General features: G+C 67.1%; 43 protein-coding genes and 1 tRNA gene. 20 read left to right on the plus strand and 24 right to left on the minus strand.

Annotated features, from left to right (window positions below):
* Both B3T77_RS14090 and B3T77_RS14095 read left to right on the plus strand, forming a co-directional pair.
* Positions 1–476: HEAT repeat domain-containing protein (locus B3T77_RS14090; protein WP_292080450.1), on the plus strand; the 476-nt coding region annotated here is incomplete at its 5' end.
* Positions 477–496: 20 nt separating this feature from the next.
* Positions 497–1,897, plus strand: a complete 1,401-nt coding sequence (locus B3T77_RS14095) for a glycosyltransferase family 2 protein (protein ID WP_292080452.1) — start codon at positions 497–499, stop codon at positions 1,895–1,897.
* Here the strand turns inward: B3T77_RS14095 and B3T77_RS14100 are convergent.
* Genes B3T77_RS14100 through B3T77_RS14110 form a run of 3 tightly spaced genes read right to left on the minus strand, consistent with a single transcriptional unit; the run spans position 1,881 to position 5,028 of the window.
* Entirely contained in the window at positions 1,881–2,165 is a 285-nt protein-coding gene (locus tag B3T77_RS14100) for an Hpt domain-containing protein (protein WP_292080454.1), read from the minus strand. The two genes, B3T77_RS14095 and B3T77_RS14100, sit on opposite strands and share 17 nt — an antisense overlap.
* Positions 2,162–2,548: a response regulator gene (locus B3T77_RS14105; protein ID WP_292080456.1), complete on the minus strand. Its 387-nt coding sequence runs from the start codon at positions 2,546–2,548 to the stop codon at positions 2,162–2,164. Before B3T77_RS14105 ends, B3T77_RS14100 begins: the two co-directional genes overlap by 4 nt.
* The gene (locus B3T77_RS14110; protein WP_292080458.1) at positions 2,545–5,028 is read right to left on the minus strand and encodes a CHASE3 domain-containing protein; all 2,484 of its coding nucleotides are present in this window, start codon (positions 5,026–5,028) and stop codon (positions 2,545–2,547) included. Before B3T77_RS14110 ends, B3T77_RS14105 begins: the two co-directional genes overlap by 4 nt.
* A 39-nt stretch (positions 5,029–5,067) precedes the next feature.
* On the opposite strand from B3T77_RS14110, the gene B3T77_RS14115 reads away from it, so the two are divergent.
* Complete coding sequence (locus tag B3T77_RS14115; protein WP_292080460.1) at positions 5,068–5,424, plus strand: response regulator; 357 nt, start codon at positions 5,068–5,070, stop codon at positions 5,422–5,424.
* 333 nt (positions 5,425–5,757) lie between these two features.
* On the opposite strand, the gene B3T77_RS14120 is transcribed toward B3T77_RS14115, so the two are convergent.
* A tRNA-Met gene (locus tag B3T77_RS14120) sits at positions 5,758–5,834 on the minus strand.
* Between the two features lie 188 nt (positions 5,835–6,022).
* Between B3T77_RS14120 and B3T77_RS14125 the strand changes: the two genes are divergently transcribed.
* The 4 genes from B3T77_RS14125 to B3T77_RS14140 all read left to right on the plus strand — a co-directional run bounded on the left by B3T77_RS14125 (position 6,023) and on the right by B3T77_RS14140 (position 11,158).
* Positions 6,023–7,258: a PQQ-dependent sugar dehydrogenase gene (locus B3T77_RS14125; protein WP_292080463.1), complete on the plus strand. Its 1,236-nt coding sequence runs from the start codon at positions 6,023–6,025 to the stop codon at positions 7,256–7,258.
* A gap of 58 nt (positions 7,259–7,316) precedes the next feature.
* Complete coding sequence (locus tag B3T77_RS14130) at positions 7,317–7,538, plus strand: hypothetical protein (protein WP_055807382.1); 222 nt, start codon at positions 7,317–7,319, stop codon at positions 7,536–7,538.
* Positions 7,539–7,742: 204 nt separating this feature from the next.
* Positions 7,743–8,948 (plus strand): acetyl-CoA C-acetyltransferase, encoded by a 1,206-nt coding sequence (locus tag B3T77_RS14135; RefSeq protein WP_292080465.1) that lies wholly within the window; start codon positions 7,743–7,745, stop codon positions 8,946–8,948.
* Positions 8,949–8,965: 17 nt separating this feature from the next.
* Positions 8,966–11,158 carry a 3-hydroxyacyl-CoA dehydrogenase NAD-binding domain-containing protein gene (locus tag B3T77_RS14140; RefSeq protein ID WP_292080506.1) on the plus strand — a complete coding sequence of 731 codons (2,193 nt, stop codon included), beginning with the start codon at positions 8,966–8,968 and terminating at the stop codon, positions 11,156–11,158.
* Between the two features lie 287 nt (positions 11,159–11,445).
* Here B3T77_RS14140 and recA read toward each other — a convergent pair whose 3' ends face one another.
* From recA to B3T77_RS14175, 7 genes are all read right to left on the minus strand, one after another.
* Positions 11,446–12,528, minus strand: coding sequence for a recombinase RecA (gene recA, locus B3T77_RS14145; RefSeq protein ID WP_055807377.1), 1,083 nt, complete (start codon positions 12,526–12,528; stop codon positions 11,446–11,448).
* 169 nt (positions 12,529–12,697) lie between these two features.
* Positions 12,698–14,338 (minus strand): MHYT domain-containing protein, encoded by a 1,641-nt coding sequence (locus B3T77_RS14150; RefSeq protein ID WP_292080466.1) that lies wholly within the window; start codon positions 14,336–14,338, stop codon positions 12,698–12,700.
* A 78-nt stretch (positions 14,339–14,416) separates the two neighbouring features.
* Positions 14,417–16,267: a M20/M25/M40 family metallo-hydrolase gene (locus B3T77_RS14155; protein ID WP_292080507.1), complete on the minus strand. Its 1,851-nt coding sequence runs from the start codon at positions 16,265–16,267 to the stop codon at positions 14,417–14,419.
* 67 nt (positions 16,268–16,334) lie between these two features.
* Positions 16,335–17,285 (minus strand): right-handed parallel beta-helix repeat-containing protein, encoded by a 951-nt coding sequence (locus B3T77_RS14160; protein ID WP_292080468.1) that lies wholly within the window; start codon positions 17,283–17,285, stop codon positions 16,335–16,337.
* Between the two features lies 1 nt (position 17,286).
* Entirely contained in the window at positions 17,287–18,084 is a 798-nt protein-coding gene (locus B3T77_RS14165) for a PA-phosphatase (RefSeq protein ID WP_292080470.1), read from the minus strand.
* Positions 18,081–18,578 (minus strand): hypothetical protein, encoded by a 498-nt coding sequence (locus B3T77_RS14170; RefSeq protein WP_292080472.1) that lies wholly within the window; start codon positions 18,576–18,578, stop codon positions 18,081–18,083. The genes B3T77_RS14165 and B3T77_RS14170 overlap by 4 nt, the downstream gene beginning before the upstream one ends.
* A 75-nt stretch (positions 18,579–18,653) precedes the next feature.
* Positions 18,654–18,932, minus strand: a complete 279-nt coding sequence (locus B3T77_RS14175; protein WP_292080475.1) for a ribonuclease — start codon at positions 18,930–18,932, stop codon at positions 18,654–18,656.
* Between the two features lie 102 nt (positions 18,933–19,034).
* On the opposite strand from B3T77_RS14175, the gene B3T77_RS14180 reads away from it, so the two are divergent.
* Complete coding sequence (locus B3T77_RS14180) at positions 19,035–20,039, plus strand: LLM class flavin-dependent oxidoreductase (protein ID WP_292080477.1); 1,005 nt, start codon at positions 19,035–19,037, stop codon at positions 20,037–20,039.
* Here B3T77_RS14180 and B3T77_RS14185 read toward each other — a convergent pair.
* Positions 20,036–21,007 carry an alpha/beta fold hydrolase gene (locus tag B3T77_RS14185; RefSeq protein ID WP_292080479.1) on the minus strand — a complete coding sequence of 324 codons (972 nt, stop codon included), beginning with the start codon at positions 21,005–21,007 and terminating at the stop codon, positions 20,036–20,038. The genes B3T77_RS14180 and B3T77_RS14185 overlap by 4 nt on opposite strands.
* Positions 21,008–21,054: 47 nt before the next feature.
* Here B3T77_RS14185 and B3T77_RS14190 point away from each other — a divergent pair, with 47 nt between their 5' ends.
* Positions 21,055–21,891, plus strand: coding sequence for an aldo/keto reductase (locus B3T77_RS14190; protein WP_292080480.1), 837 nt, complete (start codon positions 21,055–21,057; stop codon positions 21,889–21,891).
* Here the strand turns inward: B3T77_RS14190 and B3T77_RS14195 are convergent.
* Positions 21,888–22,289 carry an HIT domain-containing protein gene (locus B3T77_RS14195; RefSeq protein WP_409514548.1) on the minus strand — a complete coding sequence of 134 codons (402 nt, stop codon included), beginning with the start codon at positions 22,287–22,289 and terminating at the stop codon, positions 21,888–21,890. The genes B3T77_RS14190 and B3T77_RS14195 overlap by 4 nt on opposite strands.
* Entirely contained in the window at positions 22,286–23,176 is an 891-nt protein-coding gene (locus B3T77_RS14200; RefSeq protein WP_292080485.1) for an SIMPL domain-containing protein, read from the minus strand. The genes B3T77_RS14195 and B3T77_RS14200 overlap by 4 nt, the downstream gene beginning before the upstream one ends.
* Before the next feature lie 138 nt (positions 23,177–23,314).
* On the opposite strand from B3T77_RS14200, the gene mdh reads away from it, so the two are divergent.
* On the plus strand, positions 23,315–24,277 hold the full coding sequence (mdh, locus tag B3T77_RS14205) for a malate dehydrogenase (protein WP_066553143.1): 963 nt from the start codon (positions 23,315–23,317) through the stop codon (positions 24,275–24,277).
* 85 nt (positions 24,278–24,362) lie between these two features.
* Here mdh and B3T77_RS14210 read toward each other — a convergent pair whose 3' ends face one another.
* Positions 24,363–24,863 carry a YbjN domain-containing protein gene (locus B3T77_RS14210; RefSeq protein ID WP_292080490.1) on the minus strand — a complete coding sequence of 167 codons (501 nt, stop codon included), beginning with the start codon at positions 24,861–24,863 and terminating at the stop codon, positions 24,363–24,365.
* Between the two features lie 34 nt (positions 24,864–24,897).
* Positions 24,898–25,989, minus strand: a complete 1,092-nt coding sequence (zapE, locus tag B3T77_RS14215; RefSeq protein ID WP_292080492.1) for a cell division protein ZapE — start codon at positions 25,987–25,989, stop codon at positions 24,898–24,900.
* 143 nt (positions 25,990–26,132) lie between these two features.
* On the opposite strand from zapE, the gene B3T77_RS14220 reads away from it, so the two are divergent.
* From B3T77_RS14220 to B3T77_RS14230, 3 genes are read left to right on the plus strand one after another with little or no spacing between them, the layout of a single operon-like run.
* A complete protein-coding gene (locus B3T77_RS14220) occupies positions 26,133–27,179 on the plus strand; it encodes an aspartate-semialdehyde dehydrogenase (RefSeq protein WP_292080493.1) in 1,047 nt (348 codons plus the stop codon).
* A gap of 15 nt (positions 27,180–27,194) precedes the next feature.
* Positions 27,195–28,121, plus strand: a complete 927-nt coding sequence (gene rarD / locus B3T77_RS14225) for an EamA family transporter RarD (protein WP_292080494.1) — start codon at positions 27,195–27,197, stop codon at positions 28,119–28,121.
* A gap of 25 nt (positions 28,122–28,146) precedes the next feature.
* A complete protein-coding gene (locus B3T77_RS14230; protein ID WP_292080495.1) occupies positions 28,147–29,661 on the plus strand; it encodes a DHA2 family efflux MFS transporter permease subunit in 1,515 nt (504 codons plus the stop codon).
* Here the strand turns inward: B3T77_RS14230 and B3T77_RS14235 are convergent.
* From B3T77_RS14235 to B3T77_RS14260, 6 genes are all read right to left on the minus strand, one after another.
* Positions 29,646–30,779 carry a serine hydrolase domain-containing protein gene (locus B3T77_RS14235; protein WP_292080496.1) on the minus strand — a complete coding sequence of 378 codons (1,134 nt, stop codon included), beginning with the start codon at positions 30,777–30,779 and terminating at the stop codon, positions 29,646–29,648. The two genes, B3T77_RS14230 and B3T77_RS14235, sit on opposite strands and share 16 nt — an antisense overlap.
* A gap of 85 nt (positions 30,780–30,864) precedes the next feature.
* On the minus strand, positions 30,865–31,134 hold the full coding sequence (locus B3T77_RS14240) for an ATP synthase F1 subunit epsilon (protein ID WP_017506810.1): 270 nt from the start codon (positions 31,132–31,134) through the stop codon (positions 30,865–30,867).
* Positions 31,135–31,136: 2 nt separating this feature from the next.
* On the minus strand, positions 31,137–32,681 hold the full coding sequence (gene atpD / locus B3T77_RS14245; RefSeq protein ID WP_292080497.1) for a F0F1 ATP synthase subunit beta: 1,545 nt from the start codon (positions 32,679–32,681) through the stop codon (positions 31,137–31,139).
* Positions 32,682–32,718: 37 nt separating this feature from the next.
* Entirely contained in the window at positions 32,719–33,597 is an 879-nt protein-coding gene (locus tag B3T77_RS14250; RefSeq protein ID WP_045809980.1) for a F0F1 ATP synthase subunit gamma, read from the minus strand.
* Positions 33,598–33,629: 32 nt separating this feature from the next.
* On the minus strand, positions 33,630–35,162 hold the full coding sequence (atpA, locus tag B3T77_RS14255; protein ID WP_055754289.1) for a F0F1 ATP synthase subunit alpha: 1,533 nt from the start codon (positions 35,160–35,162) through the stop codon (positions 33,630–33,632).
* A gap of 72 nt (positions 35,163–35,234) precedes the next feature.
* Positions 35,235–35,789 (minus strand): F0F1 ATP synthase subunit delta, encoded by a 555-nt coding sequence (locus tag B3T77_RS14260; RefSeq protein ID WP_292080498.1) that lies wholly within the window; start codon positions 35,787–35,789, stop codon positions 35,235–35,237.
* Positions 35,790–36,133: 344 nt separating this feature from the next.
* On the opposite strand from B3T77_RS14260, the gene B3T77_RS14265 reads away from it, so the two are divergent.
* Entirely contained in the window at positions 36,134–36,961 is an 828-nt protein-coding gene (locus B3T77_RS14265; RefSeq protein WP_055807309.1) for a TerC family protein, read from the plus strand.
* Positions 36,962–36,966: 5 nt separating this feature from the next.
* The gene (locus tag B3T77_RS14270) at positions 36,967–37,740 is read left to right on the plus strand and encodes a glutaminyl-peptide cyclotransferase (RefSeq protein WP_292080499.1); all 774 of its coding nucleotides are present in this window, start codon (positions 36,967–36,969) and stop codon (positions 37,738–37,740) included.
* Between the two features lie 69 nt (positions 37,741–37,809).
* On the opposite strand, the gene katG is transcribed toward B3T77_RS14270, so the two are convergent.
* Entirely contained in the window at positions 37,810–40,080 is a 2,271-nt protein-coding gene (gene katG / locus B3T77_RS14275; protein ID WP_292080500.1) for a catalase/peroxidase HPI, read from the minus strand.
* A gap of 144 nt (positions 40,081–40,224) precedes the next feature.
* Between katG and B3T77_RS14280 the strand changes: the two genes are divergently transcribed.
* The 3 genes from B3T77_RS14280 (at position 40,225) to B3T77_RS14290 (ending at position 42,915) form a co-directional block, all read left to right on the plus strand.
* Entirely contained in the window at positions 40,225–41,124 is a 900-nt protein-coding gene (locus B3T77_RS14280; protein WP_292080501.1) for a hydrogen peroxide-inducible genes activator, read from the plus strand.
* A gap of 72 nt (positions 41,125–41,196) precedes the next feature.
* Positions 41,197–41,448 carry a hypothetical protein gene (locus B3T77_RS14285; RefSeq protein ID WP_055807296.1) on the plus strand — a complete coding sequence of 84 codons (252 nt, stop codon included), beginning with the start codon at positions 41,197–41,199 and terminating at the stop codon, positions 41,446–41,448.
* Positions 41,449–41,541: 93 nt separating this feature from the next.
* Positions 41,542–42,915, plus strand: a complete 1,374-nt coding sequence (locus B3T77_RS14290; protein ID WP_292080502.1) for an NAD-dependent succinate-semialdehyde dehydrogenase — start codon at positions 41,542–41,544, stop codon at positions 42,913–42,915.
* 78 nt (positions 42,916–42,993) lie between these two features.
* Here B3T77_RS14290 and acnA read toward each other — a convergent pair whose 3' ends face one another.
* A complete protein-coding gene (gene acnA, locus B3T77_RS14295) occupies positions 42,994–45,720 on the minus strand; it encodes an aconitate hydratase AcnA (RefSeq protein ID WP_292080503.1) in 2,727 nt (908 codons plus the stop codon).
* A 208-nt stretch (positions 45,721–45,928) separates the two neighbouring features.
* On the opposite strand from acnA, the gene ccmA reads away from it, so the two are divergent.
* Entirely contained in the window at positions 45,929–46,552 is a 624-nt protein-coding gene (ccmA, locus tag B3T77_RS14300) for a heme ABC exporter ATP-binding protein CcmA (protein ID WP_292080504.1), read from the plus strand.
* Positions 46,549–46,988, plus strand: a 440-nt coding sequence (locus tag B3T77_RS14305; protein WP_292080505.1) for a LysR family transcriptional regulator, incomplete at its 3' end; no start/stop codon positions are given. The genes ccmA and B3T77_RS14305, both read left to right, overlap by 4 nt.

A 46,988-nucleotide genomic window follows, 5' to 3' on the forward strand; every position in this document is an offset into this window, starting at 1 on the left:
CGGCCCAGGCGCTGGACGCCTTCATGCTCTCGACCGCGCCGGCGGCGGCCCGCGCCCTTCTGGCGGATGCTCTGGGTGCAGCGGGCGACTACCGCGCCGTCGAACCCCTGATGCGCAACGCGGCTGCGCCTGAGCTCGAACTCCGGATCGCCTCCATCCGCGCGCTGGGCGTGCTCGGCCATCCCGCAGCCGCGCCGGCGATGATGACCGCGCTGGAAGACGAGATCTGGGAAGTCCGGTCCGCCGCATGCGAGGCCGCCGGACGCATCGGCCTGCTCGAGGCCGCGCCCCTGCTGGTCCAGGCCCTGGCCGATCCCGCCTGGTGGGTGCGGTTCCGGGCCGGCGAGGCACTGACCATGCTGGGCGACAAGGGCGTCGCCAGCCTGCGGATCGCCGCCCGAGCCGATCAGGACCTCATGCGGCGCGCCGCCTCGCTGGTTCTGGCGGAACGCGGCCTCTCGGAGGCGACGTCGTGACCCACGAGATCGCCGTCCTGATGGTCGGTTTCGCCCGCTCCATCGCCCTGTTCGTCATCGGAACGGGGGTGGCCCAGAACCTCATCTATATGTTCCAGCTGTTGCTGGCGGCCCGGGCGCTGGCGACCCGTCCCCCGATTCCCCAGCCCGCGGTCCTGTGGCGACGCTATGCGGAAGCCTCGCCCCCGATCGCCTTGCTGGCGCCCGCCTACAACGAGGCGATGACGATCGTTCAGAGCGTGCGCTCCCTGCTGTCGCTCCGCTATCCCAGCTTCGAGGTGATCGTCATCAACGACGGGTCGAAGGACGCCACCCTGCAGGTGCTGATCGACGCGTATGAGCTGAAGCTCGTCCAACGGCACTATGATCAGGCGCTGGACCATCAGCCGATCCGGGGCGTCTACGCGGCGACGCACCAGCCTCGCCTGATCGTGGTGGACAAGGAAAACGGCGGCAAGGCGGACGCCCTGAACGCCGGGATCAACGTGTCCCGGGCGCCCATCTTCTGCTCGATGGACGCCGACTCCCTGCTGGAGCCTGACGCCCTGCTGCGCGCCGTCCGTCCCTTTGTGGAGGACCCGGAGCGTACGGTCGCCGTCGGCGGCACCGTCCGGATCGCGAACGGCTGCGTCATTCGCGACGGGCGAGTTCTGGAGGTGCGCCCGCCCCGCAACCTGCTGGCCCTGCTGCAGACGGTGGAATACCTGCGCGCCTTCCTGATGGCCCGGCTCGCCTGGAGCCGGATCAACACTCTGACCATCATCTCCGGCGCCTTCGGCCTGTTCCGGCGGGCGCGCGTAATCGAGGCGGGCGGCTATACCCACGGGACGGTCGGCGAGGACATGGAGTTGGTGGTCAAGCTGCACCGGCTGATGCGCAACCAGGGCCGCCCGTACCGGGTGGCCTTCGTGCCGGAGCCTGTCTGCTGGACCGAGGCGCCCGAGGACTTGAGGGTGCTGGGCCGTCAACGCGCCCGCTGGCATCGCGGCGCGCTGGAAACCTTCGAGCGGCACTGGGATGTGATGTTCCGACCCCGTTACGGCCGACTGGGGCCCGTCGGCTTCGGCTACATCTTCCTCGTGGATGTGCTGGGCCCGATCGTCGAGATGCTGGGCTACATTTTGATTCCGGCCTTCTGGGTGCTGGGCCTGCTGTCGCTCGAGTACCTGCTGGCCTTCCTGGCGGTCAGCTTCACCTTCGGCGTGGTGCTTTCGGTCGGCGCGCTGGCGCTCGAGGAATCCGAGTTGCGCAGGTTCCCGCGCGCCCGGGACCTCCTGCTGCTGACCGGCATCGCGGTGCTTGAGAATTTCGGCTACCGCCAGCTGAACAACCTCTGGCGCCTGCGCGGCGTCTGGCAGTACCTGCGCCGTAGCCAATCGTGGGGAACGATGACCCGCCGGGGCTTCAGCCCTCCGGTGTGACCAGCGCCGCCTCCATGGTCCGGATCAGGTGATGGATTTCGTCGCATGACGGTGTCCCGCCCGCGGCGAACGCGTCGTCCGCCGCGCCGGCGGCCAGACTGATCTCCGGAAAGCCGAAGGTGCCCGCCGCGCCCGACAAGCTGTGCATCAGACTGCGTAGCGCTTCAGCGCCGAGGTCATCGCGCGCCAGCAGGTCCTCAAGCCGCACCACATCACCGGCGCAACGCTCCAGAAAGCGCGCCCGCAAGGCCGCGAGGACGTCCGTCATCGCCGGGCCGCGAGAATGGCCCGCACGTCTTTGGCCAGGGTCATCGGATCGAACGGCTTGATGATGACGTCGAGCGCTCCAAGCGCCCGGTAGTGATCAACCTCACCTGACTGCGCCCGCGCGGTCATGAAGATGACCGGGGTCTGCACATGCTCGGGCCGCTCCCGCAGACGCCCCAGCGTGCCGGGCCCGTCGAGGTGAGGCATCATCACGTCCAGCAGGATGACGTCCGGGCGCAGGCCGCCGTCCAGAACCGACAGCGCCGCCTGTCCGGAGGCCGCCGAGGTCAGGCTTATGCCCGGGTCCAGCTCCAGCGCGAACGCCGCCACCTCGCGGATGTCGTCCTCGTCGTCGACATGAAGAACGGTCAGTGCGGTGCTCATGAGCGGCCTCCGGAACTACGGGTCAGGCGACGAACTGTCCGCGCCAGCTGGGTCAGGGACATCCGAGACTTGGTCAGCACCGCCTGAACCGCCGGCGCCGCCTGACGGTCCGTATCCTGCGCGGAATAGATGACCACGGGGATGGTTCGCCCCTCCTCATCTGTCAGTTCCGGCAGCAGGTCCAGACCATGCCCGTCCGGCAGCCCCAGATCGAGGATCACGAGGTCCGGACGGCGGTCCTGCAGGGCCTCACGCGCCTCGGCGAGGCTCTCGACGCCGCGAACCTCGACTGAGGTCAGGGCCTGTCGCGTCACCTCCAGAATGTCGCGATCATCGTCCACATGCAGCACGACCGGCTTGGCGTCCGCCCGGGCGAGGGCCTGCACCGCCAGGCGCAGACGCGATGGATCGACCGGCTTCTCCATCCAGTCCGCCACCTCGAGCGACCGTCCCCTCACCTTGCCGCGGGCGACGTCGCCGGACACCACGATCACGGGCATGGCGCGCGTGTCCTCGCCGGCCTTCAGAGCCCGGATCAGACTGACGCCGTCCGCGTCCGGCAGATGAAGGTCGACCAGCCCCAGCGCATAGCGCCCGGCCCGGGCCATGGTCAGGGCCTCGCGGGCGGTGGCGGCGACGTCGGCGTCATAACCCTCCTGCGCCATCATCTCGGCAAGGATCCTGGCGGCGTCCGGATCGTCCTCGCAGATCAGGATGCGGCCCACGCCCCGGCTGCTGGCCTGTTCAGGCAGATCGAGCGGGAGGTCCAGATGGAAGGTGGCGCCGTCTCCCTCGGCGGACTCGAACCACAGCCGTCCGCCGTGGCGTTCGGCGATCTCACGGGCGATGGCGAGGCCCAGCCCCGTCCCGCCCTTGGCCCGGGTGTCCGTCGAGTCCGCTTGAGCGAACTTGCCGAAGATGCGCGAGCGGAAGGCCTCCGGAATGCCTGGACCGTGGTCGGTGACGCTGAGGCGTGCGATCCGGGCCTCGGGATTGACAGTCACCGCGACTTCCCCGCCCGCGGGCGAGAATTTCGCCGCGTTGGACAGCAGGTTGGTCACCACCTGGATCAGCCGGTCCGCATCGCCCCGCACCGGGGCCGGATCACCCTCGCCGAGACTCAGCGAGACGCCGAGCTGATCCGCGTAACCCCGAACGACGTCGATCGACCGCGCGGCGATCTCCCTCAGGTCGAGCGGCGACATGGCCAAGATCAGCTTGCCGGACTCCAGCTTCTCGACATCCAGGATGTCGTTGATCAGCCGCACCAGCCGCTGGCTGTTGGAATGGGCGATGCCGATCAGGCGCGCGGCCTTGTCCGGAAGCTCCCCCCCGGCTCCACCGGCCAGCAGGCCCAGCGACCCGGCGATGGAGGTCAGCGGCGTCCGGAGTTCGTGACTGACCGTCGAGACGAAGGCGTCCTTCATCTCGGCCACCCGCCGCCGCTCGGTGATGTCGCGCACCACCGCCACAACATGTCGCCCGGTCGGCAGGTCCATGGCGGCGAGCGCCACATCGGCTGCGAAGGTCTGCCCGTCCCGCCGCTTGCCGTTCAGCTCCCGCAGCAGACCGTCGGCCAAGGCGCCCTGGCTGGCGCCCAGACGGTCCAGGAACGAGCCTTCGCCGTTATTCGCCAGATCGATCAGGACGCCAACGTCGCGCCGGACCAGGTCTTCCGCGCGCCAGCCGAACATCCGTTCGGCCGCCGGATTGAGCGTCTCGATGCTGCCGCTGGGGTTCAGGGTGATGATGGCGTCGAAGGCGCTGTCCAGGGTGGCGGCATGCCGCGCCGCGGCCGCCTCCAGGCGTTCCAGCAGTGCGCCGCGCGTGGCCAGATAGCGCCAGACCAGAAACGCCGCGCCCGCTGCTGTCAGCACCAGCGCGAGGAACAGGGCCACCACCAGGATTTCGGTTCGCGCCGTGCGGCCTTGGGCCCTGTCGGACAGCTGGGCCAGATGGTTGGCCTCGTATCGGGTCATGTGATCCACCACCCGGCGGATATCGTCCATGGCGGCCTTGCCCTCGCCGGTCGAGACCTGCGCGGAGGCGGCCGCGGCGTCACCGCCTTGCCGCAGGCTGATCGAGCGTTGCATGATCTGCCGCTTCCGGGCGATCTGGCGTGACAGGTTCCGATAGTTCCCGGTCTGCTCGGCATTGCCTTCGTAGAGGCCGCCCAGCGCCGTCATCTGGCTATCAACACGATCCAGCGCGTGATCGTAGGGTTCGAGGAAACTGGCGTTGCCGGTGATGATGTACCCCCGCTGGCCGGTCTCCGCGTCCTGCATCAGCGAGAACACCGACTGAATCTGGAGGCGGGTATCGTAGGACCGCTGCACCGCCGCCCGCAAGGCCCCGGCGCTGGCGAACTCTCGCCTGAGCTCTACCCCGGTCAACACCAGCAGAACGCCGAAAATGGCGGCCGCAAGGGAGACCACCAGCTGGTATCGCCGTTTTTCGGATTGACGCGCGACGGGAGTCATCGGTTAAACCGCAAAGGCAGATACATCCGCAGGTTGACCATGAAAGTGTGTGTCATCGAGGACGATCCCCTGATGCTGGGCCATCTGGAGGATATGCTGAAGCGCATGGGTTACCAGGTCATGACCGGCGGTTCGGTCGATGAGGGTCTGGAAATCGTGCGGACCTGGGAGCCCGACGCGGTCGTTGTCGACATCCTGATGCCCGATCGCGACGGCCTGAACTTCATCCTCGAGACCCGGCATCTGAGGGACATCATGCGGGTGGTCGCCATCACCGGCGGCGGCCGGCTGGGCCCCGGCCCGATCCTGCAGATGGCCTCCGGCCTGGGGGCCCACGCCACCCTGACCAAGCCGATCACCGAGGATGCGTTGAAGGCGGCTCTATTATTAGCCTGAGACGTGGCTTGATCCTTCATCTTCCGAGCCGGGGGGCCAGTCTTTCCGAACCGCCACCCTCAATCAGCAAGAGGCTCACTGGGTTTGGTTCGGATGCAGCCGGAAAGCGGACAGGTGGAAGGTCAACCAAGAGTCAGACCCGCTCATTGGCGACTGATCTACAACTGACCCAGAAGCGGACGTCGCCAAAGACTGCGTTGAGCCCGAAGCGGCCACGACGGCTTCCGATTGCCGGGCAGCCCGGAGTTATGAGGCGGCCCCGAGACCGCGGGGCGGGCCCATGAGTCCAGTTATCTTTGACGGAGTCTAACTAGTTGTGACGTCAGACAAAAATGGTGACTGGAGGCGGGATCGAACCGCCGACCTGTGGGTTATGAATCCACCGCTCTAACCATCTGAGCTACCCAGTCCCGGGCCCTGCGCGCGGCCGAGGCCAGCGCGAAAGAGGCGTGCCTATATCGCCGTCGGGCGCGCGGTTCAAGTCGTCTCGGACCAGAACCTGCGGCGATAGAGCGCAAGACGGTCTGAGCCAGGAACGGTAACGCTGGCCTCGCCGTTTCGTAACGACTGCCTACAGCTCAGCCGGAGCTCTCCATTCATGCGCCTGATCGTCGCCGCCGCCTCGACATCCCTGCTCGTTCTCGCCGCCGCCTGTGGCGCAAATAGCGAGAGCGCCGGCGCCGCGCCTCAGGCCGGGGCCCCGCTGGAAACGCGTCCGGCGAACAATCCCGATCAGCAACCGGCCTTCGCCGGCCAGACCCGCGCGCCGGGCGTCAAGACCGAACAGGCCATGACCCACACGGTGGTCGCCTCGGGCCTTGTCCACCCCTGGGGTCTGGCGGCCCTGCCCGACGGCCGCTGGCTGGTCACCGAAAAGCCGGGTCGTCTGCGCATCATCACCGTCCAGGGCCAGGTCGGCGAACCGGTCGCGGGCTTGCCCGCCATCGACGCGCGCGGTCAAGGCGGCCTGCTGGATGTGATCGTCGGGCCGAGCTTTGCGCAGGATCGCATGATCTATTGGAGCTATGCCGAACCGCGGGAAGGCGGCAACGCCACCTCGGTCGCGCGCGGTCGACTGTTGGACGACGGATCGCGCGTCGAGAATGTTCAGGTCATCTTCCGCGCCCTGCCCGTCTATGACGGCGACAAGCATTTCGGGTCGTCCCTGGCCTTCGCGCCGGACGGCAAGTTGTTCATCACACTGGGCGAGCGCTCGGACAAGCCCATGCGGCCCCAGGCGCAGGATCTAGGCTCGCACATGGGCAAGACCATCCGCATCAACGCCGACGGCACGGTCCCGCAAGACAATCCCTTCGTTGGCCGCGCCGGAGCCCTGCCGGAAATCTGGAGCCTGGGACACCGCAACGTCCAGGGCGTTGCCGTTCAGCCGGGAACGGGCGCCATCTGGACCATCGAACATGGCACGCGCGGCGGCGACGAGGTCAATCTGGACAAGGCCGGCGCCAACTACGGCTGGCCGGATGCGGCCTACGGCGTCGAATATGCGGGCGGTCAGATCAACAGCGGCGCGACGCAAAAGGATGGCACCGAACAGCCCGTCTATTACTGGGATCCGGTGATCGCACCCGGCGGCGCGACCTTCTATCAGGGCGCCATGTTCCCCGGCTGGGACGGCAACCTCCTGGTCGCGGGCCTGAAGGAAAAACATATTGCGCGTCTGGTCATCCAGAATGACCGGGTGGTGGGCGAGGAACGCCTGCTGACAGACTTGGGCGAGCGCATCCGCGACGTGGCGGTCGGCGCCGACGGGTCGGTCTGGGCCATCACCGACGAGCAGAACGGCAAGCTGGTCAGGCTGTCGGCGACGCAGTAGTCTTCGAGGGCCGGGGGGCTATGCGGAGCGGTTGACGCTCCAAAGGGAGCAGCGAACCATGCGTATCCTCATCCTTTCCGCCGCCATTGTCCTGCCGCTGCTTTCGGGCTGCGGCACGATGGGCGCGACCAATAGCTATCAGCAGGAGCTGAACGCCCTGGAGGCCGCCTGCACGCGTGACCAAGGCATTTTGACGCCGACTGGCGTTCAGACCGGCCGTCCGCAGACCGAATACGCCTGCAAGATCACTGGCGGCGCCACCCGTATTCCACCTCGCTGACAGCGGGCGCTCGGCCGGCGTTCCCACGCTCTCATACCTTCAGTCCGTCAAAGCATCCGCCGCAACCGGTCGCGATCACGCGGCTTATTACTTGACGTTGACGTAAACGTAGGGTTCTTGGCGTCCACGCTTGGAACCGCCTTGTCCGTCGTGCCGCGACCTGCCGCACGTTGAGGATGGGCCCAAAGATGGAGACGCACTTCCATGGCTGACGCCTATATCTACGACGCCGTCCGCACGCCGCGCGGCAAGGGCAAGAAGGACGGCTCGCTGCACGAGATCACCGGCCTCAGCCTGGCGACCCAGGTGCTGGAAGCCCTGCGCGACCGCAACGACCTGGACACCTCCAAGGTCGATGACGTCATCCTGGGCTGCGTCACGCCCGTGGGCGAACTCGGCGCCGACATCGCGCGCACGGCCGTACTCTCGGCCGGCTGGTCGCAATATACGGCGGGCGTCCAGATCAACCGCTTCTGCGCCTCGGGCCTGGAAGCCGTGAACATGGCGACGGCCAAGGTGAAGTCCGGCGAGGCCGACTTCGCCGTCGGGGGCGGCGTCGAGGTCATGAGCCGCGTGCCCATGGGTTCGGATATGGGCGCCTGGCCGACCGACCCCTCTTCGGCCTTCTCGACCTATTTCGTGCCGCAAGGCGTGTCGGCGGACATGATCGCTACCAAATACGGCTTCAGCCGCGACGACGTGGACGCCTATTCGGTCGAAAGCCACAAGCGCGCCGCCAAGGCCTGGGCCGAGGGCCGGTTCAAGAACTCGGTGATCGGCGTCAAGGACCAGCTGGGCCTGACCATCCTGGATCATGACGAGACGATCCGTCCGAACACGGACATGCAGGCGCTCGGCAGCCTGAACCCCTCCTTCGCCATGATGGGCGAAATGGCCTTCGACGGCGTGATCAACCAGCGCTATCCCGAGGTCGAGCGCGTCAATCACGTCCACACTCCGGGCAACTCGTCCGGCATCGTCGATGGTTCGGCCGGCGTGCTGATCGGTTCGCTGGAAGCCGGCCAGGCCCTGGGCCTGAAGCCGCGCGCCAAGATCCTGGGCGGCGCCTCGATCGGCTCGGAGCCGTCGATCATGCTGACCGGCCCGGAATATGTGACCCGCAAGCTGCTGAATAAGCTGGGCATGACGCCCGACGACATCGACCTGTGGGAGCTGAACGAGGCCTTCGCGGCCGTCGTCCTGCGCTACATGCAGGCGCTAGACATCGACCACGCCAAGATGAACGTGAACGGCGGCGGCATCTCGATGGGCCACCCGCTCGGCGCCACCGGCGCCATGATAACCGGCATCGCGCTTGACGAGCTGGAGCGCTCGAACAAGTCGACCGCCCTGGTCACCCTGTGCATCGGCGGCGGCATGGGCACCGCCACCGTCATCGAACGCGTCTGATCCAGGAGCAAATGGATATGGAAAACTTCAAGATCGACGTCGACGCCGACGGCATCGCCCTGGTCACCTTCGACGTTCCGGGCCGTTCGATGAACACCCTGACCTCTTCGGTGATGAAGGAAATCCCCGAGCTGGTCGAACGCATCAAGACCGACGACGCCATCAAGGGCGCCGTCATCACCTCGGGCAAGGCCTCGGGCTTCTGCGCCGGCGCGGACCTGGGCGACATGGCCGGCGGCGTGCTGTCGGGCGGCGGCGACCTGCAAAAGGCGTTCGACGCCGGCTGGAAGCTGAACGGCGCCTTCCGTGCGCTGGAAACCTCGGGCAAGCCGATCGCGGCCGCGATCAACGGCCTCGCTTTGGGCGGCGGGCTGGAGTTCACCCTGGCCGCTCACTACCGGGTGGTCGAGAATGACAACAAGATCCAGCTGGGCCTGCCCGAGATCAAGGTCGGCCTGTTCCCCGGCGGCGGCGGCACCCAGCGCCTGACCCGCCTGGTCGGCGTCCAGAACGCCATGATGGCGATGAGCGAGGGCAAGTCCTTCCGCCCGAACGACGCCAAGGGCGCCGGCATCGTCCATGAAGTTGTCGAAAAGGGCCAGTCGGTCGAGGCCGCCAAGGCATGGATCAAGAACGGCGGCAAGGCCGTCCAGCCTTGGGACGAGAAGTCGTTCAAACTGCCCGGCGGCGGCCCCTATCACCCGGCCGGCATTCAGAACTTCATGGTCGGCAACGCCATGCTGCGTAAGCAGTCCTACGGCAACTATCCGGCCGTCGTGAACCTGATGAAGGCCGTTTACGAAGGCGCCCAGGTGCCGATGGATGCGGCTCTGCGCATCGAGACCCGCTACTTCATCAAGACCCTGATGACGCCGCAGGCGCAGGCCATGATCCGTTCGCTATTCCTGTCCAAGCAGGAGCTGGACAAGGGCGCCGTTCGCCCGGCCGGCGTGCCCAAGTCCGATCCGAAGAAGGTCACGGTCATCGGCGCCGGCATGATGGGCGCGGGCATCGCCTATGTGCAGGCGCTGGCCGGCATTGAAACCATCTTGATCGACCAGACGCAGGAAGCCGCCGACAAGGGCAAGGCCCACGTTGAGGAACTGCTGAAGAAGCGCCTGTCGCGCGGTCAGCTGACGCAGGAGAAGTATGACGCCCTGCTTGGTTCGGTCACGGCGACGACGGACTATGAGCTGATCAAGGGTTCCGATCTGGTCGTCGAGGCCGTGTTCGAGAACCGGGAGATCAAGGCGGATGTGACCAAGCGCGCCGAGGCGCAACTGGCTGACGGCGCTGTGTTCGGCTCCAACACCTCGACCCTGCCGATCACCGGCCTGGCCGAGGCTTCGGTGCGGCCTGAGGACTTCATCGGCATCCACTTCTTCTCGCCCGTCGACAAGATGATGCTGGTCGAGATCATCCTGGGTGAAAAGACGGGTCAGGCCGCCATCGCCAAGGCGCTGGACTATGTGCTGAAGATCAAGAAGACGCCGATCGTCGTTAACGACAGCCGCGGTTTCTACACCTCGCGCTGCTTCTCCACCTTCCTGATGGAGGGCATGGCGATGCTGGAAGAGGGCTACGGCCCGGCCCTGATCGACAATGTCGGTCGCATGACCGGCATGCCGCGCGGCCCGCTGGAGATGCACGACGACGTCGCCCTAGACCTGTCCTACAAGATCGCCAAACAGACGGCGCTGGATCTGGGCGACAAATACGTCCCGTCGGAAGGCGCCGACATCGTCGCCAAGATGGTCGAGGGCGGGCGTTTCGGTCGCAAGAACGGCAAGGGCTTCTACGATTACGATCAGAAGCCCAAGACGATCTGGAAGGGATTGGGCGAACTGGCCCCGACTACCAAGGGTATCGATCAGCCGGAAGAGGCGACCGCCTTCGCTCAGATCGACGAGCTGAAGACACGTCTGCTGTATCGCCAGGCCGTCGAAGTGGCGCGTTGCTGGGAAGAAGGCGTCATCGACGATCCGCGCGAAGCCGATCTGGGCGCCATCTTGGGCTGGGGCTTCGCGCCCTGGACCGGCGGTCCGATCAGCATGATCGACGGCATCGGCCTGGCCAAATTCGTCGAAACCGCAGACCGCCTGGCCGCGACCTACGGCGACCGGTTCAAGGTCCCGCAGTTGTTGCGCGACATGGCGGCGAAGAACGAAACCTTCTACGGCAAGTTCACCCCGGAGAAGGCCGCCGCCTGATCAGCAGGCGACATCGGTAAAACGACGAACGGGCGGCCTTCGGGTCGCCCGTTTTCGTTTGGCCGCACCTTTCTTTAGTCATTCCGGGCGCGCAGCGCAGACCCGGAATGACGACTGGGGAAGATGCTGCACCATAAAAAAGACCCGCCCGACACGAGGTCGAGCGGGTCGCTCCGCCGCCCTTCGCGGGGTCGGTGGCGGGTCGCTAGGGCGACGGAGTAGCGGTGAAAAGACCGGATCGAGAGCTGGACCAACTTTGACAGTCCGCCCAGCCTCGGATGCTGGCGTCAGCCTTCCAGGTCCTGGCCCTCGTCCGGCTCGGGCGTGCCCAGCAGTTCGTCGGCGATCTTGTTGGTCGAGGCGCGCACGGCCTTTTCGATCGAGGCCGCGATGTCCGGATTCTGCTTCAGGAACTCGCGCACATTCTCGCGGCCCTGACCGATCCGGGTGGAGTCATAGCTGAACCAGCTGCCCGACTTCTCGATGATGCCGGCCTTGACGCCCAGGTCGATGACCTCGCCCAGTTTGGAAATACCCTCGCCATACATGATGTCGAAGATGACCTCGCGGAACGGCGGGGCGACCTTGTTCTTGACCACCTTGACCCGGGTGGTGTTGCCGACCACCTCGTCGCGGTTCTTGATCGCGCCGGTGCGGCGGATGTCCAGACGCACCGAGGCGTAGAACTTCAGCGCATTGCCGCCCGTCGTCGTCTCGGGCGAGCCGTACATGACGCCGATCTTGTGACGGATCTGGTTGATGAACAGCACAATGCATTTCGATTTGGAGATCGAGGCCGTCAACTTGCGCAGCGCTTGGCTCATCAGGCGCGCCTGAAGGCCCGGCAGGCTGTCGCCCATCTCGCCCTCGATCTCGGCGCGCGGCGTCAGGGCCGCGACGGAGTCGACGACCACAATGTCCACGGCGCCCGACCGAACCAGCGTATCCACGATCTCCAGCGCCTGCTCGCCAGTGTCCGGCTGCGACACCAGAAGATCATCCAGATTGACGCCCAGCTTCTGGGCGTAGACCGGGTCCAGCGCATGTTCGGCGTCGACGAAGGCGGCGACCCCGCCCTTCTTCTGCACTTCCGCGACGGTGTGCAGAGCCAGGGTCGTCTTGCCCGAGGATTCTGGGCCGAACACCTCGATAACCCGCCCGACCGGCAGACCGCCGATGCCCAGCGCCATGTCCAGGCCCAGCGAGCCGGTCGAGACGCTGTCGATCTCGGCGACCACGCCCGCCTTGCCCAGTTTCATTACCGAGCCCTTGCCGAAGGCGCGATCGATCTGCGCGATCGCCGCCTCCAGGGCGCGTTGCTTGTCGCCGTCGTCCTTGCCCACCAATTTGAGTGCCGCCTGTGAAGCCATTGCCTTCGTCTCCCTTGCCATGATTCCCGTCATTCAGCTTGGGAGAGACCCGCCTGGACCCGCCCCCGTTTCGTGAGGCGGACTATGTGCATGGTTTGTTCTGGTTCACAAGATGTTCTCATTGATCAAAACGAGGACAGCCAAATCCTACGACCGTTTTTGACGCCGTCTAAAGCGGAAGGCGCAGGCTGAAGCTCGCGCCCTCGGGGTCGTAAGTCATGACCGCCGAGCCGTGCAGCGAGCGATTGATGGTCGAGTCGATTAGGACCGAGCCGAAGCCCTTGCGCTGAGGCGGCGATACGGCTGGGCCACCGCTTTCGACCCAATCCAGCAGCAGATGGCCGTTAGCGACCGACCAGTCGATCCGCACACAGCCCGAGGCGTTCGACAGGGCGCCGTATTTGGCGGCGTTCACCGCCAGTTCGTGAAAGACCATCCCCATGCCCAGAGTCTGTTGCGCGTTCAGATCGACGGCCGGACCGGTCAGCCGGACCTGTTCCTCGGCATAGGGGGCCAGTTCCTGAGCCAGCATGGCGCGCAGATCGACATGCTCCCAGTTCGCGGCCGTCAGCAGGTTCTGCGTGTTGGACAGGGCCACCAGCCGCGCCTCGAACAGGGCGGTGAAGGTGGCGACATCCGGCGTGCGCCGCGCCGTCTGGTGGGCGATGGACTGCACCGTGGCCAGGGTGTTCTTCACCCGGTGATTCAGTTCGTTGATCAGCAGTCGCTGCAAGCGTTCGCTGTCGGCCAGGGCGGCGAAGGCCTCACGGCGATCGGTGATGTCGGTGATGACGCCCGACATCTTGATCGGCCGGCCCGAACGACTGCGGATCAGGCGTCCTCGCAGATGGATCCACCGGCCAGAGGCCGGCAGACGCCATTCCTGGTCGTATTCGCCCTCGCCCGCCAGGGCCCGCTCCAGCGCCTGACGATGCAACGGCAGATCCTCGGGCGACAGACGGTCGCCGACTTCGCTTGGGCCAAGGCGGCACGACGGATCGATGGACAGGATTTCGCGCGCGCGGTGCGACATCATCGTCGTCTTCATCGGCAGGGTTGCTTCCCAGAAGCCGACGCCGCCCGCGTCCACGGCCGCCAGGACATTGGCGCGCTGATCCACGATCGAGGCGCCCAGCGCAAGAAACAGCAGTGTCACCGCCCCGGTCGTCACCGCGACAGCCAATACCACCGGCGACGCCCCGCCCTCCACCGGCCCTGCGTCGGCGATCGGGGTCAGGATCAGGGCCGCCATGCCGACATGGTGCATGGAGACGATGGCCAGACCCAGGATCACGGCGGCGACCGCGCGCCAGGCCAGGCCCCGCTCCTGACGGGCCGCGATCAGGGCCGCGTAGGCGGCGGCGACAGCGACGACCACCGACAGGGCGACCAGCACGGGCTGGTAACTCAGGACGGCGTTCATCCGCATCGCCGCCATCCCGACATAGTGCATGGCGACGATCGAGCCGCCCATCAGCAGGGCCGCCGGCGCCAGCCGCAGGGGGCTGGCCTGCGCCGTCCCCGCCGTCACGAAGGCCGCGGACGTGCCGGCCGTCGCCAGCAGGAACGACACCAGCGTCAGGCCGGGATCATAGAAGACGGGGCCTTCGACCTCGAACCCCAGCATGGCGATGAAATGCATCGACCAGATGCTGACGCCCAGCGCCAGGGCGGCGACGCCCAGCCAACGCAACCGCGTCGCGCCGATCTGGTCGCGGGTTCGATTGAACAGATCCAAAGCCGTCCACGCGCCCAGGATCGCTATCGCCAATGACAGGACGGTGAACGGATTGACGTGAAGATGGTGCAAGCGTGCGAGGCCCCCAGAAACAGCAGCGATAGCCTTAGCCGGGTTTCACAGCCCCGACGACAACGAAACGCACCCGCCTTACGCGATCAGTCTCGCCGCCACGGCGATTCCGCAGGCGAGCGACAGACTGGCGGCGGCGAAGATCGGCAAGGCGCGACCCGTGCCGGGCGTCAGCGGGCGGACCAGCATCGCGATCATCAGGGCGATCGGCCCCACCGCGCCCGGCATGTCCATGCCGACCCCCAGGAAGACGCCGTGCCCCTGAACCAGCAACCACCCGCCGACCACCGCCGTCGTTACGACGGCGGGTGCGAGGGATGCCCACGAGCCGAAGCGGGCGCCGATCACCGCCGTCGACGCGGCGGCCAGGGCGGCGATCAGACCAGGCCACAGCAGCAGGAAGGCGGCTTCCGGCGCCACCGCCTGCACCCCGCCGCCCAGGATCAGGACCAAGATGATCAGCCCCAGCCAGCCGCCCCAGACGGCGTCTGCGTCCTGCGGCCCCGGCCGCGTTAGGCTGAGCGCCAGCGCAATCACCGTCGCCCCCACGACCGGCAGGCTGAAACCGCCCAGCGCCACTGCAATCGCGAATGCGGCCAGTATCACTCCAGATGCGCTCCATCGGCCCATCAGGCGTCGCCCTGCGGTCAGCATCAGAATCAGGCCGAGCATGGAAAGGGCCACGGCAATTTCCAGAAACGGCAGGCGACGCAGCAAGGTGTAATAGAGGTCGGCCGAATCCACGCGACGGCCGATCGGCCCGGCCAGGACGCGCACCGCCTGTCCCACCACCACCGCGCTGGCCAACAGCCACAGACCATCCGCCGCGCCCCGCACGACCGACATGGCTCTCAAACCCGTCGCATGGCGCGCGCCCCAGGCAGCGAAGGCCGTCGCCAGGACTCCCACAGTCAACAGCAGCCAGCCGATCGCCGACGAATGCTGCACGACGAACAGGCCAAAGACGTCGGCATAGACGGCGTTCTGCGTCGCCTGTGGCAGGGTCGGCGCCCGCAAAAGATCATCGGCCATTTCCAACACCTGGGAGCCGATATGCTGCACGCTGCCCTGATCCAGCGCCTGTGGTGTCGAGGACGGAGAATGGTACTGCGCCGGACGACCGATGAAGGCCAGATTGATCCCCGTCAGCTTGCGATCCGCCGCCACAGTGAAGTCCGTGCCATTGGGCATCAGCCGATAGACGAAGATGGCCAGGGCGTTGCTGGACGGCCCGCCCGTCGCCCTTTGGGTCGCCTGGGCATAGCGGGCGATGGTCTGGGCGTTGCCGGGTCCGGTCTCGAACATCATGGCGCGCCCGCCGCCGCCTCTCGCCTCCAGATTGATCACCGCGCCGATGTCGTCGCGCAGCGGATGCTCGCTGAAAAAGGCCCGCGCCCCGTCCAGATTCAGCTCCTCGGCGTCGGTAAACAGGACCACCATCGTCCGCTCGGCCCCGCCCCGCGCCTTGATCGCGCGCACGGCTTCCAGAATGGCGGCCACGCCGGTCGCATCGTCGGCGGCGCCGGGTGAGTTCGGCACGCTGTCGTAGTGGGCCATCAGGGCGACCGCGGGCAGGCCGGGGTCACGCCCCGGCAGGACCCCGACAATATTGACCGCCTGAACGCCGCCCGCTTTTCCGCCCTCCCGCTCTATTCGCGAGACGGCGGCGGGCGACAGGGCGCCGGTCTGCAGGCTGGGCTGAAGCCCCAGCGCCGTCAGCCTTTGGACGAGATAGGTCTGAACCTGCCGATGTTCAGCAGAACCGACGGGATGCGGCGCTCGTGCGATCCGGTTCACGTCCATCATGGCGCGCGCGGCCGAGAACTGAACCGCAGGCGTCGAAGCGGGCAGGGGTTTGGGCGTCTGCGCGGTCAGCACCGCCAAACCGAGGGCCGCCACAAGGGACGCCAGAAACAACACCCACCGCATATCCAATCCCCCGGATCGCTCTGTCCCGCAATCAGCCCCGAACCACGGCTTTGCGCAAGGCGTCCGATCAGCGCCGCACGATGTTCCGCGCCGTCAGATTGCCCGTGGCCCCGTCGCCGTCGTCCGCGCTTGACCCGAACGGCCAGCCGCGATCGTCGCCGCAGTAGCGTCGCCCGCCCTCACGCGACCCGATCACCACCGCGCGCGGCCGCAACCAGCCCGCGCCGGTGAACAGATTGTCCGTAATCTGATTATAGGACGGCGTCTGGTGGCGGATCACGCCGTCCTCGCCGCAGTTGCGGTACAGAAATACCCCGCCGTTGCCGTGCAGCGCCAGCCGGTTGCCGACGATGCGATTGGCGCCAGACCCGTCCACCGCAATCAGCTCGCGCCCGGTGCGAATGTCGAAATCGTTGTCCTGGATCAGCGCGCCTGCGCTCTCGGCGTCCAGATAGACGGCGGTGGAGGTCGAACGGCCCACAAAGAGGGATTGCGTCACCGTGGTGCGCGTGACCCCGGGGCCGACATACAGGGGAATGGTCCCCACGCCCTCGAACCGAACCCGGTCCAGGGTGACCCGGATCGGCGCGGCGGACTGGGCCGCTTGCGTGTGTCCGGCGGTGCGTGACGAGGCCAGCAGGTCGCGCATCGATCCGCCCGCCCCCATGCCCCAGATCCGCACATTGCCGACGACGGTGCAGTTTCGGATCGTCACATCGACCGGCCGCGACCACCGATCGCCCTCGCGGCGGGACCAGACGGCGATGGTCGGGGCGGCGGTCGTCGCCGGGCCCGGCGCGCGGATGGTCCCACCGCCGCAATCCAGCGACGCTCCTGAACCTTCCGCGCCCTCGATCAGCACGCGGCGGCGGATGTCGACGCCCGACAGGTCGGCTTGGCACGTCAGGCGATAGGGCTGCGTCGACGGTGTCGTCAGCGCCGCAACCTCTTGCGGCGTGCACCGCTGGTCGGCCGGAGCCTGGAAGGTCAGCAGGGCCAGAGCCAGCACCGCCGTCATATCAGGACAGAAGGATCGCCAGGGCCGCGCGCTCGGCCGCGCAGCCGGGATTGGTCAGGCCGCTGCGACGCGCAGCCGCCAGCTCGGCCCGCGCCGCCGCCATGTCCGCCTGGAAGGCCGGGGTGTCGACGGCCCTGGCCGCCACATCCCGCCCGATCTGTTCGCCGACCGCGACATCGGTGGGATAGTGCATAGCGCACACCAGGCGGCTGACTCCGATCTCCTGGCCGATCCGGCGCATGGCCTCCGCGCGGTCCGGCTCCAGAGCCGCAAAGGCCTCGCCATAGGCCGTTGCGACCGCCGCGCTGCCGGACGGATAGGAGGCGCTGCGTCTCGCCACCGGCGTCAGGGTCTGGCAGGCGCGCCGACTGGGATCGTCGCCGACCGGCCGCAGCCGCGCCTGGCGCGCCTTGACGCGTTCGGCCGCACTGTTCGCATCATGGAAGATCCGCGCCATCACCCGGTCCAGCACCGGCGTCTCGGCCGACCCCAGCCGCACGCCCAAGGCGCAGTCGAAATGCTGCAAGGCCAGTGGCGGACGCAGCTCGGCATGGGCGGTCGCCAGCAGCCAACGGTCGCCGTCCTCCAGCGCTGCAAGACGCGCCGAAGCCGCCTTGTCCGCCAGATCCGCGACGGACCCCAGGGCTGGCGTCGGCGGGACCGCATCCGTCAGTTGGGCGATCGTTTCATCGCTTAGGAAGCCCGCCGTCGGCATCGCGCCGTCCGGCTTGGGCGCCCCTGCGCACCCCATGGCCAGCAGCATCGCCGTCGCCGCGCCCAGGGCGGCGACCCGCTTCACTGACCGGCGCTCCAGCCCAGCTGGACCGAAGTCTCGCCGGACTCGGTCGGCGTGGCGACGACCTGCAGGGAGGCGCCGTTTGTGGCGTCCGCCGCCGCGCCATAGGCGCGTGTGTCGCCCTGGTTCATTCCGGCGACGGACCGCAGGCCCGCCTTCTCGGCCCGCTCGCGATAGAAGACGACGACATCGTCCGGCGAAGCGGTAGTGGTGAAGGTGACCAGACCGCCCGGCCCAGCCTCGCCGCCAGCGGCCACCGGCTGTCCGTCCACCTGTGCGCCGGGATAGAGGACCGCAAAGGACGGCGCGCCGTCGGCGGCGGAGGGCGTAGCCCCCCCTACGACGGCGGGCGCTTCAGCTGTTGAAGGCGTCGCATTAGGGACGGCTGGCGCCGACGCTTCAGGCGCAGCCTTGTCCTCGACCGGTTGGGCCGAGCGATCACATCCTGCAAGGCAAAACAGAACCACGACGGCGGAGGCCGCCAAGCGAAGCGTCATCGAGAGATCGTCCTTGGACCGAGAGGGTCAGAGCGCCACCGTGGCGCATGGTTGCGGCGGCGACAAGGCGCCCGCTCAGTCTGCGGCGTCGTCCTGGTCCGCCGCGCCCTTATCGGCCGAGCCTTCCTTCGCCAGCCGGTCGTTAATCTCGGCGGAATCGGGGTCGTCATCCGTGCCTGCAGCCGAACCGCCGCGCAGAGAACCTGCGCGCGTGTCCGATCCCGAATCGCTGCCGTCTAGCGCGTCGATCAGCGTATCGGCCTTATGACCCAGATCTGGCTTTTCGCCCATGTCGGCGGCCTCGCGGGCGTCGTCACAATCCACTTCGGGCTTGGTGGGATCGGTGTCGGTCATGACGCAGTCTCCGTTCGTCGAGATGAGGTTAAAGCGCCTGATCCGGGTGCGGTTCCAGACCCTTGCCCTTGAACCCCGAGGGACAGACCCGATCTAGGCGTCATGATCCCGTTCTCAGTTCTCGACCTCTCCCCCATCGTCGAAGGCGGCGACGCCCGACGCGGCCTGGATGAAACCCTGGCCCTGGCCCAGGCCGCGGATCGGCTCGGCTATGAGCGGTTCTGGCTGGCCGAACATCACAATATGCCCGGCATCGCCAGCGCCGCGACCGCCATCGTGATCGGCCATGTCGCTGCGGGGACCGAGCGCATTCGCGTCGGCTCCGGCGGCGTCATGCTGCCCAACCATGCGCCCCTGGTCGTCGCCGAACAATTCGGCACGCTGGAAACCCTGTTCCCCGGGCGCATCGACCTCGGCCTGGGCCGCGCGCCCGGCACGGACGGCGCCACCGCCCGTGCGCTGCGGCGCTATTTCGAAGGCGCAGACCAGTTTCCGCGCGATGTGGTCGAGCTGATCCACTGGTTCGAGCCGGCGTCTGAGAACCAGCCCGTCCGCGCCGTGCCCGGCGCGGGCCTTCGCGTGCCGATCTGGCTCTTGGGCTCCAGCCTGTTCAGCGCCCAGCTCGCAGGCCAGCTCGGCCTGCCCTACGCCTTCGCCAGCCACTTCGCGCCCGAACTGCTGCTGGAGGCCCTGGCCCTGTATCGCCGCGAGTTCGTGCCCTCGGACCGCCTGGCCAAGCCCCACGCCATGGCCGCGATCAACGTCTTCGCCGCCGACACGGACGCCGAGGGCGTACGCCTGTCCACCTCTATGCAGCAGAGCTTCGCTCGCCTCTCGACCGGCAAGCCGGGCAAGCTGCCCCCGCCGGTCGACGACATCACCACAATCCTGACGCCGCAGCAGATCGCCGGCGCCAAGGGCCGGCTGCTCTATTCCGCCATCGGCGGCCCGGAGACCGTCAAGCGCCAGCTGACCGACTTCATCGCCCTGACCGGCGTGGACGAACTGATGGTCACCGGCATGATGTTCGACAACACCGCCCGCATCCGCAGCCTGGAGATCGTGGCCGAGGTCCGTGATCAAATGGCGACGAAACAGGCGGCCTAGAGGCGTTTCAGGAAATCCAGCAGCAGGCGGTTGATCTCATCCGCCCGCTCCTGCTGGATCCAGTGACCCGCGCCCGGCACGACGACCGAGCGGATCAGGTTCGGCGCCCAGTCCTTCAGGCCCGCCTCGTGCCCGCCTGCGTAGTGGCGCACCGGGTCGTCCTCGCCGACGATGAACAGGGCGGGCGGGGTGATCTTTTGGTCCTGCACGAATGCCGTCAGCGACCAGTTCAGATCCATCGCCCGATACCAGTTCAGCGGCCCTTCGAACCCGCCCACCGAAAAGGCCTGCACATATTCGTCGAAATGCGCCTCGCTCATCCATGGCGGCAGGGTGGCGTCGTCGGCGATGGTGTCGAGCAGGGCCACGCCTTCGGGCATAAAGCCGGTCGATCTGCGCTTGGGCGGCGTCGCGCCGTCATAGGCGTAGAACAGTTTCCTCAGCGCCATCGCCGGATCGGCGTCCAGCGCCCGGTGCGCGTCGGGCGCCTGAAATCGGCTGATGTAGAGATCGCCCCGCCCGGCCCGCTTCGAAATGGCGGCCATGGCGGCGGTGGGCGGCCCCTTTGGTCGCCGCGGCTGGAACGGCACCGACAGGCCCGCAACCGCCGAGAACAAGTCGGGCCGCAACAGGGCGCAATGCCAGGCCACCGGCGCGCCCCAGTCATGCCCGACGACAATACAGGACTCCTTGCCCAGCGCGCGGACCAGATCGACCATGTCCCCGACCAGATGCAGGATGGAATAGGCCTCCGACGCCGACGGCCTGTCCGTCCCGCCATAGCCCCGCATGTCCGGGGCGACGACGTGATAGCCCGCTTGCGAGATCGCCTGGACCTGGGCGCGCCAGCTGACCCCCAGTTCGGGGAAACCGTGGATCAGCAGGACCAGCGGCGCGTTGTCATCCTCGAACCCGGCCTCCAGAACCTGTTGGACCAGACCGTCGGTCTTGATATGCCGGGTTCGCATCGCTTCCTCCGACGGCGTCTTCGCCGCTCATTATCGTCAGGACGGACATGACCCGCCTCGTCACCTTTGCGGACGGTACGACCGTTCCCGCCCTCGGCCAAGGCACCTGGGAGCTGGGCGACGACCCAGCCTGGCGCGATGAGGAGCAGCAGGCCCTGGCGCGCGGCATCGACCTGGGCATGACCCTGATCGACACGGCCGAACTCTATGGCGACGGCCGCTCGGAACGGCTGGTGGGAGAGGTCATCGCCGGGCGGCGCGACGAGGTCTTCCTGGTCTCCAAGGTCCGACCCGAGAACGCGTCCGAGATGAAGATGATGCTGGCCTGCGAGAAGTCGCTGGAACGGCTCGGCGTCGAGCGGCTGGACCTCTATCTGCTGCACTGGGAAGGCAACGTCCCGCTGGAGGAGACCGTCGAAGCGTTCCGCGACCTGGTGGACGAAGGGATGATCGCCCGCTGGGGCGTGTCCAACCTGGATCTGCGCGCCATGGAGCAGTTGATGGAGATCGAGGGGGGCGAGGACTGCGCCGCCAACCAACTGCTCTACAATCTCGCCTCACGCGGGGTGGAGTTCGACCTCTTCCCGTGGATGCAGGCGCGCGACATGCCGATGATGGCCTATTCGCCGCTTGGGCGGGGCGAACTGCTGGAACAGCCCCTGATCCGCGACATCGCCAATCGCCATTCCGCCAGCCCGGCCCAGGTGGCGCTGGCCGCCGTCCTGCGCCACGACGGCGTCATCGCCATCCCCAAGGCCAGTTCCGTCGAACACGTCGAGGCCAACGCCGACGCCCTTGAGATCCAATTCGACATGGAGGATCTGGAACGGCTGGATGCAGCCTTCCCGCCCCCGAAACACGCCGTGCCGCTGGATATTATCTAGCCGCCAGCGACGATCGTCAGCCGCCGGGCCCGCTCATCGTCTGTATACGGAACAACTGGCCCGCGCCCCCAGACCGGATCGGGCCAGAGACCGTCGTCGCGTCGGCGGCCGACCACATGGACATGCAGCTGCGCCGTTACATTGCCGATGGCGCCGACGTTCAGCTTTTCGACCGAACCCAGCCGCCGAACCAGCCCCCCGGCCCGCACCGTCTCCTCCATCAAAACGGCCCGCTGTTCGACGCTGAGGTCTTCCAGCTCCACCGCCCCCTCGACGCGCGGGATCAGGATCAGCCAAGGAAAGCGGGCGTCGTCCTGAAGCCGCACATGGCACAAGGGCCATTCGGCGGCGGCGACCGATCCCGCCTCGAAGGCGGGTGCGACGGAAAACCCCATCAGTTCAGTCCGTAGATGACGCAGGCGCTGTCGGTCATCACCTGCAAGGGCGGTTGCAGCGCCAGCCGCGCCGCCTCAATCTGGGCCTCGCTGGGCGCGCCGCCTCCGGGTGGGGGCGGAGCTGGCGGCGCGGCATATTCCATGCGCGCTTGCGAGCGCGACCCCGTCACCACGATGTCGTCCACCGTCGTCTCCTGCCCGCCCCCTGCGGCGTATGAAGGCCAGCCCGCCAGCACGTCCGTCTGGCAAACCCGCCCCGACGGATCGATGATCTTGACCCGCCCGAGGGTCGCGCCCGCATTGGTCGCCGCCGCCTCGGCCCGGCGGCGCGCATCCTTCATCGCCTCGGCCTGCAGATTGGCCTTCCAGCTGTTGTCCGGCTCCAGGTTGAAGTTCACTTGTCCGATCGAGGTCGGACGCGAGGCCACGATGGTCGCATAGACCCGTTCGATCAGGCGCACGTCGCGCACCGTCACATTGACCGAGGCGTCGGCCTGATAGCGGGCCACGCGGTCGGCGCGAGTGTTGTCGCGCATCACCCCGTTTTCGTCGCGGTACTGGTCATAGAGCGGGCGCGTGGTGACGCTGGTCTCGACCCGCACCTTGTCCGCGCCATAGGCTGACAAGGCCTGGCTCAGCGCCCGAACCTGATCGGCGGCGGCGCGCGAGGCCTCGGCGACGCTGCGGTCCACCGACTGGAAGCTGGCCGAAACGAAGGCGCGGTTGGCCTGAATCTCGACCCGCACCTGGCCAACCGAGGCGATGACCGGATCACGCATCCACCAGGGCGCGGGGATATAGCGGTCGCCGATGGTCGCGGGCGGCGTCTGGGCCAGCACAGGCGTGGCGACCGACGCCAGCAGCAGGGCGAAAGCGAATGAACGGCGCATCGAAATCCTCCGGTTTTCGCCGGACCTTCGCAAGCCTGACCAAGGCCGTAAAGCGAGGTTCTTGCGACAGCCGCGCGAGGGGTCTAGACCGCCCGCACGATTAATCCCCTTTCGCACACGCAATAAACGGAGACATCCATGGCTCGCGCGAAGATCGCCCTTATCGGCGCCGGCATGATCGGCGGAACCCTGGCCCACGTGGCCGCGCGCGAAGCCCTGGGCGACGTGATCCTGTTCGACATCGCCGAAGGCACCCCGCAGGGCAAGGCGCTGGACATCGCCGAGGCCTCGGCCGTCTTCGGCCAGGACGTGGCCCTGAAGGGCGCCAACGACTATGCCGACATCGCGGGCGCCGACGTCTGCATCGTCACCGCCGGCGTGCCGCGCAAGCCGGGCATGAGCCGCGACGACCTGATCGGCATCAACCTGAAGGTCATGAAGGCCGTCGGCGAGGGCATCAAAGCCCACGCCCCCAACGCCTTCGTCATCTGCATCACCAACCCGCTCGACGCCATGGTCTGGGCCCTGCAGAAGTTCTCGGGTCTGCCCAAGGAGAAGGTGGTCGGCATGGCCGGCGTGCTGGACTCGGCCCGCTTCGCCTACTTCCTGGCTGAAAAGACCGGCGTGTCGGTGCAGGACATCCACGCCTGGACCCTGGGCGGTCACGGCGACGACATGGTGCCGATGGTGCGCCACTCGACCGTCGGCGGCCTGCCCCTGCCGGACGCCGTCGCCGCCGGCTTCCTGTCACAGGACGAACTGGACGCCATCGTCGAGCGCACCCGCAAGGGCGGCGGCGAGATCGTGGCCCTGCTGAAGACCGGCTCGGCCTTCTACGCCCCGGCGGAATCCGCCATCGCCATGGCCAAGTCCTATCTGCTGGACCAGAAGCGCGTCCTGCCCTGCGCCGTCTGGCTGTCGGGCGAATACGGCCTGTCGGACCTCTACGTCGGCGTTCCCGCCCTGATCGGCGCCGGCGGCGTCGAGAAGATCGTCGAGTTCACCACCAACGACGAAGAAAAGGCGATGTTCGAAAAGTCCGTCGCCTCGGTCCAGGGCCTGCTGCAGGCCTGTAAAGATATCGACGGCTCGCTGGCGTAAGCCACGCGACGATCGAACGACGAAGGGCCTGCGGAGCGATCCGCAGGCCCTTTTTCTTTTCACTCCTCCCGTTGGGAGAGGAACATCATTGCGGCGGGACGTAGCCCATGCCTGCCGCAAACTTGGGCAGCAGTTGCAGCCAGATCGTCAACGGGTCCGCCAGTTGCGTCACGCCTTCGCCCGACAGCACGACGACATCGTACTGCACCGTCGCGGTCGGCGTGTCGGCCTCAGTATGGAAGGCTTTCAGATAGCGGTTGTCGCGGTTCCAGGCGTTCACCTTGTCCAGCGTCGCCCCGGCCCCGGGCACAACGGCGCTGAACTGAACCTCGCCGCAGCCCGACGCTTCACAGCCGTAGAAGAAGACCGCCCAGGTCAGGCCCGCATTGGTCACGGTGAAGAAGGTAAGGCCGTTCTCGGTCTGCACCGGCCCGACCCGCCCGCCCAGCCCGGTGATCCACGTCCCGACCTCGCCCGGCGTCAGACCGCGACTGGCCGCAGCCTGCGCAGTCTGGGCTAAAGCTCCTCCCGCCGTCAGCGGCGATAAGGTCAAAGAAACGGCGGCAGCGAGGGCGAGACGGCGCATGGAAACACTCCGAGGGTCAGCCCTACCCTAGCCGTCAGTCGCGGACGTGCGCCAGCCAGTCCTTGCTCTGCATTTCGTTGAAGCGCGACACGGTGCGCTCGAACTCGAACGCCCCCACCCCTTCGGTATAGAGCGCCTCGGGCTTGGCCGCCGCCAGCACGATCAGCTTGGTCTTGGCCTCATAGAGGGCGTCCACCAGGGTCACCAGACGCCGCGCCTCGTGGTGGTTGGCCGAACTCAGGATCGGCACGTCTTCCAGGAACAGGGTGTGGAACCGCTGGGCGATGGCCAGATAATCCTGCGGCCCCAGCGGCCTGGCGCACAGCTCGGCAAACGTCGCCCTCGCCATCGATCCCACGGTGCGCTGCACCACCACATCGCGGCCCAACACGCTCAGGTGCGCCGGTTCTTCCGGCTCGCCCCCCTTCAGCTCGCGCCATAACGCCTCGAACGCCGCGCGGTCGTCCGGCGTGTGCCAGACCTGGGCCGAGGTCATCCGGTCCAGCCGCCAATCCCGCGTCCCGGCCGTCTCGACCACCACGCAGCGCTCGCGGATGATGTCGATGAAGGGCAGGAAGAGTTGGCGGTTGATGCCGTTCTTGTAGAGCTCCTCCGGCGCGCGGTTCGAGGTGATGGCCAGCACCACCCGATCCTCGAACAAGGCTTCGAACAACCGGCCCAGGATCATGGCGTCAGCGATGTCGGTGACCTGCAGTTCGTCGAAACACAGCAGCCGGGCTTCCGACGCGATCAGCTTCGCGATCGGCGGGATAGGATCGTCGCCCTTATGCGTGCCGAACACGGCCTTGCGGGTCTTCGCATCCCCCTCGCGCCACTGTTTCACCAGATCGTGAATGCGGGCCATGAAGGCGTGAAAGTGCGCGCGCGTCTTTCGCGGCTCAGGCGTCGCCGAATAGAACAGGTCCATCAGCATCGACTTTCCGCGTCCGGGCGGGCCGTAGAGATAGACGCCCCGCACCTCCGGCGCCTTGCCGAACAGGCCGCGTTTGGCCAGATCGACCTCCAGCCGCTCCAGCGCCGTGATCACGCTCTCCTGCGCCGGATCGGGCGTCAGCACGCCCTCTTCCACGCGGATGTCGTAGGCGTTGCGGATACGGGAGGTCATGGGAGGACTGCTTAAAGCCCGGCACAGTGAAAAGCGATTGCTTCGCGGCTGCGAACGCCTAAATGCACAGCACACACCAAACCGCGCTCAAGCAGCAAGGCTCCGCTGAGCCGAGCGGTAGCGCGTCCGAAGGACCAAGCATCATGGGTTATCGCGTCGCCATCGTCGGAGCCACGGGCAATGTGGGCCGCGAAATGCTGAACATCCTCGAGGAGCTGGAATTCCCCGTCGATGAAATCCACGCCATCGCCTCGCGTAAGTCCAAGGGCGTCGAGGTCTCCTTCGGCGACAAGACCATCAAATGCCAGGACATCGAGCAGTTCGACTTCTCGACCGTCGACATCGTCCTGATGTCCGCCGGCGGCGACGTCTCGCGCGCCTGGTCGGAAAAGATCGGCAAGGCCGGCCCCATCGTGATCGACAACTCCTCGGCCTTCCGCAAGGACGCCGACGTGCCGCTGATCGTGCCCGAGGTGAACCCCGACGCCATCAAGGACGCGACCAAGAAGAACATCATCGCCAACCCCAATTGCTCGACCATCCAGTTGGTGACGGCGCTGAAGCCGCTGCACGATGCGGCCAAGATCAAGCGGGTCGTGGTCTCGACCTATCAGTCGGTGTCTGGCGCCGGCAAGGAAGGCATGGACGAGCTGTGGAACCAGACCAAGGCCATCTACGGCCTGGGCGACGCCACGCCCAAGAAGTTCCCCAAACAGATCGCCTTCAACGTTATCCCCTACATCGGCTCCTTCCTCGAGGACGGCTCCACCGACGAGGAGAAGAAGATGTCGGACGAGACGCACAAGATGCTGGACCCCGACATCAAGGTCACCGTCACCTGCGTGCGCGTGCCCGTCTTCGTGGGTCACTCCGAGGCCGTGAATGTGGAGTTCGACCGCCCCATCGAACCCGACGAGGCCCGCGCCATCCTGCGCGAGGCGCCGGGCGTGCTGGTCATCGATAAGCAGGAGCACGACGGCTATATCACCCCCGTCGACGCGGCCAGCGAACACGCCGTCTATGTCAGCCGCATCCGCAAGGACACGACCGTCGAGAACGGTCTGAACCTTTGGGTCGTGTCCGACAACCTGCGCAAGGGCGCCGCCCTCAACGCGGTCCAGATCGCCCAGCTGCTGGACGAGACCGGCGTGATCAAGTCGTCGTCGGGATATCGTTCGATCACGGTCTAGGCGGTCTCAACCGTCATGAACGCCCACGCACCCCCTGCCGACGGCCGCGCCGTCGGCACGGCCATCGCCTGCTACACTCTGTGGGGGCTTCTGCCGCTGCTGTTCATGGCGATGGCGGCGCACGGCTTCGGCGCGCCCGAAATCCTGGCGCACCGGGCGGTCTGGTCGGTCTTCGTTGCCGGCCTGGTCCTGCTGCTGGCCGGGCAATGGGGCGAGGCGCGCCGGGTGCTGGCCACGCCGCGCACCCTGGCCTGGCTGGCCGTGTCCGCGCTGCTGATCGGCACGAACTGGAGCCTCTACGTCTTCGCCACCACGCATCACGCGACGCTGGAGGCCAGCCTCGGCTACTATATCAATCCCCTGCTCAATATGGCGGCCGGCGCCGTGCTGTTCCGCGAGAAGATTGACCGCTGGAGCGCGCTCGCCATCGGTCTGGCCGCCATCGGGGTCGTGATCCAGACCATCGCCCTCGGGCATCTGCCGATCATCGGCCTGACCCTGGCCGTCACCTTCTGCGCCTATGCGGTGATCCGAAAACGCGTGCCCGCCTCGGCCCAGACCGGTCTGTTCGTGGAATGTCTGGTGCTGCTGCCCATTGGCGCGGTCTTCCTGGCCTGGTTGACCACCCACAGTCAGGCGGTCGGATTTGCCTCGCCCTCCGGCCTGGTCTGGGCGCTGGTGAACGGCCCGGCGACCGTGATCCCGCTGGCGCTGTTCGCCTGGTCGGCGCGGCGTCTGCCCCTGTCCACGGTCGGTTTCATCCAGTTCCTGGCCCCGACGCTGCAGTTCGCCTGTGGCGTGGCGACCGGCGAGCCGCTGACCCTGCTGCGGATCGTCTCCTTCGTCTTCATCTGGGCCGGCGCCGGCGTCTTCGCCGTGGCCGCCTTCAATCGCAGCCGCGCCGCACGCGAGGCGTTGAAGACCACGGCGGAACCGGCGTAGCCTTAGCTCACACGGAGGCGAGGCCATGACGACCGCCCAACCGGGCCCCTGCGAAGGCGGACAGGTCCACGCCGCCGCCGAACCGGCCCATCCGCTGTCGGCGGCGCGCAAACGCTGGGTGCTGGCCGCGACGGTGCTGGGCTCCAGCCTGACCTTCATCGACGGCTCGGCCCTGGGCGTCGCCCTGCCCGCCGTGCAGCGGGATCTCGCGGCCGGTACGGCGGCGGTGCAGTGGGTGTCGAACGCCTATCTGCTGACCCTGGGCGCCCTTGTTCTGATCGGCGGTGCGGCCGGCGATCGGTTCGGCCGCCGGCGGATCTTTTTGATCGGGGTCGCGATCTTCGCCCTGGCCTCCATCGGCTGCGCCCTGGCGCCCACCGTCCAGGGCTTGGTCGCCGGCCGGGCGATCCAGGGGATCGGTGCGGCCCTTCTGACGCCCGGCGCCCTGGCGGTGATCGGCGCGACCTTCCCGCCCGAGGAGCGCGGCAAGGCCTTTGGAACCTGGGCCGGGTTCGGGGCCCTGACCGGCATGGTCGGGCCGCTGATCGGGGGATGGCTGGCCGACGCTGCCGACTGGCGCGCCATCTTCTGGATCAACGTCCCGCTGGCGATCCTGACCGCTGTGGTGACCCTAGCCGCCACGCCCGAGAGCCGCGATCCCGACGCGCGCGGTTTGGATGGTCTGGGCGCAGTTCTGGCCGTCGCCGGACTGGGCGCCCTGACCTGGGCCCTGACCGCCGCGCCCGATCTGGGGTTCGCATCGCCCGTCATACTGGCCGGACTTGTCGTGGGCGCGGCGCTGCTGGTCGCCTTCGTCTGGGCCGAGGCGCGCCAGAGCCACCCGATGATGCCGCTGGGCCTGTTTTCGTCTTCGGTGTTCAGCGGGATCAATCTGCTGACCCTGCTGCTCTATTTCGCCCTGGGCGGGGCGATGTTCTTCCTGCCCTTCGATCTGATCCGGGTGCACGGCTGGAGCGCGACCGAGGCCGGCGCCGCCATGCTGCCCTTCGCCGCCGTCATGGGCCTGTTTTCCGGCCTCGCTGGACGGGTCGCCGATCGGTTCGGCGCGCGTCTGTCGCTCAGCGTCGGGCCGGCGCTGGCGGGGATCGGACTGGCGCTTCTGGCTGTGCCTGAGCCGGGCGCGGGCTATGTCGACGGACCGCTGGCGGGGATGACGGTGCTGGCGATCGGCATGACCCTGGCGGTCGGCCCTCTGACGGCGACGGTGATGGGGGCGGTCAAGGCGGGCCACACCGGCGTGGCCTCGGGCGTCAACAATGCGGTGGCGCGCGTGGCCAGCCTTCTGGCCGTCGCCCTCTTGGGCCTGGTGCTGTCAGCGGTTTTCGCCGGGGCCGCCAATCTGCCTGACGCCCGCGCCCAGCTGGCCCAGGTCATGTCGGGCGCCGAGATCACGCCCGTCGTCCGCGACGCCTTCCACGCGGCGTTTCGGGCCGTGATCCTGACCTGCGCCGGCTGCGCGGGCTTGGCCGGCCTGATCGGTCTGTTGACCGCGCCCGGCCCGGTTCAGAAGGCGGCGTAAAGCGCGTCCAGCAAACGCTTGGGGCGGGGGTCGCCGATCAGGTGCGGCGACTGGCGCGTCATCACATAGGCCGCCGACAGCTTCCGCGACGGATCCGCCATGGCCATCGATCCGCCCCAGCCGTAATGGCCAAAGGCGTCGTTCGGCCCGAACACCTTGAGCCCGTCATTGCGCATCAGCCCCGCCGCCCAGCTGATCGTATAGGGCAGCACCTTGTCCGGCCCATGGATGCGCTCGCGCGTCAGCTGATCCAGCGTTCCCGCCGACAGCACCGACCGGCCGTCCAGCACGCCGTCATTGGCGACTACACCCAACATCTTCGCCAGCCCCAGCGCCGTGCCGTGCAGATTGGCCGACGGGATCTCCATCTCGCGCCAGGCCGCCGAACCGCGCCCGCCCGGCGCCGAGCCGCGATCCAGGAAGGCCGCCTGTTTGATCGGATCGATGGTCCCCAGGCTGGGCGCCGCCGTGGGTTTGCGCATCTGCGCCACCCGTCCATGCTCGCTTTCCGGCAGGCCGATCCACAGGTCCAGCCCCGCGAAGTCCTGGCGCAGCGCCTGGCCCATCGTCCGCCCCGTCGCGCGGCGATAGACGTCATTGGCCAGATAGCCGACGGTGATCGGGTGATAGCCCGAGGCTGAACCCGGCGCCCACATCGGCGCTTGGGCCGCCAGACGCGACAGAACCGCGGACACATCGAACCAGATCGTCGGATCGACCGCTTCGGAAAAGCCCGGCAGGCCCGACTGGTGGCTCATCAACTGGGCGACGGTGACCTCCGCCTTGCCCGCCGCGCCGAACTCGGGCCACAGCGAGGCGACCGGCTGGTCATAGTCGATCTGCCCGGCCTCGACTGCGCTCGCCATCAGGATGGCCATCACCGCCTTGCCGGTCGAAAACACCGAGGTCAGGGTGGTGTCGGTGAACGGCGTCGTCCTGGCCGTATCCGCATGGCCCGCCCACAGATCGACGACCGTCTCGCCCTCGACCAGCACGCTGAACCGCGCCGCCTGCTCGTTCAGCCCCTCGGGCGCGGCGGTGAAGTTGGCGGCGAACGCCTCGCGCACGGCCTCGAAACCGGGTGCGCAGACGCCGTGGATGTCGATGAGGTCGGTCATGGGGCGGTCCTAGCGCGGCCATCGCCCACGAAAAAGGCCTCCCGCCGAAACGGGAGGCCTCAAATCGTTCGATCCTTCGACAGGATCAGGCCGCAACGACCTCGGTGGCCTGTTCGGCTAAGATGGTCAGGCCTTCGCCGTTCACGTCGGCGAAGCCGCCGTGGACGTCGTACTGGGTCTTGGCGCCGTTGTTATAGACGGTCACCAGACCCTCGCGCAGGGCGGTCATGAAGGGCGCATGATCCGGCAACACGCCGAAGTCGCCCTCGACGCCCGGTGCATCGACCTGGTCCACGAGGCCCGAGAAGACCTCGCGTTCCGGCGAGACGAGGGAGAAGTTCAGCTTGCCGGCCATGATCAGGCTTCCGACGCCATCTTCTCGGCCTTGGCGACGGCCTCTTCGATGGAGCCGACCATGTAGAAGGCGGCTTCCGGCAGGTGGTCGTATTCACCGGCGACGATGCCCTTAAACGAGCGGATCGTGTCGGCCAGCTCGACGAACTTGCCGGGCGAATTGGTGAACTGTTCGGCCACGAAGAAGGGCTGCGACAGGAAGCGCTGGATCTTGCGGGCGCGCGAGACGACCAGCTTGTCCTCTTCCGACAGCTCATCCATGCCCAGGATGGCGATGATGTCCTTCAGGCCCTTGTACTGCTGCAGCACTTCCTGAACCGAACGGGCGACGTTGTAGTGTTCGTCGCCGATGACCAGCGGGTCCATGATCCGCGAGGTCGAGTCCAGCGGGTCGACGGCCGGGAAGATGGCCTGGGCGGCGATGTCGCGGCTCAGAACCGTCGTTGCGTCCAAGTGGGCGAACGAGGCGGCGGGCGCCGGGTCGGTCAGGTCGTCGGCGGGCACGTAGATGGCCTGGACTGAGGTGATCGAACCCTTCTTGGTCGAGGTGATGCGCTCTTGCAGGTTGCCCATCTCGGTGGCCAGCGTCGGCTGATAGCCCACGGCCGAGGGGATGCGGCCCAGCAGAGCCGACACTTCCGAACCGGCTTGGGTGAAGCGGAAGATGTTGTCGACGAACAGCAGCACGTCCTTACCTTCTTCGTCACGGAAGTATTCCGCGATCGACAGGCCGGTCAGGGCGACGCGGGCGCGGGCGCCGGGGGGCTCGTTCATCTGGCCGTACACCAGGGCGCACTTGGAGCCCTCGGTCGAGCCGCCGTTCTTGGACGGGTCCACGTTCACGTTGGACTCGATCATCTCGTGATACAGATCGTTGCCTTCGCGGGTGCGCTCGCCCACGCCGGCCAGAACCGAATAACCGCCGTACGCCTTGGCGATGTTGTTGATCAGCTCCTGCATGGTCACGGTCTTGCCCACGCCGGCGCCGCCGAACAGGCCGATCTTGCCGCCCTTGGTGTAGGGGCACATCAGGTCGATGACCTTGATGCCCGTGACCAGGATTTCCGACGAGGTCGACTGCTCTTCGAAGCTGGGCGCTTCCTTGTGGATCGGGCGGTATTCGGTGGTGGCGATCGGGCCGGCTTCGTCGATCGGCTGGCCGACGACGTTCATGATGCGGCCCAGGGTGCCCGGGCCGACCGGCGCCTGAATCGACGAGCCGGTGTCGGTCACGGGCTGGCCGCGCGTCAGGCCTTCGGTCGTGTCCATCGAGATGGCGCGGACCATGTTCTCACCCAGGTGCTGGGCGACTTCCAAAACCAGGGTGAAGGGCTCGCCCGTCTTCTGGTCGACGTTCTGGGTGTGCAGGGCGTTGAGGATCGCCGGCAGGTGGCCGTCGAACTCGACGTCGACGACGGCGCCGATGACCTGGGCGATCTTGCCCGAGCCGGCGGCGTTGACGGGAGCGGCGGCCGCAGCGGCCTTGGCGGCGGCGGGCTTGCGGGCGGCGGGCTTCTTGGCGGCGGGGGGGGCGACGGTGTCGGTCATGGTTGGGGTCCGTATCGGAATGTCTGTTCGGTCGGGATCAGAGGGCTTCGGCGCCGGCGATGATCTCGATCAGCTCGGTGGTGATCTGGGCTTGGCGCTTGCGGTTGTACTGCAGCGTCAGGGCGTTGATGAGGTCGCCCGCGTTTCGCGTGGCGTTGTCCATCGCCGCCATCTGCGAACCGAAGAAGCCGGCCTGGTTCTCGTACAGCGCGGCCAGGATCTGGGTCGTCAGCGCGCGCGGCAGCAGGGTTTCCAGGATTTCCTCTTCCGAGGGCTCGTACTCATAGACCGCGCCGTTCAGGTCGATCGGCGCCGCATCTCCCTCGACCACGGCCGGGATCAGTTGCTTGGCCGTCGGGACCTGTTGGATCACCGACTTGAACTGGCTGTAGAACAGGGTGACCACATCGGCCTGGCCCTCTTCGAACGCCGTGGCGATCATTTCGGCGACCGGCTGGGCCGACGGCAGGCCGATCGTCTTGTGGTCCGACAGTTCGAAGGTGTGGACCACCTTGTCGCCGTACAGACGCGCCAGCTGATCGCGCGACTTCTTGCCGACGGCGATGATCTTCACGTCCTTGCCGGCGTTGATCAGGCTGTTGATCCGCTCGCGCGCGGCGCGGATGACGTTGGTCGAGAAACCGCCCGCCAGACCCTTGTCCGCCGTCGCCACCACGATCAGGTGACGCTGGTCCTGGCCCGTGCCCGACAGCATCTTGGGCGCGTCGGCGCCCGAGACGCCGGCGGCCAGATTGGCGATGACCGAGGCCATCTTCTGCGCATAGGGCCGGGCGCTCTCGGCCTGGTCCTGGGCGCGCTTCAGCTTGGCCGCGGCGACCATCTGCATGGCTTTCGTGATCTTCTGCGTGGCTTTCACGCTTCCGATCCGATTGCGCATTTCCTTAAGGCTGGCCATCCGGCGCTACTCTCTCAGCTGTCCGGAGGGGCTCAGGCGAAGGTCTTGACGAAGGCGGCCAGGATGTCCTTCAGCTCGGCTTCGAGGTCCGAGGTCAGGTCCTTCTTGGTGCGGATGCCTTCCAGCAGCGACGCGTGGTTCGCATGGATGCGCGCCAGCAGCTCCTTCTCGAAGCGGCCGACGTCGCCGACCGCGATGCCGTCGATATAGCCGCGCGTGCCGGCGTAGACCGAGACGACCTGCTCTTCCATCGCCAGCGGCGAATACTGCGGCTGCTTCAGCAGTTCCGTCAGGCGGGCGCCGCGCGCCAGCAGCTTCTGGGTCGAGGCGTCCAGGTCCGAGCCGAACTTGGCGAAGGCGGCCATCTCGCGATACTGGGCCAGCTCGCCCTTGATCGAACCGGCGACCTTCTTCATCGCCTTGGTCTGGGCCGACGAGCCGACGCGCGACACCGAGATGCCGACGTTCACGGCCGGACGGATGCCCTGATAGAACAGGTCCGATTCCAGGAAGATCTGACCGTCGGTGATCGAGATCACGTTGGTCGGGATGTAGGCCGAGACGTCGTTGGCCTGGGTTTCGATGATCGGCAGGGCGGTCATCGAGCCCGAACCGTAATCCTCGTTCAGCTTGGCCGAACGCTCCAGCAGGCGGCTGTGCAGGTAGAAGACGTCGCCCGGATAGGCTTCACGGCCGGGCGGACGGCGCAGCAGCAGCGACATCTGGCGATAGGCCACAGCCTGTTTCGACAGATCGTCATAGACGATCAGGGCGTGCATGCCGTTGTCGCGGAAGAACTCGCCCATGGCGGTGCCGGCGAACGGGGCCAGGAACTGCAGCGGGGCCGGTTCCGACGCTGTGGCGGCGACGACGATCGTGTATTCCAGCGCGCCCGACTCTTCGAGGGTCTTGACGATCTGGGCGACGGTCGAACGCTTCTGACCGATGGCGACGTAGATGCAGTAGAGCTTGGCGCTCTCGTCGTCGGTCTTGTTGACGTTCTTCTGGTTCAGGATGGTGTCGACGGCGACGGCGGTCTTGCCGACCTGACGGTCGCCGATGATCAGCTCGCGCTGGCCGCGGCCGACGGGGATCAGGGTGTCGATGGCCTTCAGGCCGGTTTGCATCGGCTCGTGAACCGACTTGCGCGGGATGATGCCGGGCGCCTTAACGTCCACGCGGCGGCGTTCGGTGAACTGGATCGGGCCCTTGCCGTCGATCGGCTCGCCCAGCGGATTGACGACGCGGCCCAGCAGACCCTTGCCGACCGGAACGTCCACGATCTCGCCCAGGCGGCGCACGTCGTCGCCCTCGGCGATGGCGGCGTCGGCGCCGAAGATCACGGCGCCCACGTTGTCGCGCTCGAGGTTCAGGGCCATGCCCTTCACGCCGGCCTTGGTGAACTCGACCATTTCACCGGCCTGGACATTGTCCAGGCCGTGGATGCGGGCGATGCCGTCGCCGACCGACAGCACGCTGCCGACGTCGGAGACATCGGCTTCGACGCCGAAGTTGGCGATCTGCGACTTGAGGATGGCCGAGATTTCAGCGGCGCGGATGTCCATGACGGGCTCTCTGTTCTTCAGTCTTCTGCGGGTGCGCCGTTCAGGCGCGCATTCTTGGTGGCGGGAGCGCGTTTAGGCGCGCTTGAGGGCGAACTTCATCTGGTCGAGCTTGGTCTTCAGCGAGGCGTCGAACAGTTTCGAGCCCACCTTGACCTTCAGGCCGCCCAGGATCGACGGATCGACGCGCGCGGTCAGTTCCGGCGCCTTGCCCAGGCTCTTGGACAGGGCGGCGGTGATGGCGGCGACCTGTTTGGCGTCCAGCGGCTGGGCCGAGACAACCTCTGCGGCGACGACGCCGGCGTGTTTGGCGTAGCGCGCCTCGAATCCGGCGATCACGGCAGGCAGATCCTTGGCGCGATGGTTCTGACCCAGCAGACCCAGGAAGTTGGTCGTGGTCTGCTCGAACTTGGCCTTGGCGGCGATAGCCACCAGACCCTTGGCCTGGTCCGGCGCGGCGATGACGGGCGAGGTGGACAGACGACGCAGGTCGGCGCTTTCGGTCCAGGCCGCCCTCAGCGACTTCAGGTCGGCGCGGACGGCGTCCAGGCGGCCGGTTTCCAGCGCCAGGTCGAACAGCGCCTGTGCGTAGCGATCGCCGACTTCCGTCGTTCTGAAATCATCAGCCACTGATTAGGGTCCGAGGTCGTTGTGTCAGGGTCGCAACCGACTGCGAGGCTCGCAACGGTCAAAAGCTTGAAATGCTTACGGAAAGCACGACGGAGGCCGTATCCGTAAATACGCCCCCTTCAAGCCGGGCGCCTGATAGCACGGGGTTTCGCCGCTCGCAACATTGCGTGAAGGCGCGCCGATGCCGCAGGGCGAGAGCGCGCCGCCGTTTCCTTCCACACAGCGTAGGAACGGCGACCGCGCCCAGGGGGGTGCGACCATGACGCCGCACCCCATCGCTTGATCGGAACCTGCGTCGGCCCTAGCGCTTTCCGCTCAAGCTTTATCCTCCACCAGGAAACCCCATGCTCGACAGCATAACCCCCTTGCTCTCCGATCCGGCCGCCTGGGCCGCATTGGTGACCCTCATCGTGATGGAGGTCGTGCTCGGCATCGACAACCTGATCTTCATCTCAATTCTGTCGAACAAACTGCCCGAGCATCAGCGGCAGAAGGTGCGGCGCATCGGTATCGGCCTGGCGCTGATCATGCGTCTGGCCCTGCTGTCGATCATCGCCTGGCTGGTCGGTCTGGTGCAGCCGGTCTTCACCGTCATGGGCAATGAATTCTCGTGGAAGGACCTGATCCTGATCGCAGGTGGTCTCTTCCTGGTCTGGAAGGCGACCAAGGAAATCCACCACACGGTCGATCCCACCCCCAGCCACGATGTCATGGACAAGAAGGACGTGGTCATCGCCAACGCGGGCGCGGCCATCTTCCAGATCATCCTGTTGGACATCGTCTTCTCGATCGACTCGATCCTGACCGCCGTCGGCATGACCGAGCACCTGCCGATCATGGTCGTCGCCGTTCTGGTCGCCGTGACCGTCATGCTGCTGGCCGCCGACCCCCTGGCCAACTTCATCAACAAGAACCCCAGCGTCGTCATGCTGGCGCTCGGCTTCCTTCTGATGATCGGCATGGTGTTGATCGCCGACGGCTTCGGCTATCATGTGCCCAAGGGCTACATCTATGCGGCCATGGCCTTCTCGGCCGGTGTTGAGGCGTTGAACATGCTGGGTCGCAAATCCGCATCCAAGAAGGAAAAGGCCGAACTGGCCCGCAGCGAGGCGAACGCCGCCGAGGCCCGCGCGCAAAAGGCCGAGGCCGAAGCCGCCGCCGAGCGGGGCTGAGGCTCATGATGCGCCTGTCGTCCCGGCTCGCCGGCCTTATCGCCGGTCTGCTGCTGACGACAGGCGTCGCCCTGCCGGGCAGGGCCGAAGTGCCGGTCCAGTCCTACGAGGTCGTGCGGGCCTATCCGCACGACACGGGGGCCTTCACCGAGGGCCTCTTCTTCCACGACGGCGCCCTCTACGAGAGCACGGGCCTTTATCCGTCCTTCATCCGCAAGGTTGATCTGGAGACCGGCCGCGTGGAGCGTCAGCGCGGCCTGCCGACCATCTACTTCGGCGAGGGCATGACCACGCTGAACGGCAAACTCTACAGCCTGACCTGGCGCAACCACATCGGCTTCATCTGGAAGCTGGACGACTTCTCGCCTCTAGGCGGCTTCTCCTATCCGGGCGAGGGCTGGGCCCTGACCACCGACGGGCGCCGGCTGATCATGAGCGACGGCACAGACCAGCTGCGCTTTCTGGACCCCGAAACCCTGGCCGAGACCGGCCGCGTCTCCATCACCGCCGACGGCCGGCCGCTGGATCAGATCAACGAACTGGAATGGATCGACGGAGAGGTCTTCGCCAATATCTGGCAGGACAACCGCATCGCTCGCATCGATCCCGAGACCGGCTTGGTCAAGGCGTTCATCGACCTGACCGCCCTGGTCCCCAAGGGCGCGAACCTCGACCCCAACGACGACGTCCTGAACGGCATCGCCTGGGACGCGGCGGGCAAACGCCTGTTCGTCACCGGCAAACGCTGGCCGCAGCTGTTCGAGATCAGGCTACGCTGATCCGCACGAAGAAAAGGCCGGACGCTGCGACGCGCCCGGCCCTCTTCTTTTTCAGCCCCTGCCCCCGGCTCAGCCGTGCAGGTCGAACCGGTCCAGCTCCATGACCTTGGTCCAGGCCGCCACGAAGTCCGAGACGAACTTCCCTTCGGCGTCGGCCCCGGCATAGACCTCGGACAGCGCGCGCAACACGGCGTTGGAGCCGAACACCAGATCGACGCGCGTGCCGGTCCACTTGGCTTCGCCCGTCTTGCGGTCGCGGCCTTCGAACACGTCCTTGGCGTCCGAGGTCGCCGTCCACTTCACGTCCATGTCCAGCAGGTTGACGAAGACATCGTTGGCAAGCACGCCCGGCCGCTCGGTCAGCACGCCGTGCGTCGCACCGCCCGTATTGATGTTGATCGCTCGCAGGCCGCCGATCAGCACCGTCATCTCCGGCGCCGTCAGGGTCAGCCGCTGCGCCTGATCGATCAGCAGCGACTCGGCCGGCACGGCATAGCGGGCCTTCTGGAAGTTGCGGAAGCCGTCGGCGACCGGCTCCAGATAGCCGAAGGATTCGACATCCGTCTGCGCCTGGCTGGCGTCGGTCCGGCCGGGCGTGAAGGGCACGCTGGCGTCGTGGCCCGCCGCCTTGGCCGCCTGTTCGACGCCTGCATTGCCGGCCAGCACGATCAGGTCGGCCAGAGACACCTTCTTGCCGCCCGTCTGCGCCTGATTGAACTCGGTCTGGATGCGCTCCAGCGTCTTCAGCACCCGGTCCAGCTGTTCGGGCTGGTTGACGGCCCAATCCTTCTGCGGCGCCAGGCGGATGCGGGCGCCATTCGCCCCGCCCCGCTTGTCCCCGCCGCGGAAGGTCGAGGCCGAGGCCCAGGCCGTGCCCACCAGTTCGGCGGCGCTCAGACCCGAGTCCAGCACCTTGGCCTTCAGAGCCGCCGCGTCCGTCGCGTCGATCAGCGGATGATCCACCTCCGGCACCGGATCCTGCCACAGCAGGACTTCGCTCGGGACTTCCGGCCCCACGTAGCGCGAACGCGGCCCCAGATCGCGGTGCGTCAGCTTGAACCAGGCCCGCGCAAAGGCGTCGGCAAAGGCCTGGGGATCGTTCAGGAACCGGCGCGAGATCTTCTCATATTCCGGGTCGAACCGCATCGACAGGTCGGTCGTCAGCATCGTCGGCCGCTTCTTCTTGGCCGGATCGTGGGCGTCGGGGATGATCTCGCCCGCGTCCTTGGCCACCCACTGATGCGCCCCGGCGGGGGACTTCTCCAGCTCCCATTCGAAGCCGAACAGGTTCTCGAAATAGAAGTTGCTCCACTGGGCCGGCGTCTGGGTCCAGGTGACTTCCAGGCCGCTGGTGATGGCGTCGGCGCCGTGCCCCGTGCCGAAGCTGGAGGTCCAGCCCAGGCCTTGCGCCTCCAAGCCGTCGCCTTCAGGCTCTGCGCCGACGTGGTCGGCAGGGCCCGCGCCGTGCGTCTTGCCGAAGGTATGGCCGCCCGCGATCAGGGCGACCGTCTCCTCGTCGTTCATCGCCATCCGGGCGAAGGTGTCGCGGATGTCGCGCGCCGCCGCGATCGGATCGGGATTGCCGTCCGGCCCCTCCGGGTTGACGTAGATCAGGCCCATCTGCACGGCGGCCAGCGGGTTCTCCAGATCGCGCGAATGCTTGTCGCCGTCCGCATTGTCATCGCTGACCAGCACGGCCTCGTCGCCCGGCTTCACAACACCATCCGAGCCGTGGGCATAGCGTTCGTCGCCGCCCAGCCAGGTCGTCTCGCGACCCCAATAGACGTCCTGATCCGGCTCCCAGGTATCGGCGCGGCCGCCCGAGAAGCCGAAGGTGCGGAAACCCATCGTCTCCAGCGCGACGTTTCCGGTCAGGATCATCAGGTCGGCCCAGGAGATGGCCTGGCCGTACTTCTGCTTGATCGGCCACAGCAGGCGGCGCGACTTGTCGATATTGACGTTGTCGGGCCAGGAATTCAGCGGCGCAAACCGCTGCTGACCCCGCCCGCCGCCGCCGCGACCATCGCCGACGCGATAGGTGCCGGCGCTGTGCCAGGCCATGCGGATGAACTGCGGGCCATAATGGCCGAAGTCCGCCGGCCACCAATCCTTAGAGTCCGTCATCAGCGCGCGCAGATCCGCCTTCAGCGCCTCATAGTCCAGCTTGGAAAAGGCCTCGCGGTAGTCGAACGCCCCCCCCAACGGGTCGGACTTGGTCGAGTGCTGGTTCAGCAGATCGACACGCAGCTGGTTGGGCCACCAATCGCGGTTCTGAACGCCGCCGCCTGCGACCGATCGGGGCGTCCGGCCGGAAAAGGGGCATTTGGCTTCGTCGGTCATGGTGTTTCTCCCTGCTGCTCTGGCGCACGACGGCGAGCGATTTTCCATCGCCCTGTAGATGATGGGGTCATACGACACGGGTCAAACGGATAAAGCCAATCGATTATCCTTGGCGTCAGCATAGGACAGGCCTATTTCGCTTCCATGCTCCCCACGTTGCGCCAGCTCCAGTATCTCAAGCTCCTGGCCGAACACGGCAGCTTCTCGCGCGCCGCCGAGGCCGCTCACGTCAGCCAACCCGCCCTCAGCGCCGGTGTGCAGGAGCTTGAGCGCATCCTGGGCGCGCCGGTGGTCGAACGCGCGCGCGGCGCCGTGATCATGACCGCCGTCGGAGCGGAGGCCGTTCGCCGCGCCGAGGACGTCCTGGCCCGCACTGAGGATCTGGTCGAGGCGGCCAAAAACGCCGGGCGGCTGCTGTCCGGCCGTTTCCGCCTCGGCGTCATCCCCACCGTCGCCCCCTTCCTGCTGCCCGCCAAGCTCCCGTCGGTGAAGGCCGCCTATCCAAGCCTGAAGCTGTTCATCCGCGAGGATCTGACACCCCGGCTGATCGCGGCGCTGAAGGCGGGTCAGATCGACGCGGCGGTCATCGCCCTGCCCTATGACGCGCCGGGCATCGCCCACGCTCGCATCGGCGATGACGAGATCATGGCCGCAGCCCCCGCCGACCATGCCTTGGCCGCGCCCGGCCCCATCCGTCCCGGCTCGCTGCGGGCCGAGGATCTGATCCTGCTGGAAGACGGACATTGCTTGCGCGACCACGCCCTGGCGGCGTTGGACATCGAGGCCCCGCGCGGCGACGACGTCTTTGCGGCCACCAGCCTGCACACCCTGGTTCAGATGGTCGGCTCGGGCCTCGGCGTCTCCTTCCTGCCGAAGATGGCGGTGCAGGCCGGTCTGGCCGACAACCCCTCCGTCGCCATTCGCGCCTTCGAAAACCAGGCCGACGCAGCCCCGCCCCATCGCGAGATCGTCGTCGCCTGGCGCGCCGGCTCCAGCCGCGCCGCCGAGGCCCGGCTGCTGGCCGAGGCCCTGAAGCTAGAGTGAAGCTTGAATGAAACTGGGCTGACACTCGACTGATCGATTGACCTGAGCGCCGAACAGGTCGCTTGGAAGCGGATGGCAACCGAAACCGTCTATATCGTCCAGGCCTATGTCCAGGGCCGGGGCAAGGCCCTGCGCGCAGAACCCCAGGTCGGCTGCAAAGACGCCGAAGAGGCGCGTCGCAAGGCCGAACGGCTGGCGCCGTTGCGTCTGGGCGTCGTCGCCTTCGCCGTCTCGGCCGACACCGAAATGGGCGACTACGACGAAGAGCCGACCATCCTCTTCAAGTCCGGCCAACTCCCGCCGCCGTTCAGCGATCCGGACTGACCGCCAGGCAACCCGCCCCGACAGGTCGCGTTTGCTTTCCTGACAACGGATCGGCGCCGCCCCGGGCGTCCGACCGAAGCTTCAGGACGCTCCATGGCCTATCGCACCCTCAATCCCTTCACCGAACAACTGGTCGAGGACTATCCGGAACACACCGACGACGCCGTCGAGGCCGCCCTAGTTAAGGCCGACGGCCTGTTCCATTCGGATTGGTCCAAGGGCGACATCCAGCCGCGCCTCGCCGTGCTGAAATCCCTGTCGGGCCTTCTGACCGAAAACCGCGACGACCTGGCCCGCACCATGGCCGAGGAGATGGGCAAGCCCTTGGCCCAGGGCCAGGGCGAGATCGATCTGTGCGCCGGCATCGCCGCCTACTATGCCGAGAAGGCCGCCGATTTCCTCTCGCCAGAAAAAATCGACAGCGAACTGGGCGAGGCTTGGGTCGAGTTTCACCCGATCGGCGTGCTGCTGGCGGTAGAGCCGTGGAACTTCCCGATCTATCAGTTGATCCGCGTCGTCGCCCCCGCCATCGCGGTCGGCAATCCCGTGCTCTACAAACACGCAGGCATCGTGCCGCGCTGCGCCGCCCGGTTCGCCGAACTGGTGCGCGAGGCCGGCGCGCCCGAAGGCTTCGTCGCCAACCTCTACATCTCCTCGGAGAAGGTCGCCGAACTGATCGGCGACGACCGCATCCAGGGCGTAGCCCTGACGGGTTCCGAGGGCGCCGGCGCCAAAGTCTCGGCCCGCGCCTCGGAAATGCTGAAGAAGTCCACGCTTGAACTGGGCGGCAGCGATGTCTTCGTGGTGTTGGACGACGCCGACATCGAAAAGGCGGTCGCGGCAGGCGTCGAAGGCCGCCTGTCCAACGCCGGACAGGTCTGCACCGGCTCCAAACGCTTCATCGTCCAGAAGTCGGTCTCCGACGCCTTCATCACCGGCTTCGTCGAAGGCATGAAGAAGGCCGTCATGGGCGATCCGCTGGACGAGGCCACCGACCTGGGCCCGCTGTCGTCCGAGGATGCGCTGAAGACCCTGACCAAACAGGTCGAGGAGGCGATCCAGCACGGCGCCAAGGCGGTGACCGGCGGAAAGCCCGCTGACTGCACCGGCTTCTTTTACGAGCCGACCGTCCTGACGGACGTCGCGCGCGATAACCCGGCCTTCTACCAGGAGTTCTTCGGCCCCGTGGCCCAAGTCTTCGTGGTCGAGGATGACGATGCGGTCGTGGCCCTGGCCAACGATTCCCACTTCGGCCTGGGCGGCTCGATCTTCTCGGGCAACACGGACCGCGCCCGCAAACTGGCCTCTCGGATCGAGACCGGCATGGTCTTCATCAACACCACCACGACCTCCATGCCCGAACTGCCGTTCGGCGGCGTCAAACGCTCGGGCTTCGGCCGTGAGCTGGGCGATGTGGGCATCAAGGAGTTCGTGAACCGCAAGCTGGTGGTCGTCAGCGCCGACTGACCACCGTCCTTTCGGCAAACGGAAAAGGGCCGGCGGATCGCTCCGCCGGCCCTCTTTCTTGTCTGGACGAACCGCGACCTATTCGGCGGCGATCGGCGCTTCGGTTTCCGGGCCGCGCGCTAGGTTGCGCAGCACATAGGGCATGACGCCGCCGGCCAGCAGATAGTCCAGCTCGGTCTGGTTATCGATGCGGCAGCGGACCGGGAAGCGGGCCATCTTGCCGTCCGACGGGCGGAACAGCTCGACCCACAGGTCCTGACGCGGCTTCAGCTTGCCGATATTGGCGTCCGACAGGCCGCGGATCGTGACGATCTCCTCGCCCGTCAGGCCCAGCTTCAGCCAGCCGTCCTGCTTGAACTGCAGCGGCACGACGCCCATCCCGACCAGGTTCGAACGGTGGATGCGCTCGAAGCTTTCAGCGATGACGGCGCGAACGCCCAGCAGGCGCGTGCCCTTGGCCGCCCAGTCACGCGAGGAGCCGGTGCCGTATTCCTTGCCGGCGAAGACGACCAGCGGCCGGCCTTCCGACTGATACCGCATGGCGGCGTCATAGATCGACATGGTGTCGTTCGACGGGAAGTGTTTCGTCACACCGCCTTCGATCTCGGGCGTGATGCGGTTCTTGATGCGGATGTTGGCGAAGGTGCCGCGCATCATGACTTCGTGATTGCCGCGACGGGCGCCGTAGCTGTTGAACTCGGCCGCCTCGACGCCGTGGTTGGTCAGGTAGACGCCGGCGGGCGAGGTCTTCTTGATCGAACCGGCCGGGGAAATGTGGTCGGTGGTGATCGAGTCGCCGAAGATGGCCAGGACGCGAGCCTCGACGATGTCCTGGACCGGGGTCAGGTCCATCGACAGGCCTTCGAAATAGGGCGGGTTGGCGACGTAGGTCGAGCTGTCGTCCCACTCATAGGTCTGACCGCCGGTGACCTTGATCGCCTGCCAGTGTTTGTCGCCCTTGAACACGTCCTTGTAGCGTTTGGCGAACATGGCGGGGGTGACCGACTTCTTCTGGATGTCGGCGATCTCTTGCGAGGTCGGCCAGACGTCCTTCAGGAAGACGTCGTTGCCCTTTTTGTCCTGGCCGATCGGATCCTTGGTGATGTCGATCCGCATCGAGCCGGCGATGGCGTAGGCCACGACCAGCGGCGGCGAGGCCAGATAGTTGGCCTGGACATCCGGGTTCACGCGACCTTCGAAGTTGCGGTTGCCCGACAGGACCGAGGTCGCGACCAGGGCGTTGTCGTTGATCGCCTTGGAGATCGCCGGGTCCAGCGGACCCGAGTTGCCGATGCAGGTGGTGCAGCCATAGCCGACCAGGTTGAAGCCCAGGGCGTCCAGATCCTTCTGCAGGCCGGCGTCGGTCAGATAATCGGTGACGACCTGCGAACCCGGCGCCAGCGAGGTCTTGACCCAAGGCTTGGCCTTCAGGCCCAGGGCGTTGGCCTTGCGCGCCACCAGACCGGCGGCGATCAGCACCGACGGGTTGGAGGTGTTGGTGCAGGAGGTGATGGCCGCGATGACCACGTCGCCGTCGCCGACGGTGAACTTCTGGCCCTCGACCTCGGCACGCGGGGCGTCGGACGGACGGGCGAAGACATCGGTCAGGGCGGTTTCGAAGGCCGGGGCGGCGGTGGTCAGTTCGACGCGGTCCTGCGGACGCTTCGGACCCGCCAGCGACGGCACGACGGTCGAGATGTCCAGTTCCAGCACGTCGGTGAAGACCGGGTCTTCCGAATTCTCGTCGATCCACAGGCCTTGCGCCTTGGCGTAGGCTTCGACCAGGGCGACGCGCGCCTTGTCGCGGCCCGTGGCGGTCAGATAGCCGATGGTCGCGGCCGAGACGGGGAAGAAGCCGCAGGTGGCGCCGTATTCCGGAGCCATGTTGGCGATGGTTGCTTGGTCCTCGATGGTCATGTTCGGCAGGGCGTCGCCGAAGAACTCGACGAACTTGCCGACCACGCCCTTCTTGCGCAGCATCTGGGTGACGGTCAGCACCAGGTCGGTCGCCGTCGTGCCTTCGGGCATCGCGCCCGTCAGCTTGAAGCCGATGACCTCGGGGATCAGCATCGGGATCGGCTGGCCCAGCATGGCCGCCTCGGCCTCGATGCCGCCGACGCCCCAGCCCAAGACGGCCAGGCCGTTGATCATGGTGGTGTGGCTGTCGGTGCCGACGACGGTGTCGGGATAGGCGACGGTCTTCTTGCCTTCGTCCAGGGTCCAGACGGTCTGGGCCAGGTTCTCCAGGTTCACCTGGTGGCAGATGCCGGTACCGGGCGGCACGACGCGGAAGTTGTTGAAGGCCGACGAACCCCAGCGCAGGAAGTTGTAGCGTTCGATGTTGCGCTCGTATTCGCGCTCGACGTTCTGGCCGAAGGCTTTCGACGTGCCGAAGTTGTCGACCATGACGGAGTGGTCGATGACCAGATCGACCGGCACCAGCGGATTGATCTTGGCGGCGTCGGCGCCCAGGGCGCTCATGGCGTCGCGCATGGCGGCCAGGTCGACCACGGCGGGCACGCCTGTGAAGTCCTGCATCAGAACGCGGGCCGGCCGGAAGGCGATCTCGTGCTCGACCGAGCCCTTGTTCTCAACCCAGGCGGCGACGGCCTTCAGGTCGTCTTCGGTGACGGAAACGCCATCCTCGTTGCGCAGCAGGTTCTCCAGCAGCACCTTCATCGAGCGCGGCAGGCGGGAAATCCCGGTCAGACCGGCTTCCTCGGCGGCGGGAAGGCTGTAATAGGCGTATTTCTTACGCCCGACGGAAAGGTCCTGGCGGGTCTTGAAGCTGTCGATCGACGGCATGGAGAGTTCCTCTGGTCAGCGCCGCCCGACAATCCGGTTGCGCCTTCGCGCGGCAGACGCAGCGGCTCACAGGGCCCCTGCGCGCGCGGCGAAAGCCTGCTGCGGCGACCGTGCCTATAGCCCCGCCACGCCGCACCGTCCATGTGTCCACACCCCTGACGTGGACATTGAGAAGGGTTCGCAGATTTGGCGCGGCGGGTGAAACGCGATGATACACACCCTCGCCCTCTCCGGCCTGACCGTCTCGCGCGGCGAGCGTCGGCTGTTTCACGGTCTCGACCTGACCCTGCGCGCCGGCGAGGTGCTGGCCCTGACGGGCGCAAACGGGGCGGGCAAGACCAGCCTGCTGCGCGCGATCGCCGGCCTGTTGCGGCCAGACGCCGGGACGGTCGCCTTCCAGGACGGCGACGGCAATAAGCTGGACGAGCGGCAGGCGCGTGGACGTGAAACCCACTTTCTCGGTCATCTGGACGGGCTGAAGGGCGGCCGCACCGCGCGCGAGGAGCTGGGGTTTCAGTGCGACTGGCTAGGTCACACCCAGTACGGCGTCGACCACGCCGTCGAGGCCTTCGGCCTGAAGCCCCTGATGGACCTTGAGGTCCGGCGTCTGTCCGCCGGTCAGCGCCGTCGCCTGGCCATGGGCCGGCTGGTCGGATCGCCGCGCGCCCTGTGGCTGCTGGACGAGCCCATGGCCCCGCTGGACGCCCGCTGGCGCGAGGCCTTCGCCGAACAGATGAAGCGCCATCTCGACGCCGACGGCCTGATCGTCGCGGCCGTCCACGACCCCCTGCCGCTGCCGACCCGCGCTCTCGACCTGGGGAGTCTGAAATGAGCCGCCGCGACGCCGATCAGGAACCGCGCCCGCCCGGCCTGCGGGGCGCGACGCGCGTCCTGCTGGAACGCGAGCTGGACCTGCGCCTGTTCGTGCGCACCACCCGCAGCCTGCGCCTGACCGGCGAGGGCGCGCTGTACCTGCCCTACGCGCAGGAGGTTCTGGCAACCCTGCGCGAGGGCCAGGCCCGCGTGCAGGGCGAGGACGCCGACCTGCACGGCACCCTGCAGCTGTCGGCGCCGTCGGATTTCGGCCGCAACCTGCTGCTGCCGTGGCTGGCCACGTTCCGCGCCGCGCACCCGCGGCTGCGGCTGCACCTGCGCCTGTCCGACGAGGTGGCCGACGTGTTCCGCGACCCGGTGGACGTGGCGATCCGCCTGGGCCACTTCGACGATGCCAGCTACGTGGCCCTGCCGCTGCTGGAGGGCAACCGCCG

Source organism: Brevundimonas sp. UBA7838 (assembly GCF_002500885.1).
In the GTDB taxonomy this organism is placed as follows: domain Bacteria; phylum Pseudomonadota; class Alphaproteobacteria; order Caulobacterales; family Caulobacteraceae; genus Brevundimonas; species Brevundimonas vesicularis_C.

What these genes read in the sequence shown, in the direction of transcription:
- B3T77_RS14250 (WP_045809980.1), bottom strand. Translation starts at nt 33,597, where the DNA reads ATGGCCAGCCTTAAGGAAATGCGCAATCGGATCGGAAGCGTGAAAGCC.
- B3T77_RS14095 (WP_292080452.1), top strand. Translation starts at nt 497, where the DNA reads ATGGTCGGTTTCGCCCGCTCCATCGCCCTGTTCGTCATCGGAACGGGG.
- zapE (WP_292080492.1), bottom strand. Translation starts at nt 25,989, where the DNA reads ATGACCTCCCGTATCCGCAACGCCTACGACATCCGCGTGGAAGAGGGC.
- B3T77_RS14130 (WP_055807382.1), top strand. Translation starts at nt 7,317, where the DNA reads ATGCGTATCCTCATCCTTTCCGCCGCCATTGTCCTGCCGCTGCTTTCG.
- atpD (WP_292080497.1), bottom strand. Translation starts at nt 32,681, where the DNA reads ATGACCGACACCGTCGCCCCCCCCGCCGCCAAGAAGCCCGCCGCCCGC.
- mdh (WP_066553143.1), top strand. Translation starts at nt 23,315, where the DNA reads ATGGCTCGCGCGAAGATCGCCCTTATCGGCGCCGGCATGATCGGCGGA.
- B3T77_RS14155 (WP_292080507.1), bottom strand. Translation starts at nt 16,267, where the DNA reads ATGCGGTGGGTGTTGTTTCTGGCGTCCCTTGTGGCGGCCCTCGGTTTG.
- B3T77_RS14180 (WP_292080477.1), top strand. Translation starts at nt 19,035, where the DNA reads ATGATCCCGTTCTCAGTTCTCGACCTCTCCCCCATCGTCGAAGGCGGC.
- B3T77_RS14220 (WP_292080493.1), top strand. Translation starts at nt 26,133, where the DNA reads ATGGGTTATCGCGTCGCCATCGTCGGAGCCACGGGCAATGTGGGCCGC.
- recA (WP_055807377.1), bottom strand. Translation starts at nt 12,528, where the DNA reads ATGGCTTCACAGGCGGCACTCAAATTGGTGGGCAAGGACGACGGCGAC.
- B3T77_RS14175 (WP_292080475.1), bottom strand. Translation starts at nt 18,932, where the DNA reads ATGACCGACACCGATCCCACCAAGCCCGAAGTGGATTGTGACGACGCC.
- B3T77_RS14265 (WP_055807309.1), top strand. Translation starts at nt 36,134, where the DNA reads ATGCTCGACAGCATAACCCCCTTGCTCTCCGATCCGGCCGCCTGGGCC.
- B3T77_RS14105 (WP_292080456.1), bottom strand. Translation starts at nt 2,548, where the DNA reads ATGAGCACCGCACTGACCGTTCTTCATGTCGACGACGAGGACGACATC.
- B3T77_RS14190 (WP_292080480.1), top strand. Translation starts at nt 21,055, where the DNA reads ATGACCCGCCTCGTCACCTTTGCGGACGGTACGACCGTTCCCGCCCTC.
- B3T77_RS14235 (WP_292080496.1), bottom strand. Translation starts at nt 30,779, where the DNA reads ATGACCGACCTCATCGACATCCACGGCGTCTGCGCACCCGGTTTCGAG.
- B3T77_RS14140 (WP_292080506.1), top strand. Translation starts at nt 8,966, where the DNA reads ATGGAAAACTTCAAGATCGACGTCGACGCCGACGGCATCGCCCTGGTC.
- B3T77_RS14210 (WP_292080490.1), bottom strand. Translation starts at nt 24,863, where the DNA reads ATGCGCCGTCTCGCCCTCGCTGCCGCCGTTTCTTTGACCTTATCGCCG.
- B3T77_RS14270 (WP_292080499.1), top strand. Translation starts at nt 36,967, where the DNA reads ATGATGCGCCTGTCGTCCCGGCTCGCCGGCCTTATCGCCGGTCTGCTG.
- B3T77_RS14125 (WP_292080463.1), top strand. Translation starts at nt 6,023, where the DNA reads ATGCGCCTGATCGTCGCCGCCGCCTCGACATCCCTGCTCGTTCTCGCC.
- rarD (WP_292080494.1), top strand. Translation starts at nt 27,195, where the DNA reads ATGAACGCCCACGCACCCCCTGCCGACGGCCGCGCCGTCGGCACGGCC.
- B3T77_RS14160 (WP_292080468.1), bottom strand. Translation starts at nt 17,285, where the DNA reads ATGACGGCGGTGCTGGCTCTGGCCCTGCTGACCTTCCAGGCTCCGGCC.
- B3T77_RS14200 (WP_292080485.1), bottom strand. Translation starts at nt 23,176, where the DNA reads ATGCGCCGTTCATTCGCTTTCGCCCTGCTGCTGGCGTCGGTCGCCACG.
- B3T77_RS14185 (WP_292080479.1), bottom strand. Translation starts at nt 21,007, where the DNA reads ATGCGAACCCGGCATATCAAGACCGACGGTCTGGTCCAACAGGTTCTG.
- B3T77_RS14230 (WP_292080495.1), top strand. Translation starts at nt 28,147, where the DNA reads ATGACGACCGCCCAACCGGGCCCCTGCGAAGGCGGACAGGTCCACGCC.
- B3T77_RS14115 (WP_292080460.1), top strand. Translation starts at nt 5,068, where the DNA reads ATGAAAGTGTGTGTCATCGAGGACGATCCCCTGATGCTGGGCCATCTG.
- katG (WP_292080500.1), bottom strand. Translation starts at nt 40,080, where the DNA reads ATGACCGACGAAGCCAAATGCCCCTTTTCCGGCCGGACGCCCCGATCG.
- B3T77_RS14285 (WP_055807296.1), top strand. Translation starts at nt 41,197, where the DNA reads ATGGCAACCGAAACCGTCTATATCGTCCAGGCCTATGTCCAGGGCCGG.
- ccmA (WP_292080504.1), top strand. Translation starts at nt 45,929, where the DNA reads ATGATACACACCCTCGCCCTCTCCGGCCTGACCGTCTCGCGCGGCGAG.
- B3T77_RS14110 (WP_292080458.1), bottom strand. Translation starts at nt 5,028, where the DNA reads ATGACTCCCGTCGCGCGTCAATCCGAAAAACGGCGATACCAGCTGGTG.
- B3T77_RS14100 (WP_292080454.1), bottom strand. Translation starts at nt 2,165, where the DNA reads ATGACGGACGTCCTCGCGGCCTTGCGGGCGCGCTTTCTGGAGCGTTGC.
- B3T77_RS14135 (WP_292080465.1), top strand. Translation starts at nt 7,743, where the DNA reads ATGGCTGACGCCTATATCTACGACGCCGTCCGCACGCCGCGCGGCAAG.
- B3T77_RS14170 (WP_292080472.1), bottom strand. Translation starts at nt 18,578, where the DNA reads ATGACGCTTCGCTTGGCGGCCTCCGCCGTCGTGGTTCTGTTTTGCCTT.
- B3T77_RS14280 (WP_292080501.1), top strand. Translation starts at nt 40,225, where the DNA reads ATGCTCCCCACGTTGCGCCAGCTCCAGTATCTCAAGCTCCTGGCCGAA.
- acnA (WP_292080503.1), bottom strand. Translation starts at nt 45,720, where the DNA reads ATGCCGTCGATCGACAGCTTCAAGACCCGCCAGGACCTTTCCGTCGGG.
- B3T77_RS14290 (WP_292080502.1), top strand. Translation starts at nt 41,542, where the DNA reads ATGGCCTATCGCACCCTCAATCCCTTCACCGAACAACTGGTCGAGGAC.
- atpA (WP_055754289.1), bottom strand. Translation starts at nt 35,162, where the DNA reads ATGGACATCCGCGCCGCTGAAATCTCGGCCATCCTCAAGTCGCAGATC.
- B3T77_RS14240 (WP_017506810.1), bottom strand. Translation starts at nt 31,134, where the DNA reads ATGGCCGGCAAGCTGAACTTCTCCCTCGTCTCGCCGGAACGCGAGGTC.